This is a genomic window from Corynebacterium sp. MSK012, assembly GCF_030232435.1.
GTDB lineage: Bacteria > Actinomycetota > Actinomycetes > Mycobacteriales > Mycobacteriaceae > Corynebacterium > Corynebacterium jeikeium_D.
The window spans coordinates 1-57,179 of record NZ_JASPJU010000011.1 but is presented as its reverse complement, the minus strand read 5'-3'; the positions used below and the strand labels follow the sequence as shown (position 1 = coordinate 57,179).

Genomic DNA, 57,179 nt, shown 5'->3' with positions numbered 1-57,179 from the left:
CTGTCGTCGGAAAGCGCACTGCATGAACCGACGGTGATCGAAAAAGCTCTTCGGTTTCGCCAAGCATGGCAACTGACGACGGGTGCGGGGATTACGGTGGCGGTAATCGATACCGGGGTCTCACCCAATGAGCGCCTGGGCGAGGTTCTCGACGGTGGCGATTTTGTCGACGGCAACAGCGGGTTCGTAGACTGCGACGGTCACGGAACTCTAGTAGCCGGCATTATTGCAGGTCGGCCCGGTGCCGATGGTTTCGCCGGACTGGCGCCCGACGCGCACGTGTTGTCGATAAGGCAAACGGCCGATGGCGAAGGCAATTTGGAGTCGCTGGCACAAGCTATCGACAGGGCCGTCGCGGAGGGCGCGCGGGTCATCAATATCTCGCTCACATCGTGTGCCCCGGCAGGCGTAATGCCCCAAGGTGCAACGGATGTTGCCGAGAGCGTCGCTCGCGCGGAAATCTCGGGCGCAGTAGTGGTCGCAGCGGCAGGCAATAAGGGCGATAGCTGTCAGGACGGATCCGTAGCGTGGCCCGCAGTCCTGCCGGAGGTAATCGCAGTATCAGCAGTACAGTTCGACGATGCTGGCCAAGCACAACCCGCGGAGTATGCAATCACAGGACAATGGGTCAATGTTTCCGCTCCCGGCGGCCCCGTACTCGGCCCCGATCCGCGCACCCCTACCGGTCTCATAGACCGCCACGTGTTCGGGTCCGGGGATAACACCCGAGCTCAACAGATTGCCGGCACCAGCTTTGCCACACCAGCCGTGTCGGGCACAGCTGCCCTACTGCTGGCACGAAACCCAGAGCTTTCCCCAGCACAGGTTCGCGACATCATCCTTAATTCCGCGAGCCCAATTAGTTCCGGGCTCGGCCTTGGTCGCGGCATCATTGCACCTTATGACGCTCTGATTTGGACCACGGTGGACACTGCCGCGCAGCACGACGCCAATCCCGCGGCCGCACCGGCTCCACCGGATCTGCTTTCTTCGCAGGAGCGCAATGCACCGCTCCGGGCGACTGGACTGCTCCTGATATGCGCACTGGGCCTAGGTGCCTGGCTGCTCTCGCGCCCCAGACAGCGGCCCTAGCGCCGCCTGCTTACTCAGCTCAGGGCCTCCGCGCAACGCGGCCAGCACTTCCCAGTCCACTGGTCGCGTGCCACCGCTATCGGCATTGGTTGATGCATTAAACCCGAGGGCAGCCAACGTCGTGCGATCGTGCACAGCAAAGCGCATCCCCTCTGGCGAAATGACGTGTACGGCCCCATTTACGCTTACTGCAATCGAGCTGCGCTCACGGCTGCGACCATCCACGAAACCGTCGACGGCCGCACCCGAACCGTCGGCATGCGGGTAATCCACGTGCCGCCCCTCCGGAGCATGCTGCGACCACTGCACGAGAGCTTGCGGCCGTCCTGCTATCCGGCCGGCACACAACCAGCCATCAGCATCGGCAAACGTCAGCGGCTTTTCAGGTAGCCCCGGGACTGCTGGCGCATTCGCAACGGGAACTGCCGCCAGCTGCCCCTCACTGGCCTGCAGAACTGGGCTATGCGCAGCTAATAGCTCTCCTAGCACCGGGGAGAGAATCGCGGCACCGTCGTCAAGCACGATAACGCGCCGCTGCCCGACCTCAACCACATTGCCGACTGTGTCGAATGGAGCGGCGAAGTGCGTGGGTGCGCCGCGGTTCGGGATTGCTGGCGCGGCCAGAATCGGAACCTCCGGAATCGTTCTGAGCAACGCAGGGCTGACAGGCCGGACTGCGGCGCGTTCCAACCCCAGCGCTCGAGAAACAGCGGCGTGCTCCGGGTGGTTGACATCCAGCCGCGAGCGGTAGCCCTGCGTAATCAGCCAGAGGTTTTGGCCATCGGCAACGACGGCACTGTCCGAGTGGGTTCGGGTAAGCTGCTGCGGTTCCCCACGGACTTCTTCAAGACGCGCAAGCGACTCTGCAACAATCCACGGCTGCCCGAGGTCTTGCACCGTCCGCTCGCATAAAGACAGTGCCAACTCCGGCGCACCTGCACTGCCCCTCTTGGCAGCTCCCGAGGCACCAGAGCCTGCCGGCGCGGCCGGAACTGCTGGTGCGCCCTCAATCCCGACAGCAAAACTGATGTCCTCTTTGTCCAACTCGCTACTGCGCACCCGCTTCGGCTCAGCAGGATTGCCCAAAATTAACCGCGCCGATGCGAGATTCGCGACTGGATGCAATCGACCATTGACACGTACATGCAGGCCCTCCGACCCCGATACGACAATCAGCTGCTCATTGGAGCTCGAACCGCCCTGCGGCCGCACCAACGACAGCACCGCAGTGCCGGCGGCCAGTAAAACCACCAGCGCACAGCCGATAAACAGTGCTCGCGTACGCGTGCGCAGAGGATCGTGCAGCATTCGCGAATCCGCACGCACAAGCGCATGCTCAATCCGACGAATCAAGAATCGATGACCGCTGACCTGGCTAGGCGTAGTCGGCGTACGTGGCATGAGTTTCCCCCAAAACTATTCCCCCAAATAATCTCTACCCTGCAGAGTAAGCCAGGCCGCGCTACTGTGCGACCAGGGGAATTTTAGTGGGGAACATATTGGGGGGATTTTCACATGCCATTGTCATTGTGGCTGCTCATTACAGCAATAACCATCACTGCAGGCGCGCATGTCCCTGTGCGCGGCCGCAGCCTTCGCGACCGCCTGCGACGCACCGAACCAGGACAACTCATCGGGCTACGTCTCACGCCAGGCCTGCGCAGCCAGCTAAGCGCTGCGGATATCGTCTCGCTTGCCGACGACAGCCCAGTGACCCTGGATGCGCTGTGCTTTTATCACATTGCGCCGGAAGTCCGCGGAGAGCATGCGCACCGCTACTTCCGAGCAGCCGAGCGCTCCGGCACAGCCCCTGAACCCTGGACACATCTGGTGGCAACTCTTCCGGTGGAAGCCTCCGCTGACAAAGCCCTACGCTTCCTCATCCACCGGCTGGGAACCCTTGGTATTCGCGCACGGCGATTGACGGCACCGGAATGTGCTCTGACTGAGAGCTCTGCGGAGGTCGTGCAGCTGCGCCGCACTGGACGCTCTCATCATGTGGCGGCGTTGGGACGCAAACCGCACCTGTGGTTAAGCCGACAACGTGACATCGCTATCACTAATGGTCCGGCGCAGGTCATAGGAGCCGGGAGCAGTGGACAAACCATCACAATGTGTCCCGCGAACGTCCCCCGATTGGAGGTCGACTGCGGCAATCAGGACATTTGTGAGCTGCTCATCGGAATGCTCTCGCTCGGCTATCGAGTCGGAATTCGCACGTCCCGTCCACATTTCTATACTGTGGCTCTTGATCTGGGCGCAGTACTTCTCGCTCGAGCTGGAGACGACACCGTCGATGTGGTTGTTGTCGAAGAGTATGAGCCCGACCTGTGTACTGGAATCGCGAGAATCATCGAGGTCAGTCGTACAGGTTCGCCCACGGCAGCAGCAGCGGAAATGCCAGCTTCGTGCCCTCGACTGGCGATGGGCGAATTCACCTGGACGCTATCTACCGCCCGCACTACCGATGAATTGCAGCCACTAGCTATGCGGGCAACTAGCGGTTTAGTCCCGGAATCAACGCACCCAAATCTGGCAGACCGCCCGGCGCCTGGGAGCCGTCAGGCTCACCTTGCCCCGCTGGGTCATTCGGAGCGCCATTTTCTTGGTCACCCGGCTGACCGCCTGCTGCAGGAGGCACATCCTCCTTCGGCATCTGTGCACCAGTGACATTGCCATTGTCGATAGTGGCAGCGCCCGCTGGTCCCGAGCACTCCAGAGTCGACGGGCCATAGGCGGCACAGTTGTAACCGAATGCGCTCAACTGAGAATTCGCTGGCAGCGTCTTCATCTCACCCGCCGGCGGGAACGTCAGGACCTCGTAAGTAACTCCCCCCGGGTTCCAGGACACAGCATTGGCGGGAACCTTGTTTCCCGTGCCGTCATCGACCATCGGAGGATTGGCAAGATTCACCTGGCAGGCCAAGTAGGCGTCACCGCTCAAATCGTTGAGGAAGCAACGTGTCGTGCCATCCTCCAACTGAAAGAGTCGAGTATTTGGGCCGTCCGCCGGGGTGTAATCCGCATCATTGGCCTGGGTGATTGCAGGAGTTTCCGTCGGCGTCTCTGATTCTGTCGGTGTCGTCGACTCCTCAGTCGGCTTCGGCGGAGTCGAGGATTTAGTCTTTGCGGAAGAACTGACGGAGCGATTCGAGACTTCCGGCTTAGCCGGCTCGTCGTCTCCACATCCGGCCAGCGCGAAAGTCATCATCACACCGGCTGCGATCGTTGCCATAAATTTATTCATCCGCATGGTGTCCTAACCTACCCGACCATCGCTCCATCCCCTAGTAGCCGAGGGAGGAATTACTTCCGGAGAACTAGCTCGCATCTCGTCGATGCGTTCTGGCGTAATCACGTCATTGAAGGCGAAGATAGTTACTTCCCTATCTCGATAAACAGGGGTTACCCCTGGAGCTACCCAGAGCCCTTCACCAGGAAACTCTAAATCCTCCTTGGAATCCCAAATACCCGGGGGTGACAAATAGATGAATCCCACGTTCAGCTTTCGGGCTGAGCGATCGACATCGTTCACCCCATCCGGCCGGTCGGGGTCTGGAAAACCGAGGTAATCAGCGTGCCAATACAGCATTGAGGTGGCAGTCCACTTATTCGCCACTGGCCAGTCATAGTGCGGGAACACTACTGGCAAGTCATTGCGAGCGTACATCCAGCTGGACCCCTCCGGCGGATTCGTCAACGTGCGGTACTTATGTGCCTCCGGCTGCTCGGCCAACCAATCAAATGCCTTTAAGTCAGCCTTGGAAATGATTTGCCATTCCCTAGGGCTCTTGTAGGCGAAATCCGCAGCGCTAGCATTAGACGCCACTCCATAGACCACAAGTACAGCAGAGCTCACCGTCGCTAAGCTCAACCCCAGAACCCGCCCCGTAGATGGCACCTTTGACTCACTAATTCGAGCCGCCCACGCGCAGCCCCACGCCACGGCGATACCCGCAAAAGCGGAATACAGATACGCGGTGACCATCACCAACCGGTGAGGCGTCGAATAGTGAAGATCCGTATACAGCGCGAGAATATCGCCCGGCACGCCACCAAAATGATTGAGCGCGTGGGTCGTCATCAACACCGAAACAAACCAGGCCGGTACTACCCACACCCGTCGGCGCGAAGTACCTGCGAAAACCAAAAACGCCATCCCGATGAAACCGAGGATGATAATTGGCCAGAACGGCCGGAATTCCTCAGTGTGGCGAGTCAGCATTGTGGCGCCTCGATACCACGCATCGAAACGATCGAGGTCGTCTACTTCAGCACTAACCGCGCGCACATCCTCGGTCTGAGAAGTTCCCGTAAGCCACTGCGGCAGGAGAACTGCCACTGCTGGCACAAAGGCGGCTGCAATCACCGCGACGTCGTAAAGCTTGGCGCGAACCGCACCCAGTTCAGGATGCGCGGGACGCGGCAGGCGGTAGCACAACCACCAGATTGCACCGAGCATAACGACTGTAGGCACCGATGCCGGATGGAGCTCTCCGATACCGATTATCGAAAGCGCGGCGCTCAAGATGCGCTGAGGTGCGTGCGGGAGCGACGTAACAAAGGCAAAAACGGTAATCGCTAGTGCAATCGAGACCTGGTACGGCCAGGCCCCCACGAAGACCCCGACGGGCATCAATACCGGAAGCGCTGCGGAAACAAGCGCTGCAACCCCCGCGGCAACGGCGGTGGACAGCTTTCGGCGATCAATAATTCTCCAGGTCAGCGCCGCAGCTGCCGTGGGTATGGTCACGGCCGGAATGATAATGCCGAGGTAATTGACTGCCTCGGTGATTGGTAGACGGACAATCAGTATCCAAAGCGCACCGAACGCATGCCATGCGGCGGGATAGTAGGACACCGCCTGAGTTTCCACATTCTGAATCTCGCCCATTCTAGTGGCCGAGGCCATGCCGTCTTCCGTAATCGAACGGAGCACACTTGCATGCCAGAGTGTGTCCCAGCCTTGCTGGATGGTCGCCATCCCCTCGGACATTGAAGCGATGCGGCCGATAGCGGTCCACGTGAGAACCGCCGCTGCGATGATGACTCCGATACTTGCGATTAGCCCATAGCCCAACTCGCGCCATCGACTTGCGGCGGGCGGCTGCGTCTCGGCCGACACCGAACGCTCGACACTACCGCGCCGCCGCCGAATCAAAGCGCTGCCGCCACTCCAGCAAAGCGCGAGAAGTAGTGTCACGGCCCAGCAGATAGACGCACTTACCAAGGTGAAGCGCACATCGATAGCGCCGAGCGCCCACCCTGCGGTACCTGCGATACCAAACGTCACCGCAGGACCGAGGGCCAGCGCCCACGGAGTACGAACGCCGCTGGCTCGCACTACAACAGCGCCGGGGATTACGAGCAGCGCAACCAAGCTAACAATTGCCCACACCACTACCGAACACTCCTCCTACGGTCACTTTCTTCAGGGAATATTACCGAGAGCTTGTACATTTAAGCCTCGTTCACATCTGTCCGGGCATCACGACGCTCGCGGGTCTGCTCCGCCCTGGCCGCCAGATCAGCATCGCCGGGGTAATCAACACCTACCAGGCTGAGCCCACGCGCCTCTGCCACCGGGACCAACGGGGAACGCTTCTCTTCACTCAACAACTGTTCAGTGAATCCAACCGCACGTCGCCCCTCACCGACACTAAGGCAGGCCCCAACCAGTGAGCGCACCATAGACCAGCAGAACGCGTCGGCAGTCACATGGGCCTCGTACAGCTCTGGTTCTTCCCGCGTAGATACGTCGAACCACTGGAACTGCTGTAAATCTCTAGTGGTCGTCGCATGCGGCTTGTGTCGGCAAAAAGCGGCAAAGTCATTGAGCCCCAGTAGGGCATCAGCCGCCACCTGCATGCGGTTGATGTCCACTGACCGCCGCCAGTGGGCCGTATCGCGAGCACGGGTAGGAAGCGGGCCACTGACGCAACTAGTGACACGGTAGACATAGTGCCGACGTAACGCGGAAAAACGGGCATCGAAACCCGGGGGCGCAAACGAGGTGCCTCTAAGCGTCACGTCCGCGGGCAATAGTCGCGCTACACGACGAACCAAATTACCCGGATCCCCTGCGATAGAACGTGTGTCTAAACAGGCGACAGGAACATCTGCGTGAGCCACCTGCCCGGAGGCATGGACACCAGCATCTGTACGACCGGCCACAGTCAGTTGCACTGGAGTGCGCAACACCTTCTCCAGAGTGGATTCCAACGTCGCCTGCACAGTCCGCACCGGTTCTCCCGTTGGCTTATCGCGCTGAGAAGCCCAACCGTGGAAACCTGTCCCGTCATAGGCAATGTCAAAACGCAACCGAACCAGGTCGGAGTCGGTGCTCCCCATAGCGGCACGATCGGGAGAATCGCACGGGGTATCCGGAGTCGTTGGAGTAAGTGATGTCACGGTTAACAGATTGTAGCCGGGACCCCGGATTAGAGAATCAGCAGTTTCCACCGCAGGGTCTCCGTATAGCTCTCAATGTTGGTGCGTAATCCGTCGGTGTAACCGGAGGCAGAACTGGGGACGGGCGCTATGCACCGTCGTCAAGCACAAAGAACCCCCGGAAGAGCGTTCAGATATGAACTGCTCAACGGGGGTTCAAAGCTGTGAAGGCCAGAAGCCGTCGGCGAGGGGAATTACTCCTCCTCTGCAGCCTCAGCCTCAGTAGCCTCAGCCTCTTCGGCCTTTGCCTCTTCAGCCTGCTTGGAAGCAGCAGCGCGAGTTGCGCGAGTTGCCTCAGCAGTTGCGGTCTCTTCCTCAACCAGAGCGATCAGAGAGATCGGGGCATTGTCGCCCTTGCGGTTACCCAGCTTGATGATGCGGGTGTAGCCGCCGTCGCGATCAGCGAACTGCGGACCGATCTCGTCGAACAGCTTCTTAACTGCGTAGTTGTCGTTAAGCAGCTTTGCAACGTTGCGGCGATCTGCGAGAGTGCCGCGCTTTGCCTTGGTGATCAGCTTCTCAACGTACGGACGCAGCAGCTTGGCCTTGGTGTCGGTGGTCTTAATCTTGCCGTGCTCGATGAGCTGCTTCGCGAGGTTGGCCAGAATCTTCTTCTGGTGCGAAGCGGAGCCGCCGAGACGGGAACCCTGCTTAGGGGTAGGCATAGGTATCTCCTCGTTTTAATGAAGTCGCGTCGGTGAACTACTCGTCGTAGCCAGCGCTTGCGCCATCAGTCCAGTCAGCGTCATCGCCCGAGGCAGCGTCCAAATCAGCGACAGCAGCCGGGTCGAAGTTGTTCGGGGAATCCTTCAGAGCGAGGCCAAGCTCAGCGAGCTTCTCCTTGACCTCATTGATGGACTTGTCACCGAAGTTGCGGATATCCAGCAGATCCGACTCGGTACGAGCAGCGAGCTCACCGACAGTGTGGATCTCCTCACGCTTGAGGCAGTTGTAGGAGCGCATAGAGAAGTCCAGATCCTCAATCGGAGTCTGGTACGCAGCGACATCCTCAGCCTCGCGCGGGCTCGGGCCAATCTCGATGCCCTCAGCAGCCTCGTTCAGCTCACGTGCCAGACCGAACAGCTCAACCAGAGTCTTGCCTGCCGACGCCATTGCGTCGCGGGCGGTGATCGAGTTCTTGGTCTCGACATCGATGATCAGCTTGTCAAAGTCGGTGCGCTGCTCAACACGAGTAGCCTCCACCTTGTAGCTGACCTTCAGAACTGGCGAGTAAATCTGGTCCATCGGAATGCGGCCGATTTCGCCACCGGAGTTCGGGGTCGCCGGCACGTAGCCACGACCACGCTCAACGATCATCTCAATATCCAAGCGACCGGAATCGTTGAGAGTAGCAATGTGGTGATCCGGGTTATGAATCTCCACACCAGCTGGGCACTCAATGTCTGCAGCGGTCACCGCGCCTGCACCTTCGCGACGCAGGTAAACGGTAGCCGGCTCATCGAACTCGCTCGAGAGCACCAGACCCTTGATGTTCAGGATGATGTCGGAGACATCTTCCTTCACGCCCGGGATAGTGGTGAACTCGTGCAGCACACCGTCAATGCGGATGCTGGTGACTGCAGCGCCCGGAATGGACGACAGCAACGTACGACGAAGAGAGTTACCGAGGGTGTAACCGAAACCCGGCTCCAGCGGCTCAATGACGAACCGGGAGCGAGAGGAATCAATGTAGTCCTCAGTCAGCGTTGGGCGCTGGGAAATGAGCATTTTCGAAAATCCTCCAGGTGGCGACCGCTATATGACGCCATAGGGAATGAATGGATGCAAGCGAAGTTGGTTATTACTTCGAGTAGAACTCGACGATCAGCTGTTCCTGAAGCGGAATGTCGATCTGTGCGCGTTCCGGGGTCTGGTGCACGAGGATGCGCAGGGACTCAGGAACAACCTGAAGCCATGCCGGGACGACAGCGTCGACCAGGTTCTCCTGTGCCTCTTCGAACCAAATCATCTTCTGCGACTTCGGGCGCACGTCGATGATGTCGTACTGGCTTACCTGGAAGGACGGCACGTTGATCTTTTTACCGTTAACGGTGAAGTGGCCGTGGGAAACCAGCTGACGAGCCTGGCGACGGGTACGAGCCAGACCAGCGCGGTAGACAACGTTGTCGAGACGCGACTCCAGCAGGACGACGAGGTTATCGCCAGTCTTGCCCGGACGACGGTGAGCCTCGGCGTAGTAGCGACGGAACTGCTTCTCCATCACGCCGTAGGTGAAACGTGCCTTCTGCTTCTCCTGGAGCTGGAGCAGGTACTCCGACTCCTTGATACGAGCGCGGCCAGCCTGCCCCGGAGGGTAGGGACGACGCTCAAAGTTCATGTCGCCACCGACGAGGTCGACGCGGAGACGACGGGACTTACGGGTTGCGGGACCGGTATAACGGGCCATTTCTGTTCTCTCCTTACCCTATTCCTAGACGCGACGACGCTTCGGCGGACGGCAGCCGTTGTGCGGCTGAGGGGTCACATCCGAGATCGAGGACACCTCAAGGCCAGCGGCCTGGAGGGAACGGATGGCGGTTTCGCGGCCCGAACCCGGACCCTTAACGAAAACGTCAACCTTCTTCATACCGTGCTCCATGGCCTTACGAGCAGCGTTCTCGGCGGCCATCTGAGCAGCGAACGGAGTGGACTTACGAGAGCCCTTGAAACCGACGTGACCAGAGGAGGCCCACGAGATAACAGCGCCCTTCGGGTCCGTGATGGACACGATGGTGTTGTTGAAGGTGGACTTGATGTATGCGTGGCCCTGAGCCACGTTCTTCTTTACAACGCGACGGCCGGTACGACGGCCGCGTGCGGACTTCGGAGCTGCCATGTTTTACTTCTTCTTTCCGGCGATCGTCTTCTTCGGACCCTTACGCGTACGAGCGTTGGTCTTGGTGCGCTGACCACGGACTGGCAGGCCACGACGGTGGCGCAGACCCTGGTAGGAACCAATCTCAATCTTGCGGCGGATATCAGCCTGAACCTGGCGGCGGAGGTCACCCTCGACCTTCCAGGTAGCTTCAATCACGTCACGCAGCGCAGCAACCTGCTCATCGGTGAGAGCGTCGGTGCGCAGATCCGGAGAGATGCCGGTCTTCTCCAGCAGCTCATTGGCACGGGCGGGGCCGATGCCATAGATGTAGGTAAGAGCGACCTCCATACGCTTGTTGCGTGGCAGGTCAACTCCAGCAAGGCGTGCCATACGGCAATTTCCTTCCGGTTGATGCGGTGGTTTACTCCACTGCCATCCTTCCCAGACCCGGCTTACTCGGTCGGACGCCGAGTCGCGCAAGTGTTATAGAAAGGCTCCAGCCACCGTTGCCGGAGGTATTCTCGCTTACTTCTGTGGAAAAGCTTTCATAAAGAACCGCCGCGCCGAACTGCTGAGACACCAGGTCTCAACATCACGCGGCCGTCACCAGAAGCAGCTAGGACGGTGGAGTTTCTGTCTAGTTAGTAAATAAGCCCATAACCACTACCAACAGTGGTCAGGTCGATTTACTTGTAGCGGTAGACGATTCGCCCACGCTCGAGATCGTACGGAGAAAGCTCCACTACGACTCGGTCTTCCGGGAGAATACGGATGTAGTGCTGGCGCATCTTGCCACTGATATGGGCGAGCACCTTGTGCCCGTTGTCCAGCTCCACTCGGAACATCGCGTTCGGCAAGGGCTCGACGACGCGACCCTCAACCTCAATTGCGCCTTCCTTTTTAGCCATGTCCTCCACGTCTCTCTGGCGGATACCCGGGACAATCCCGGCACCAGTTGGGAAATCTCTACTCTGCCTGGTGTTTTAGCAGTTCCGTGCAGGGATAATCATCACTGCAGCGACACTGCGCCCACACCATCGCCCAACTTTACACGCGACCTGCGTTTTTACCAAATACGACCACTATGGGACCGGTTGCAAGCGACGGCAGGCGGATTCGCTCCACGCGCTCAGAATTCATCGCAGCCTTTATGGCAACATTCTGACCTTTCGCGTGGCCCTCACGCACTAGTTATTAATATCGAGGAGTCAAAATACGGGGGCCGTCCGCCGTGGCGGCAACTGTGTGCTCCCAATGGGAGGCCGGCATTCTATCGGCGCTGACGACCGTCCAGCCGTCGTCAAGCTCATCACTACCCCACTCGCCGCCGAGAATGAGCATCGGTTCAATGGCCAATACGGAGCCTTCGACGATGCGGGGCCCCTTTCCTGCTTTGCCTTCGTTGGGAAGGAAGGGATCCATGTGCATCTCGCGCCCAATGCCGTGCCCGCCGTATCCATCGACGATGCCGAGTTCAATATCGTGGCGCAGTTCAGCCTCACGGGTGGCCATTTCAAGCGCATACGAAATATCGGTGAGGCGAGCGCCCGGCACCATGGCCTTAATACCTTCGGCGAGGACCTCTGATGTTGCAATGTTCAGTTTTTCGACATCGTCACTCAGCTTTCCGACGCCGAAAGTAAGTGCCGAATCGCCGTGCCAGCCATCCAGGATTGCGCCACAGTCAATTGAGACTAAATCACCATCGGCGAGAACCGTAGACGAAGACGGAATGCCGTGGACAATCACTTCGTTCACTGATGCGCAGACAGATGCCGGGAAGCCTTCATAGCCAAGGAAGGACGGCGTTGCGCCAGCATCGATAATGACCTGGTGCGCAATCTCATTGAGATCTGCCGTGGTGACCCCTGGCTTAGCGGCATCTCGGCAGGCTAGCAATGCACGACCGACGATCTCGCCGGCCGCTTGCATCGCATCCAATTCTCCCTCGGTGCGGGCAGGAACTACTTTGCGGCGGCGTCGAAAACTCATCACGCTGGTTGAGTCTACTCTGCCCCAGAAGGGAACCACCGGCTAGCTGTACCCCGCCACCTACGAGGGCGCCGCTCGGATCGCTGCCACTTCCGAGAAATTTACACCCAAAGATGAGCTGCCCTACGATAACTGGCATGCATTCACTGTTGAAGTCCGCGCAGACTGCGGGCGTTGTTATTGCTGCCAGCTCGCTTTTCCTGATTAGCGCATGCTCAAGCAACCCCGAACCGTCGCCAGCGCCGACTGTCCCCTCCACTTCCCCTGCCACGGAATCGCCGGAGGCCCCTGGAAGCACCTCGGGTTTCATGGGCGCCTCTGCACTGCCTGAGTCGATCCAAAACTTCACACCTGATGCAATTAAGGAGGCGATTGGCAGCTGCGTCGAGTCGGATGACTCTAAACCCGTCATTTTTGGCAGCGAGAGCGTGCATGGCTTCACCTGCGTAATGGCAGTTGGCGACGGTGGCACCGCAATGCTCAGTACGGCCGAGGACCCGGCCACTGTCGAGCGCATTAACGAAAAGGCTGAGTCCGTCGAAAACTACGCACCATACGAGCTACCCGGCAAGCACGCATTTAGCGGTATCAACAAGGGGTCCCCTTTCGTAATGGTTATCGACGAGGATAACCGCATCTACCAAGAGTTCGTTTTCGCGAATATTGGCGCCGAGGCCGCACAACCGCTTATCGACGAAATCATTCAGGACTTCCAGTAGCCCTCACTATCGGCTGCCCCCGCCCCACCCCAGCCCCAACAGCCACACACAAAAGCCGCCCTTCCAAACCTCAACGGTTCGAAAGGGCGGCTTCAACAACCATCTACAACCGGCAAACCCATCGGCCCCAGCCAGCGAAAAAGCTAGAGCGTCTAGTTACCCGGTGTGCCAGGAGCCTAGTTCAGCTTCTCCAGCTCAGCCATCGTGCGCTCGTTAATCTCCTCAACGGATCCCTCAGCGGCAATCTTGATGATCTTCTCCGAGTAGTAATCCAGCAAAGGAGCGGTCTCATTGGTGTACACATGCATGCGGTTGCGGATGACCTCTTCAGTGTCGTCTGCGCGACCACGGGCCAGCATGCGCTCGACGACGACATCCTCAGAAACGTCGAACTGTACGACCGCATCCAGCTCAGTGCCGAGGTTGGACAGCAGACGCTTCAGCTCTTCTGCCTGACCAACAGTGCGTGGGAAGCCATCCAACAGGAACCCCTTGGCAGCGTCGTCCTCATTCAGACGGGACTCGACCATACGCACAGTCACGTCGTCCGGAACAAGGTTGCCGGCGTCGATGTAGGACTTCGCCTCAATGCCGAGCGGAGTGCCTTCACCGATGTTTGCGCGAAACAGGTCACCGGTGGAGATGTGCGGGACACCGAGCTTCTCCGAGAGGATAGCTGCCTGAGTGCCCTTGCCTGCACCGGGAGGACCTACAAGTACGAGTCGCATTACTTCAAGAACCCTTCGTAGTTACGTTGCATCATTTGGCTTTCAACCTGCTTGACCGTCGTCAGCGCAACACTGACCAGAATCAGCAGGGCTGTACCTCCAAACATACCGCCTGTACCGGAGTTCGCGTCGCCAAGCCCCATATCAAGAGCGACATTTGGCAGAACAGCAATCAGCGCCAGGTACAGCGAGCCGACAGTCAGCAGGCGAATCAGGACGTAGGACAGGTATTCAGCAGTCGGACGTCCCGGGCGGAAGCCCGGAATGAATCCACCGTATTTCTTCATGTTCTCCGCCTGCTCGTGCGGGTCGTACTGCACGGAGGTGTAGAAGAAGGAGAAGAAGATGATCATCAGGAAGAACAGCAGAATGTACTGCCAACTGGACGGCGCCAGCAGGTACTGAATGACATTGCGCTGCCACCAGTTGTCCATGTTCGGATTCGACTGACCGGACTGAACAATCTGGGTAATCAGAACCGGCACGTAAATCAGAGAGGACGCGAAGATGACAGGGATAACACCGGCCTGGTTCACCTTCAGCGGCAGGTAGGTGGAAGATCCGCCGTACTGGCGACGACCAACCATGCGCTTTGCGTACTGCACCGGAATACGGCGCTGTCCCTGCTCAATGAAAATAACGCCGATGATGAGAATCAGCACGGCAACAATCACGGTGGCGAACACGACACCGGTAGTGGAGCGCAGAATGTTCGCTCCCTGCGCCGGCATACCAGCGGCGATACCGGAGAAAATCAGCAGCGACATACCGTTGCCGACGCCTCGGTCAGTGATGAGCTCACCCATCCACATGACCAGCACGGCACCGGAGGTCATCACAACGACCATCACCACGAGGTCAAAGACACCCGCATCCTTAACCAGCAGCGACTGCGAGCCACCCAACAGGGCACCTCGGTCTGCCATGGCCACAATGCCTGCAGACTGCAGCAACGCCAACGCCACTGTGAGGTAGCGGGTGTACTGGGTCATCTTTGTCTGACCCGACTGCCCTTCCTTCTTCAACTGCTCGAAGTGTGGAATCACCACCGTGAGCAGCTGGACGATAATCGAGGCCGTAATGTACGGCATAATGCCGATGCCGAAAATCGCCATCTGCAGCAGAGCGCCACCTGAGAACAGGTTAATCAGCGAGTAAACGCTGGACTGATCTTTCGAAATCTGCTCGAGCTGCGCGTTGACCAACTGGTAGTCGATACCAGGGCTTGGAATCTGCGAGCCGATTCGGTACAGAATGATCATCGTCAGAGTGAAGAAGATCTTCTTACGCAAATCGGGATCGCGCAACGCCGCAATGAGACCGGAAGCCACGTGCATCCTCCCGAGGTCAAGAAATCCGCTTCTCCCACGCTTTTCCCGAAAGACTTACCCGCTTATCCGCCAGTAGTCTCCCGTTTTAGTTAAGCAACGCGGATGACGTATTCCTCAAACCTTTAATTGACAGTATTTGACGTAGTGAGTCTACCAGCGTTTCTCCACATCGTCGCAATACACCTCCATATCACCGTTAGTACAGCGCCCCGCCAATCACCTCTTTTCGCTTGACGACGATCCCAGCGCCCCCTCCCCTCTGAGCCCACGCCCCCTCACTGTGCCTCACCCAATTTTCCCAGACAAAACTTGAACAGTGTTAAAGTTTTGCTCTGTGAGTACCTACAGCATCCGCATGCGATCCAGCGCCGATGGCTGCCATATCTCTGGCGCTGAGCGTCTTGCACCGGCCGTCGAACTACCTCAGCTGGCTTCTGCAATGACTAGCCGTGCACTTCACCACGGCAAGGGTCGAGCCGACACAATTCACATCACTGTGGACAAGGTTGAAGAGTCGACTATCGGCACCGTGTCCGCGTTGACTCCCTTTCTAGAGTCGAACCCCAGCCCTGAGGACGCACGCAATCTCATTGCTCAACGCCTACACGCTGCAGGCATACAGGCAGCCGATATTGCCGTCGAGATGGCCTATTCACTCACAGGTCTCCGCGGCGCCGCTCTCATCGATGCCTCCTCCGGCGAGCGGCTCGACCCAAACCCTGCCCGCGGTGTACGGGTTTCCACTTTTGATGCCATCTCGCACCCCAGTAAGGACTGCACCAAGAATCATTTTCACGAGGCGCTCATCCTCGCATCTAAGGTTCACAGCGCCCCGGGTATCGTCGCAGAAATCTGCCTCTCCGATGACCCCTTTTACACGCGGGGATATCTGGCGCTGGACGGAATCTTTCACCGTATCCCCAATATCAAGGACCACGGCAGCACTCTTGGTACTCGCATCTTCATCGTTGAACCCGGCACCGATATCCCCGAGCTAATCGATTACCTGGAGAACGCGCCGGTCTACGTCGAGCTCCCAGCTGACGCCAGTTCCTCGCCGGACGTGACCGCCCCCAACAGCGACCTCTCAGCAATCGCCGCCCAAAGGAACTCGGCCTGGGCCGCTGAAGGGCTTGCCCGCACACTGCGCACTTTCGAAACCGGACAACTGCCACACAGCCGAATTGACGGAACCGACTATCTACTGTTTTCTTCTTCGGACTACCTTGGCCTGTCCACGCACCCTGAACTCATCTCAGCTGCCACCGAGGCAATTGGACATTTCGGCACCGGGTCCGGCGGCTCTCGCCTGACCACCGGCACTAGCATCCACAGCGCACTTGAGAATGAACTGGCGCAGTTCTTCGGTTTCGACGATGCCGTTCTCTTTGCGACTGGCTACCAGGCGAACCACTCAACCATCGCTGCCATCGCCACCGCCGACGTGGAAATCTTCTCCGACGCCGCCAACCATGCTTCCATCATCGACGGGTGCCGCAATGCCCGAGCTAACGTCACGGTCTTTCCACATGCTGACTACCAGGCACTCGACCGTCTCCTCGCAGCATCGAGCGCCCGCCACAAGCTTGTCATCTCCGACTCCGTGTTCTCTATGTCAGGCGAGGTCATCGACGGCCCCGCACTCGAGCGCACCTGTCGCCGTCACAACGCATGGTTGATGCTTGACGACGCCCACGGCGTCGGCGTTATCGGAGAGCAAGGCCGTGGCACCGCAGCGCACCTGGGCATTCACCCGGACATTGTGGTCGGCACCGCGAGCAAGGCTCTCGGTGTCGAAGGAGGATACGTTCTCTGCTCCGCACCAGTTGGCGACCTGCTACGCAATCAAGCCCGTAGCTTCGTGTACTCAACGTCGATGAACCCCGGTTCCGTCGCAGCTATCCGCGCCGCGTTGAAGCAGTTGGAGGCTGGGGACGTCGTCAAGCGATTGCAGCGTAATATTGCGCGCGTCCGCTCCCTGGTTGACGCACAGTCAGACCCCGCATCTGCAATCATCCCACTGCCCGTTGGCGACGAGGCCGAAGCGATGGACGCCTCAGCACGGTTGGCGGAGCTAGGCGTGTACATACCTGCGATTCGCTACCCGACGGTTCCCCGTGGTGAGGCAATGTTGCGATTGACCATTACCGCGCTCCATACGGACGCTGACATCGACCGACTGGAGCAGGCTCTGCGCCACACCGGCCTGCTGTAAGCGGGCGGTTTGCGCTGCCCTCCCCTCCCCTTTCCTCCCCCTCAATACAAAAAGAGCTCTTAACCACTTGGGTTAAGAGCTCTTTTGTTAAAGCTTAAATGCTTTAGGCCTCAGTGACAGAGCCGCCTGCAGCCTCGATCTTGGACTTTGCGGAGCCCGAGAACTTGGTTGCGGTGACGTTGACGGAGACGTTGATGTCGCCGTCGCCGAGGACCTTCACCGGCTGGTTAGCGCGGACAGCGCCCTTTGCAACCAGGTCGGCGATGGTGACGTCGCCACCGTTCGGGAACAGACGCTCCAGATCCGAAACGTTGACCACCTGGAAGGTGACCTTCGCCGGGTTCTTGAAGCCCTTCAACTTCGGCAGACGCATGTGAAGTGGCATCTGGCCACCCTCGAATGCTGCCGAAACCTGCTTGCGGGCCTTGGTGCCCTTGGTGCCGCGACCAGCGGTCTTACCCTTGGAAGCCTCACCACGGCCGACGCGAGTCTTCTTCTTCTTAGCACCCGGAGCCGGGGCCAAGTCGTGGAGCTTAATTGGTTCGCTCATGGTTTACCTACTCCCCCGCTACTTCTTCAACCTCGACCAGGTGACGCACAACGTTCACGAGACCGCGCACAGCCGGAGTATCCGGGCGAACGGCGGAATCGTTGATGCGCTTCAGGCCGAGGGTGCGCAGCGAATCCTTCTGGTTCTGCTTGGTACCAGCGGTACCACGGACCTGGGTAATCTTCAGTGCCATGGAAATCACGCTCCCTGACCTGCGCGTGCGCGCAGCATACGTGCTGGGGTGACCTCTTCGAGGGACTTGCCACGACGTGCGGCGACCTCTTCAGGGCGAACCAGCTGCTTGAGGGCATCAACGGTTGCGTGAACAACGTTGATGGAGTTGTTGGTACCCAGCGACTTGGACAGAACATCCTGAACACCGGCGCACTCGAGAACCGGGCGGACAGCGCCGCCGGCAATCAGACCGGTACCCGGAGCAGCCGGGCGCAGCAGGACGATGCCAGCAGCGGTCTCACCCTGAACCGGGTGGGTAATGGTGCCAGCAATCATCGGGACGCGGAAGAAGTTCTTACGAGCCTCTTCAGCACCCTTCTGGATAGCTGCCGGTACTTCCTTGGCCTTGCCGTAGCCGACGCCGACCATGCCCTCGCCGTCACCGACGATGACCAGAGCGGTGAAGCTGAAGCGACGACCACCCTTGACGACCTTGGAAACTCGGTTGATAGTTACTACGCGCTCGATGTACTGCGAACGCTCGTCCTGCTGGCGACGGTCGTTACCGCGGCCACCACGACGGTTGTTGTTCTTGTTGTCAGCGGAGTTACGTCCGCCTTCGCGCTTATCGCGTTCCGACATCACGCATTCCTTCCGTTGGACTTGTAAGTGCGCATTAGAACTTCAGACCACCTTCACGGGCAGCCTCGGCCAGAGCAGCAACGCGGCCGTGGTACTGGTAGCCACCGCGGTCGAAAACAACCTTCTCGATGCCAGCATCCTTAGCGCGAGCAGCAATCAACTCGCCGACCTTGGCGCTCTTGGCCTTCTTGTCGCCCTCGAAGCCACGGAGATCTGCGTCCAGAGTGGAAGCAGCTGCCAGGGTACGACCGATGGAGTCGTCGATAACCTGAGCGGTGATGTGGCGGGAAGAGCGGTGCACGACGAGGCGCGGTGCCTCGGAGGTGCCGCGGACGTTCTTGCGCAAGCGTGCGTGACGGCGGGCGCGGGCGACACGACGACGAGTCGAGATGTCCTTGCCTACCGGGAGGCGCTTTTCGTTGGTGTTGCTCATTACTTACCCGTCTTTCCGATCTTGCGACGGATCTGCTCGCCATCGTAACGAATGCCCTTGCCCTTGTAAGGATCATCCTTACGCAGACGACGGATGTTAGCTGCGAGCTGTCCGACCTGCTGCTTATCAATACCTGTGATCGACAGCTTGGTGGTGCCGTCGACGTCGAAGGTGATACCTTCCGGTGCTTCGATCAGGACTGGGTGCGAGTAGCCCAGGGAGAACTCGAGGTCCTTGCCCTTCTTGGCGACACGGTAACCGACACCGAAGATTTCCATCTTGATGGTGTAGCCCTCGGTCACACCGACAACCATATTGTTAATCAGCGAACGGGACAGACCGTGCAGGGAGCGGCTCTTACGGTGGTCATCCGGGCGGTTGACCACAATCTCATTGTCCTTCAGCTCAACGGTAATTGGAGCCGGGATAGAGACAGACAGCTCGCCCTTCGGGCCCTTGACGGAAACGTCCTGGCCGTTGACCTGGGCAGTAACGTTTGCCGGGACAACGACAGGGTTCTTACCAATACGAGACATTGTGTAGTTCCCCCTTTACCAGACGTAAGCGAGGACTTCCCCGCCAACCTTCTTCTCGTAAGCCTGACGGTCAGTCAGCAGGCCCTGAGACGTGGAGATGATAGCCACGCCCAGGCCGCCGAGGACCTTCGGCAGGTTAGTGGACTTTGCGTAAACACGCAGACCCGGCTTGGAGACGCGACGCACGCCAGCGATCGAACGCTCGCGGGACGGACCGTACTTCAGGTTCAGGGTCAGGGTCTTGCCGACCTTGGCATCCTCGACTGCGTAGTCCGCAATGTAACCCTCAGACTTGAGAATCTCGGCGATGTTAGCCTTCAGCTTGGACGACGGCATCGAGACAGAGTCGTGGTACGCGTTGTTAGCGTTGCGCACGCGCGACAGCATGTCGGCGATTGGGTCAGTCATGGTCATGGTTAGTGACCGCTTCCTTTCTCGCTGCGGTTCCTTCCCACCTCGTGGCTAACTCCAATGACCGCGCAAACAGCAACTGTCACACGGCAAAAGCTTAAGTTGGAGCGATTTCCAATATCGTGATTCCGGCGATTTAAGGGCTACTGTTCGCCAACTCGGTTCAATAGCCGAGTCAGCTCGCCACCCAGGTGACGCCAGAGACGATGCGAGGCGAGGGGCCTACAGCAAAGTTCTTACATTTTTACTGCCGCACCTCTTATAGAGGGCAGACCTGGTGATACTAACAAATACAGGCCGAAATGCAAAAACGCCGCAGACGGACGTTAGTCCGCTCGCGGCGTGAAGCCCCACCAATTAACAGTGGAACTCAATTCCTAGCCGACATGGCGCCGGCTAGAGGAAATTAGTAGAGCTGGTCGGCGATGATGTTACCCATTGCCTTTTCACCAGCCACCGTCGGGTGGTTGGTCATCGGACCCATCACCGGGTCTGCGAAACCGGCGACGAAGCGCTCATCCGGGTTCGGGTTGCAGGTACCGTGGCCGAGGGTTGCCTCGTAGACGTCAATGAAGCCGGCACCTACGTGGTGAGATGCGGAGCGAATGCTGTCACGGAATGCACCCTGGATCTCGCTGGCACCCGGTGCCGGGATCGGGAAGGTCTGGTTCGGGGTGTTCACCAGGCACAGCTGGTCATCAGTGGCGTACTCAGGGTACGACGCCAGGACGACCTGAGCGCCCGGGGCAACCTGGTGGACGCGGTCAGTGAACTGACGCAGCGTCTGCTTGAACGCGGAAGGAGCCTGCGGATCCGGCTTTGCGACAAGCTCGCCTGCCACGTCAACCCACTGGACCCAGTCCATGCCGCCGTACATCAGGACAACCTTCTCGGTGCCCTCTCCGATGTCGCCGTACTGGATGGAAGCCTCCAGGTATGCGAGGAGCTGACCCGGGAAGCCGCCAAGACCGTTACAGGACCAGTCACCCAGGGACTTGTTCAGCTTCGTAGCTGCGATCTTCGGCCAGTTTTCCATGTCGGTAGCGCAGTTGGCGACCAGTACGTTCTGCCCCGGCGCCAGGCCACGCGGGCCACCCTTACCGGCATTAGCGGTGAAGGAGTCACCGAAGGTGACGATCTGCTTGACGCCCTTCGGGCCGGTGTCGCCGAGACCCGGAATCGGAATGTTCGGCATTTCCGGCTGTGCGTTGGCGGCACCTGCACCCAAGCTCAGACCCAGAGCCGCAACAGTTGCAATAGCAGCCGAGCGGACGGCCACGGAGAAGTTCTTCATGTAGTTAATCCCTTTGCGTTTTAACTTAAGGACCGCACTGTGTAGAACCACTGGCTCAATCACACAGAGGCTGAAGTCACTTAAGTCTTGCCCAAATTGATAACGACCACAATGCATTTTGGCGGCCGTCACTATGACGAATGGCAGTTTACAACGAAATCATCACAAACGCCTAACTTTCAACTGAGAAACCTTGTGGCTTTACTAATTTTCAACCCCCAAAAAGGGTCAACTTTCACACCAGTAACACTGGTAACTTCTACGCAGGCCCCGCACAGCAACCTCACTCCCCCACGAACATAAGCACCTAACAGAGCAGCAAAAAGCCCCGGAGGCCGAGCGGCATCCGGGGCTTCAGGCAAAAGCTACCGAAGAGGCAAAACTACTTCTTGAACGGGAAGCCCAGCTCGCGCAGCAGCGCGCGGCCTTCCTCGTTGTTGGTAGCGGTGGTCACGACGGTGATGTCCATACCGCGCGGGCGGTCGATCTTGTCAACGTCGATCTCGTAGAACATGGTCTGCTCAGACAGGCCGAAGGTGTAGTTACCGTGACCATCGAACTGCTGATCAGACAGACCGCGGAAGTCGCGGATTCGCGGCAGAGCCACGGTCAGCAGACGATCCAGGAACTCCCACATACGGTCGCCACGCAGGGTGACGCGAGCGCCGATGGCGTCGCCTTCACGAAGCTTGAAGTTAGCGATCGACTTGCGAGCACGACGGGTCTCTGGCTTCTGACCGGTAATCAGAGTCAGGTCGTTGATAGCACCGTTGATCTGCTTCTTGTCCTGAGCAGCAGCGCCGACGCCCATGTTGACGACGACCTTGGTGACGCCCGGAATCTGCATGACGTTCTCGTAGGAGAACTCTTCCTGCATCTTGCCGCGAATCTCATCGCGGTAACGGGCCTTCAGACGAGGGGTGTAATTTTCGCTCATGCTTAGATGTCCTTCCCGGTACGGCGGGAGATGCGAACCTTCTTGCCGTCCTCATCGAAGCGGTAACCGACGCGAGTCGGGGTACCATCTTCGTCGACCAGCATGACGTTCGACACGTGAATCGGAGCTTCCTGAGTGACAATGCCACCCGAGGAAGCGCCGCGCTCCGCAGCGGAGTTTGCAACGTGCTTCTTGATACGGTTAACGCCCTCGACCAGGACCTTGTCGCGCTTCGGGTAGGCCTCGATGACCTTGCCCTGAGCACCCTTGTCCGGACCGGAGATAACCAGCACGGTATCGCCCTTACGGATCTTCACTTAAATCACCTCCGGTGCGAGCGAGACAATCTTCATGAACTTCTTGTCACGCAGCTCACGCGCGACCGGGCCGAAAATACGGGTGCCCTTTGGCTCACCGTCGGCCTTGATGATGACAGCTGCATTCTCGTCGAACGAGATGTAGGAGCCATCCGGACGACGGGTCTCCTTCTTCGCACGGACGATAACTGCCTTAACAATTTCGCCTGCCTTGACGTTGCCGCCCGGAGTAGCTTCCTTGACAGTTGCGACAATGGTGTCGCCAATGCCAGCGAAGCGTCGGGTCGAGCCACCGAGAACGCGGATGCACAGAATTTCACGTGCACCAGTGTTGTCGGCAACGCGCAGACGGGATTCCTGCTGAATCACTGCGTTTCTCCTGACCTGGTTGCATTGTGCGTCAGATTTCCGTCCTAAACGCACGCGGTCTTTATGTCTTGCGTTTACGCTTTACGACGGAAGCACCTGCTAGAGGTAGCTTTCCTATCGCTTTGACCTCGTGCTTACTACGGTTCTAGACCGTTGAGAGCAGCACGCAGTCGCTTCGCGCAACCTGTGTATTATGGCACGTTCGTGCGGGACAACAAAATCCCTTAGTTTCATGCCCCCAACATGGTTTATGCCTTGTGCGGCAACCCTATACTGAGACAGTGACAAATCAACATTCCGGGAGCGCTCAGACACAGCCAGCACAGACGCTGCCGGTATCGCTACTTGCCGGCTTGGCCTTATTATCCGCCGCCGCCCCGTTCGGCGCAGATACATATCTGGCATCCTTCGTGGAGATTGCACGCGAGTTCTCCACGACCGAGTCGATGGTTCAGCTCACGCTGACAACCTTCATGATTGGCATGGCTGCTGGACAGCTCGTCATTGGCGCTCTCTCCGATAGTTTGGGCCGCAAGAAGCTGCTTCTCATTGCGACTTTGGTGTTCTTGGGCTCGTCAATCCTCTGTGCAGTAGCACCGAATATTGGCACGCTTATTGCAATGCGCCTGTTCCAGGGGTTAGCTGGTGGCTCCACAGTTGTTCTGGCTCGTTCTGTAGTACCAGACCTCTTGACGGGCAAGGCATCAGCGAGAGCTTTCTCCACGCTGATGGGCATTTCCTCCATCGCCCCGGCAATCGCTCCCCTTGTGGGCGGTTTTCTAGGCCCCACATTCGGCTGGCGCAGCGTGTTCTGGTTTCTCGCAGCCATCAACGTCGCGATGGTCGCGATTGTGATCCTGATGGTTCCGGAAACCCTGCCGCCTGAGCGACGCTCCACAGGCGCTCTGCGCAATCTCCTGCCCAATATTGGCAGGCTGCTGCGGCGGCCAGTATTTGTCGGCTACTTGTTGGCTTTCGCTGGTGGCTTCTCGGTGATGTTTTCCTATATCGCTGCGTCACCCTTTATCTTCCAGGAGCTGCTGGGGCTAACCCCTACTCAGTTTTCTCTCGTGTTCGCATCCAATGCAGCGATGTTGACATTTGTGTCAGTCCTCAACGGAAAGATGATCAACCGGCTTCATCCCCGCAAAGGCATTTTAGTTGCCCTTACGGTCATGCTCGTGACGTCGATAGGCCTGATTATTAATGCCCTCGTCGGGATTACCTTCTTCACTACTTGGCTGTTGCTGTTCATTACGGTACCGATGATGCCGCTGATCTTCGCCAATGCCACGGCACTCGGAATTGAGGAGGTTCGAGATATCGGAATTGGCTCAGGTTCCGGTCTGATGGGCTTCACACAGTTCCTCGCGGCCGCCACGGTTTCCCCGCTGGTGGGGCTTGGTTCCAATCTGCCCCTCTCGATGGCTATTTCGATGTTGACCTGTGCATTGATTGCGCTGACCGCGGTGTTGACATTGACGCGCGCCGGCCTCCACAAACGCTCACACCGACTGACATAAGAGCCCTGCTCAAGAAACTCGGCACTCTAAGACTCCGGCGAAGCTCAAAAACTAGTCAACATAGCTGGTCTTCGTCTGGTTCAACCAGGCGTAGACCGCGCCGATTCCCAGGCCACCACCTACGAAGTTGCCCAGCCACACGGCCACCCAGTTAACAGTAATGTGCAGACCATCGAAGCCTGCAGGATGCGGATCAGCGAAAAAGGCCAAGGAAAACAACGAGAAGTTCGCAATCACGTGCTCGAGTCCGAGCCCGACGAACACTGCAATGATCGGCAGAATCACAACGAACTTCGAAATGATTTCTTTGGCTTGAAGTGCACCTAGGACAGCCATATTGACCACGAAGTTCGCACCCATGGCCTCTACGAAAGCGCCGAAGAACGGCTTGGCCAGCTTCCCCTCAGTCAAGGTGGAAATCAGATGTGTGTCATCAATCCCACCGAGCTTGGCGCTCTGGCTGAGCACCAGCGCCACAATCGCCGCACCGATGAAGTTGTAGAACGTAGCGACGGCCACCATTCGAAAGGCCACTCCCCACGCCATGCGTCCGCGTGCGGCGGACCAGGACACAAACATCATGCTGCCGGTCGCCAGCTCTGCACCGAGCACCACAATGGCGAACAGCCCAAGCCCGAATAGGCACGCAAAGACCAGTCCCCCAGTCCCCGGCGCGACGCCCTCTGCCACTTGTCCAGCGACCGCTGCAAAGGCCGTCCCGAGCGTCAGGTACATACCCGCCAGGACCGCTCGCACGGCAAATCGTCCGTAGTCCTGCGTCAACAGTTCCTGTTTCTTGTCGCCAGCCGTATCCAGCGTTTCGTATAGCGTCACCGCCGAAGCCTTTCCCTGCGTGCCGTTAATTGCAGTTATTCGCATAAAAGAATAACGACAGGCTGACGCGGAATCGCAACCGCTTTACGACGGTCACAGCGCCCTACCCCCCTTAGGCGCTGCAACCAGGAACTGCGATTCACCGTCGAAGAGAGGCAGATTTACTTCTTTTCTCCGGTACCAGCAGGTGCAGCAGCAGTTTCTGACTTCGGCTCGTCCTTAATCTTTGGGTCGACCGTCAAAAGCGGTGCCCCAAACGAAATTGGCTGGCCATCGCGGAAGCCTTCAGCCGGCAGCACAGGGCCGGTCTTCTTCGAGTTGGAAATAACGACAGGCGTAGTTACCGGGTATCCAGCAGCCTTGATTGCGTCGATATCGAACTCAGCCAAAGTATCACCCTGCTGAACTTCGTCGCCTTAACATCGAAGATGGCAATCATCGTCGAGGCAATGGCCGAAGCACCCATGCCGATGTAAAACGGCCAGCGCAAACGTAGGTTCACACCGAAGATGGCCGGCTCGGTAATACCGAATAGCGCCGACATACCGGAGGCGCCAGCCAGACCTTTAAGCTTCTCACTCTTGGCCAGGAAGTACACTGCCAGCGCGGCACCACCTTGGACAATATTGGCCATCGATGCCGTCGCGAAAATGAACGAGCCGCCCTGGTCCCACAGCATGTACTCGATTGGTGAGAAGGACTGGTGCAGACCAGTGATGACAATTGGCGAGTAGACCAAGCCGAACAAGAAGCCACCCACAGGTCCCGCGAATTCGTACAGATTTGCAAGACCAATACCCAGCCATTCACCTGCAGTGCGCAGTACTGGACCAATGGCGGCAAAGGTGATGAAACCAGTGATGAGCAACGTCAACAGTGGTGTCAGCATGAAGTCGACAGTGCCCTTGAGACGCTTATGGAAGAACTTCTCAATCGTTGCGAGAATCCATGAGATAACCAGAATCGGCAAGATGAATCCCACCCTCTGGGGCGGAGGCGTCAAGCGCGCGCACCCGATTCTGCGACGGAATGCGGCGACCGTCTGCCTTCAGATTGCCGGTATAGAAGAGCCACACATCATCGCCATCAACAACCGCGCTGCCCGAATAACAACCATGCTTGTCATAGGGCATGCCTGGATACAGCGCATCGGGGTGATGACGCCACCGCTCGGCTGTCGTGAGCGACGCGGACGCATGTCCCCACCCAGTTCTCTTCGGCGCATGTGGAAAGCATGGATCATGCTGGTAGAACACATGCAGTGTCTCGCCGTCCACGAAAAGGCCATTCGGGTCATTCAGTCGGCCCTGTGGCGGTGACAGATGGTAATTCGACCGATAGGTCATACCCCTCCCCCCCCGATATTATTGAAGTCATGGCTATTTGTGTTTGCGGCGAAGGTCTGGTTGACCTCGTTCCGGTATCTCCTGGCAGCCTCAATAACCACGTGCCGGCGCTAGGCGGAGGCCCCTACAACGTCGCGGTTACGGCCTCTCGCCTCGGTGCGGATGTTATTTTCCAGTCCCGCCTGTCCACAGATGGTTTCGGAAATGAGCTGGTCAAGCACTTGGAAAACGAAGGGGTCGACACCTCTTACGTTCAGCGTGGCCCAGAGCCGACCATTCTGGCGGTAACCACCATCCACGACGATCGCTCTGCAACGTACACCTTTTACACCGACGGCACGGCCACCCCGTTGGTGGAGCCGAAGCACATCGATGCGAATATCGCATGCTTCGGCACCCTGTCACTGGCGCTAGAACCAGGTGCCAGCCGGTACGCGGAATTGCTCAAACAGTTCGCGGCCAATGGCACCCTGGTCGCTTTGGATCCAAATATTCGCCCCATTTACGCAACGGATGCACACCGCGAATTCCTCATGAGCTTGCTCCCCTACGTCAATTTGTTGAAGCTCTCGGACGAGGAAGTCGAGTTCCTTGGCGAAGAGGCGCTGACTAAAGTTCCGGCCGCCGTCATCACCCGAGGTGGCGATGGGCTCACTTTGCTTGCCGACGGAAACCGCATCGATGTCCCAGCCGTCAACGCGAATGTCGTTGACACCATCGGTGCTGGGGACACAATTATGGGCGCACTTTTGGCGCAAATTGAGGAACGAGGTCTGACGGCAGCTGACCTGACTTCCGTATCACCAGATCAGTGGCGCGAGATTCTGCACTATGCGGCCGCCGCGGCTGCCATCACTGTGTCCCGCAAGGGAGCGCAGCCGCCGACGAAAACCGAAGTCGAAGAACTCCTGGCTAAAGATTCCTAGTCCGCGCTGCTTAGCCCGCTCTATTTAGCTCGCTCAAGCACTGCAACCAGGAACTGAGACTCTTTGTCAAAGGGACGAAGATCCCACGTGGAATAACGCTGAATCACGGTGAGCCCAGCCTCCTGCGCAGTGGTTTCAAAATCGGCAAAGTCCCAACCACGGCCAGCGCCGAAGCCGATAATGGCACGACCGCTCTCCGGATTCAGCACCTCCGCGAAGCCCTGCAGTACCTTCGCGCGGTCTTCTGGCGCTACGAAAGTGAGCACATTGCCGGGGCAAATGATGACGTCGAAGGCGGATGCCGTGTCATCGTGGGGTGTGTTCTCCAGCCCGTCGTCAAGCACATGCGGCAATTGCGCCAAGTCCCCTACCAACCACGTCGCATCCGGGAACTGTCGCTTTGCCTCGTCGATGAGATAGGGGTCGACGTCGACACCGACGACTCGATGACTAGCCTTCGCCAGGTAACCGCCGACGCGCCCCTGCCCACAGCCGGCATCCAGGATTCGAGCGTGGCGTGGCGCCATTGCATCCACCAACCGCGCCTCGCCGTCAATATCGCGGCCCTCGCGCACGAATCCCCGCCAGCGGTTGGCGTAGCGGCGGGAATGCTGCGGATCGGCGGCGATAATTTCTTTCCAAGTGCGGTGATTATGGTTGCCATTGTTCATGGCCACCATTATGGCGCGGTTGGTCTCTTTTCTATACCGCCGACGTCCCCTGCGCGACGGGACTAGATTCCCAAAACCGACTTAGCAATCAGGAAGTAGATGATCAGGCCGGAGGCATCAACAAGCGTGGTAATGAACGGGTTAGCGAAGACCGCCGGGTCAATACCGAACTTCTTACCAATCAGCGGCATAATGCCGCCGACAGTTGCCGCGAGAGTACAAATACCCAGCAGCGTCAGACCAATCACTAGGCCGATGTCCCAGCCGTAAACCAAGCCAGCCAATAGCAGGCCGAGAGTACCAAGCAATAAACCGAGGAAGGCACCGACTCTCACCTCGCGGAGAATGACTTTGAATATATCGCGGGGTTGGACATCCCCCAGCGCCAACGCACGCGTAATCGTGGTTGCTGCCTGGTTACCGGTATTGCCACCTGTACCGATCAGCAGCGGCACAAATACCGAGAGAACCACCATCTGAGAAAGAGTCTCTTCGAAAGTTTCCAGGACTTGCACGGTCAATGTTGCACCGATAGCAAGCACGAGCAGCCACACCACACGAGAGCGAACAATCTCGAAAATGGGCGTCGCGAGATAGGGCAAGCGCAGAGGCTCAGAACCGGAAATACGAGCTTGGTCCTCGGAGTCTGCCTCTTCCAGAATCCGGAGGGCGTCGTCGACCGTGAGCAGACCGATAACACGCTGCTCGCTGTCGACAATCGGCAGAGCTAGGCGCTTACGATCAGCGCACATGCGGGCTACCTTCTCTTCGGATTCGGTCGCCTCTGCGTAATCGGCCTTCCGCAAAATCGCCGCAACATGGATATCACTGCTGGCGCGCATCAGTTCACGAAGGCTAACCACGCCCACCAGCCGACGGTTCCGGTTCGACACCGGCAGCGTGTAGATGGATTCGGCATCATCCAGATGCTTGTAGACGGTCTCCAGAGCCTCCCCCACCGTCATATCGTCGTGAAGCGACACCAGCTCCGGGCTCATCCGACGCCCAATGGAACCATCGGGGTAACCGAGGACGATGTTGGTTAGCTCTCGCTCGTCATCCGGCAGATCGGCAAGCAGTTTTGCAGCGACAGACGCAGGAAGCTCGTCGAGCAGCTCTGCTCGATCGTCCGGTTCCATCTCCGCGAAAACTGCGGTGACTTCAGGATCACGGAGACTGTCAATCAGGTGCGCCTGCAGAGCCGAGTTCAGCTCATCGAAGGTTTCAACCGCCGTGTCTTTCGGCAGTGTGCGGTAGAACAGCGCACGTTCCCCATGGCTGAGGCGGCGCATCTTTCGAGCGGCAGCCTTGGGCTCAATATCAGTTAAGAGCCGCGACAGCGTAGCCACGTCATGTGAGCGAAGCGCGGACTCGAGATCTCGATCATCAATCCTGGTCACGTCAGTAGTCACCGAACTTCTCCCCTCACAAAGCACAAATCCTGGCCAATGCTATCAGAGATAAAAACCCATCAAACCTGGACTGAGAGGACTAGAAATACGAAGGAACATGGCTTTCTAAAAAAACAAAACCCCGCCACAGAAAACACTTTCGTGTTTCCCGCGGCGGGGTTCTCGTCGTAAAGCCCAAGCTGATTGCTCAGCTGACGGGTCTTACTTAGCCTTCTCGATGATCTCGATCAGGCGGTAGTGCTTGTCCTTGGAGAGCGGACGGCACTCTTCGATGCGGACGCGGTCGCCCACGCCAGCCTCTTCGTTCTCGTCATGCGCCTTGACCTTAGAGTTCGTGCGCATGATCTTGCCGTACAGGGCGTGCTGCTTGCGGTCCTCGAGCTCGACGACGATGGTCTTCTGCATCTTGTCGGACACGACGTAACCGGTGCGCACCTTGCGTGCGCCAGCCTCGGTGGTGTTCATGTTTTCCTCACTCATGCTGCATCACCATCGGTTGGTGCAGCAGACAGGCCGAGCTCGCGCTCACGCATAACGGTGTAAATGCGAGCAATATCCTTGCGGACAGTGCGGAGACGGCGGTTGTTGGTCAGCTGACCGGTAGCGCTCTGGAAACGGAGGTTGAACAGCTCCTCCTTAGACTCCTTGAGCTTGGCAACCAGGTCATCGTTATCCAGCGAGCGAAGCTCGTGGGCGGGAATGCCGTTCGACATCAGTACTGATCCTCCTTCCGAACGATTCGGGTCTTAATCGGCAGCTTAGCGCCTGCGCGCTTCAGTGCCTCGACAGCAGTTGCCTCGTCCGGGTAGGACATCTCGAACATGATGCGACCCGGCTTGACGTTTGCTACCCACTTCTCGACCGGGCCCTTACCGGAACCCATACGAACACCCAGTGGCTTCTGGGTCAGCGGACGGTCCGGGAAAATCTGGATCCAGACCTTACCACCACGCTTGACGTGGCGGTTGATAGCAATACGCGCTGCCTCAATCTGACGGTTGGTGATGTAGGCCGGCTCGAGAGCCTGGAGACCGTAGTCACCGAAAGTCACCTTGTTGCCGCCCTTGGACATACCAGAACGGGTCGGGCGGTGCTGGCGACGGAACTTAACGCGCTTCGGGATGAGCATGAATTAGCCCTCCTTCTTCTCAGATGCACGCTGACGACGCTTGCCACCACGACGCGGACGGTCGTTGCCGCGACGCTGGCGGTCGTTGCCGGCGTTGATCTCGGACTCGCGACGGCCACCGATCACGTCACCCTTGTAGATCCACACCTTGACGCCAATGCGGCCGAAGGTGGTGTGAGCCTCGTGGGTGCCGTAGTCGATCTCCGCACGCAGGGTGTGCAGCGGAACGCGACCCTCGTGGTAGCGCTCGGTGCGGCCCATCTCGGCACCGCCGAGACGACCGGAGCAGACAACCTTGATGCCCTTGACGTGCGGCTGACGCATTGCAGACTGGATAGCCTTGCGCATTGCACGACGGAAAGCGACACGGTTGGCGAGCTGCTCAGCGATGGACTGAGCGACCAGCTTCGCATCCGCGTCAATGTTCTTGACCTCGAGGATGTTCAGCTGAACCTGCTTGCCGGTGAGCTTCTCGAGCTGGCCGCGGATGCGGTCAGCCTCGGAGCCACGACGGCCGATAACAATGCCCGGGCGTGCCGTGTGGATGTCCACACGCACGCGGTCACGGGTGCGCTCGATAACGACATCGGAGATGCCGGCGCGCTCAAGACCGGTGGACAGCAGATCGCGGATCTTGATGTCCTCGGCCAGGTAGTCAGCGTACTGCTTGTCGGCGTACCAGCGGGACTTCCAGTCGCTGGAAATACCGAGGCGAAGACCGTGTGGATGGATCTTCTGTCCCACTATCGGTCACCTTCCTTCTGGCTCTCGACGACCACGGTGATGTGGCTGGTGCGCTTGCGGACGTGGAAAGCACGGCCCTGCGCACGCGGGCGGAAGCGCTTCATGGTCGGTCCCTCGTTGGCGTAAGCCTCGGAGATGACCAGAGTACGACGGTCCAGGCCGAAGTTGTTCTCAGCGTTTGCAGCTGCAGACGCAACAACCTTGGCGACCGGATCAGCAGCACCCTGCGGAGCGTACTCCAGGATGTTCAGTGCCTCGTCGACGGACTTACCGCGAACGGTGTCCAGGACGCGACGTGCCTTCATCGGAGTAACGCGGACGAAGCGCGCAGTTGCGCGTGCAGAAGTAATGTCGTTGCTCATGGCTTATCGACGTCCCTTCTTGTCATCCTTGACGTGACCCTTGAAGGTCTTGGTCGGGGCGAATTCGCCCAGCTTGTGGCCGACCATAGAGTCATCCACGAACACCGGCACGTGCTTGCGACCGTCGTGAACGGCGAAGGTGTGGCCGATGAAATCGGGGAGAATCGTGGAGCGGCGAGACCAGGTCTTAATGACCTGCTTGGTGCCCTTCTCGTTCTGTGCATCGACCTTCGCGAGGAGGTGCTCATCGACGAACGGGCCCTTCTTAAGGCTGCGTGGCATTCTCAGTTCCCTCCTTAGCGCTTCTTATTCTTGTTGGTACGACGGCGACGAACGATCAGCTGGTCGCTTGGACGGTTCGGCTTACGGGTGCGGCCTTCCTTCTGGCCCCACGGGGAAACCGGGTGGCGACCACCGGAGGTCTTACCCTCACCACCACCGTGCGGGTGGTCGACCGGGTTCATGACAACACCGCGGACAGTCGGGCGCCAGCCCTTCCAGCGCATACGGCCGGCCTTGCCCCAACGGATGTTGATCTGATCCTGGTTTCCGACCTCACCGACGGTTGCACGGCAACGTGCGTCGACGCGACGGATCTCAGAGGACGGCATACGCAGAACTGCGTACTTGCCTTCCTTACCGAGAAGCTGAATAGAAGCACCAGCAGAACGTGCCAGCTGTGCACCAGCGCCTGGCTTGAGCTCCACGCAGTGAATAGTGGAACCGGTCGGGATGTTGCGCAGCGGCAGGTTGTTACCAACCTTGATGTCGGCATTAGCGCCGGACTCAACGATGGCACCCTGCTTCAGGTTCTTCGGAGCGATGATGTAGCGCTTCTCACCGTCTGCATAGTGCAGCAGTGCGATGTTGGCGGTACGGTTCGGGTCGTACTCGATGTGAGCGACCTTTGCCGGAATGCCGTCCTTGTCATTACGACGGAAGTCGATGACACGGTACTGGCGCTTGTGTCCGCCACCCTTGTGGCGAGTGGTGATGTGACCGTGAACGTTACGGCCACCAGTCTTCGACAGCGGGCGCAGCAGAGACTTCTCAGGAGTCGAGCGAGTAATCTCGCTGAACTCGGAGACGGAGCTCTGGCGGCGACCCGGCGTAGTCGGCTTGTACTTACGAATAGCCATACTTTTGCTCTTCCTTAACTTCCTCGTCGGCTAGCGGCTAAGCGGCCGAACCGCCGAAGATGTCGATGGGATCGCTGCCGGCCGCGAGAGTCACGTAGGCGCGCTTGGTGTTCTTGCGCTTGCCGTAGCCGGTGCGGGAACGCTTGCGCTTGCCCTCACGGTTGAGGGTGTTGACGGAAGCGACCTTGGCACCGAAAATCTCCTGGACCGCGATCTTGATCTGGGTCTTGTTAGCGTCGGTGTGGACCAGGAACGTGTAAACGCCCTGCTCCATGAGTCCGTAGGACTTCTCAGACACTACCGGTGCAACAATGATGTCGCGGGGATCTGCGATGGTAGCCATTACTTCTCCTCCTTACCGGCGGTGCGAGTGATGAAGTCATTGAGTGCCTGAACGGCGAAGATGACGTCATCGGCCTTCAGAACATCGTAGGTGTTCAGCTGATCCTCAGACAGGATGTGGACACCTGGCAGGTTACGAACCGACTTCCACGAGTTGACGTCCTCGCGCGGCAGAACGACGAGCACGTTGCGGCGCTCAGTCAGACGCTCGACAAAAGTACGAGCTGCCTTGGTGGACGGGGTCTGGCCTGGGACCAGTTCCTCGACAACGTGGATGCGGTCGTGGCGAGCACGGTCAGAGAGTGCGCCGCGCAGAGCAGCTGCAATCATCTTCTTCGGGGTGCGCTGGCTGTAATCGCGAGGCACCGGGCCGTGGACAACGCCACCGCCGGTCCAGTGCGGAGCACGGATCGAACCCTGACGAGCGCGACCGGTACCCTTCTGGCGCCACGGCTTGCGGCCACCGCCGCGAACCTCACCGCGGGTCTTGACCTTGTGGGTGCCCTGGCGAGCTGCTGCACGCTGCGCGACAACAACCTGGTGCATCAGGGCGATGGACACCTCCGCGTCGAACACGGAAGCAGGAAGCTCAACCGAACCGTTCACGCCGCCTTCAGCGGTGTGTACGTCTAGCTTGAGGTTGGTCATGCGTGAGCACCACCCTTCGTGGCAGTCTTAACAACCAGCAGGCCGCCGCGTGCACCCGGAACTGCGCCCTTGATGAGCAGCAGGTTCGCGTCAGCGTCAACCTTCTGGATCTTCAGGTTCTGGGTCGTGACCCGGTCGTTACCCATGCGGCCTGCCATGCGCTTGCCCTTGAAGACGCGTCCTGGCGTGGCGCAAGCGCCAATGCCACCAACACGACGGTGAGCAGCCTGGTTACCGTGAGCGGCACCCTGGCCAGCAAAGCCGTGGCGCTTCATACCACCGGCGAAGCCGTGGCCCTTAGAGGTACCAGTGACGTCGACGTACTCAATTTCGCCGAAAATGTCGACACCAACGGACTGGCCGACCTCGTAAGAGGAAGCGTCCGGGGTGCGAATCTCAACGCTGTGGCGACGCGGGGTCACACCGGCCTTCTTGAAGTGGCCGGCCTCCGGCTTGTTGACCTTACGCGGGTCAATTTCGCCGTATGCAATCTGGACGGCGTCGTAGCCGTCGGTTTCCTTAGTGCGCACCTGAGTCACTACGCACGGCCCAGCCTCAACGACGGTAACCGGAACAACGCGGTTCTCCTCGTCGAAGATCTGAGTCATACCGAGCTTCGTGCCCAGGATGCCCTTGATCTCGTTTTCACTCATTTATCTTGTCTCCGCTACCAAAAGTCCAGGATCACTGAATGTTCACATCGACACTTGCCGGAAGGTCAATGCGCATAAGTGCATCGACGGTCTTCGGCGTTGGATCGAGAATGTCGATCAGACGCTTGTGAGTGCGCATCTCGAAGTGCTCGCGCGAGTCCTTGTACTTGTGCGGCGAACGGATAACGCAGTAAACGTTCTTTTCGGTTGGCAACGGCACCGGGCCAACGACGCGTGCACCCGTACGGGTAACGGTCTCCACGATCTTTCGCGCAGAAGCGTCGATAGCCTCGTGGTCGTAGGCCTTGAGCCTGATGCGGATCTTCTGTCCGGCCACGCTTGTCCTCTCCTCGGTCGGCGCGCCCCAATTAAAGGGGCGTCGACCCTGTCAATGTTTCTCGACGCCGTCAGCAACTATGGCCAGCGCCAGAAATTAAAACTGGGTTGTGCATTACTTCAAAGCGATTTCGTCTTCGATCGTCATGGCAAATTAACTTATGGCCATGACCCGAGCGGACGAATAACGCCTTGCACTCAAATCCCAGTGGAAAACAAGTCCCCCTCGTGGGGCTCTTCATTTGCCTACTGCCGCTGTTAATTTGCCATGCCACCTCCGACCCCCGCGGTCGGGCGTGTCGCCCGTTTTTCTCCGTGAGGCACGATCGGGAAGAAACTTCCCTACGTGGTCATGCTCGCCTTACCATAGGCGCTATGTCCAATTTCGTACTGGTTCCCAGCTGGGCCTGATACAACAATTGGCGCGAACGCCTTTGTTAAAGCAACCTCCGTATTAAAGCACGTCCGGGCTACGAATGTAAAATCACGATTCCAAAGTGCAACGTACATCACACCCATTACGGCACAGTCGGCTTGACGACGGCTATTGCGTCGCCCCCACCCCGTCTAGTGTCGGGTATGTACAGATACAAAAAATCCCGACTTCCGCTTACGCGGAGTCGGGATTCTTCTAAGACTTAAGTTAAAGCACTTCCCCTATGGGGAGAAACCTTACTTAACGATCTTGGTAACGCGGCCAGCGCCGACGGTGCGGCCACCCTCGCGGATAGCGAAGCGCAGGCCCTCGTCCATTGCGACCGGCTGGATCAGCTTGACAGACATGTCAACGTTGTCGCCCGGCATGACCATCTCGACACCTTCCGGCAGGGAAACGACGCCGGTGACGTCGGTGGTGCGGAAGTAGAACTGCGGACGGTAGTTGTCGAAGAACGGGGTGTGACGGCCGCCCTCATCCTTAGACAGGATGTAGACGGAACCCTCGAACTCGGTGTGCGGGGTGTAAGCGCCCGGCTTAGCAACGATCTGACCGCGCTCGATGTCCTCACGCTTGGTACCGCGGAGCAGCAGACCACAGTTGTCGCCAGCCTCAGCGGAATCCAGCAGCTTGCGGAACATCTCGATACCGGTAACGGTGGTCTTCTGGGACTTCTCCTTGATGCCCAGAATCTCGACCTCGTCGTTAACGTTCAGAACGCCGCGCTCAACACGCCCGGTAGCAACGGTGCCGCGACCGGTAATGGTGAAGATGTCCTCAATCGGCATCAGGAACGGCTTGTCGGTCTCGCGAACCGGATCCGGGATGTTCTCGTCGCAAGCTTCCATCAGCTCGACGATGGAGTTGACCCACTTCTCTTCGCCCTCAAGAGCCTTCAGAGCGGAGATGTGGACGATCGGAGCTTCCTCGTCGTAGTCCTGCTCAGCCAGCAGCTCGCGGACCTCCATCTCGACGAGCTCGATGATCTCTTCGTCGTCGACCATGTCGCACTTGTTCAGCGCAACGAGGATGTACGGAACGCCAACCTGGCGAGCCAGCAGAACGTGCTCGCGAGTCTGCGGCATCGGGCCGTCAGTAGCAGCGACAACCAGGATTGCGCCGTCCATCTGAGCAGCACCGGTAATCATGTTCTTGATGTAGTCGGCGTGGCCCGGGGCATCGACGTGAGCGTAGTGGCGCTTCTCCGTCTGGTACTCAACGTGGGAAACGTTGATGGTAATGCCACGTTCCTTCTCTTCCGGTGCCTTATCGATGGCATCGTAAGCGAACGACTCGTTCAGGTCCGGGAACTTGTCAGCCAGAACCTTGGTGATAGCGGCGGTAGTGGTGGTCTTACCGTGGTCAACGTGACCAATGGTACCGATGTTGACGTGCGGCTTCGTACGCTCGAACTTCGCCTTTGCCACTTTTAGTCCTCCTGGAGGTCTAGGTGGCCACGACTCTCGCAGCCACAATTTTGTGGTCACTCAATCCGCCTTCACAACATCAGAAGCCTTCAAGCTGTTCGCTTACGACTTCGGAACGTGCGCGCGCAAAAGAGCACTATTCTTTCACTGTGCCAGTTACTCGATACTAGGGCAGGATACTGGAGTTTTCCAAACCAGACCAACCCCCTAGTTAAGGGTGGGTAACGGCCAGCAACTCACATCGTCATTTACCTGCATAAATGCTAGATATTTGAGTTGCGATTTAAAATCGCCCAACGATATGAATTGCGAGCAGCTACCCCCTAGAGCTTGCCTGTGCTAACACACGCCAACAGTCTGACGATGTCTTAGCACAGTCAAAGCTAGAGGGAATCTACTAAAGCTGCAGACCCTCGCACTGCGTTCCCTAAAAAGAGCGACACTGCAGTGCGTGCAGGGATGGGGTCAGCTCTGATTGAGTGCCCCACCCTGCCGGCGCGATTTAAGCGCCGGTACGAGCTGCAATGATCTCCTCGGCCACGGAGGACGGAACCTCAGCGTAGGAGTCGAAGATCATGGTGTAGTTAGCGCGACCCTGGGTCTTGGAGCGCAGGTCACCAACGTAGCCGAACATCTCGGACAGCGGAACCAGAGCCTTGACAGCCTTGACGCCGGTGCGGTCTTCCATGGAGTTGACCTGGCCACGACGGGAGTTGATGTCGCCGATAACTTCGCCCATGTACTCTTCCGGAGTAATGACCTCAACGGCCATCATCGGCTCGAGCAGGACCGGCTTAGCCTTCTGAACAGCTTCCTTCATAGCCTGCTGACCAGCGATCTTGAAGGCCATTTCAGAGGAGTCAACTTCGTGGTAAGCACCATCGAGCAGGGTTGCCTTGATGTTCACCAGCGGGTAGCCAGCGAGGGTACCGTACTGCATTGCGTCCTGAATACCAGCGTCGACAGACGGGATGTATTCCTTCGGAACACGACCACCAGTGACCTCGTTGACAAACTTGTAAGTGGTGGACTCGCCCTCTTCCACCTCGTCAGTAGCCGGAGCGTACGGCTCCAGAGCAATAATGACGCGGGCGAACTGACCCGAACCACCGGTCTGCTTCTTGTGGGTGTACTCGAACTTCTCGACCGGCTTGCGGATGGTCTCGCGGTAAGCAACCTGCGGGTTACCGATGTTTGCTTCAACCTTGAACTCGCGCTTCATGCGGTCAACCAGGACGTCGAGATGGAGCTCGCCCATACCGCCGATAACGGTCTGGCCGGTTTCCTCATCCAGGTGAACAGTGAAGGTCGGATCCTCTTCAGCCAGACGCTGAATAGCGGTACTCAGCTTCTCCTGGTCGGCCTTGGACTTGGGCTCAATAGCAACGTCGATAACCGGATCCGGGAAGGACATGGACTCCAGAACAATCGGAGCATCCTGTGCACACAGGGTGTCACCGGTGGTGGTGTCCTTCAGACCAATGAAGGCGTAGATGTTACCTGCCACTGCCTCGTCAACAGGGTTCTCCTTGTTGGCGTGCATCTGGAACAGCTTACCGACGCGCTCCTTCTTGTCCTTGGTGGCGTTCAGGACCTGCTGACCAGGCTCCACGCGACCGGAGTAAACGCGGACGAAGGTCAGCTTGCCGAAGAACGGGTGAGCAGCAATCTTGAATGCGAGAGCGGAGAACGGCTCATCCTTAGACGGCTTACGGACCATTTCGACGTCCTCGTCGCCCATCTGGTGGCCGTGAACTTCACCGATGTCCAGCGGATTCGGCAGGAAGTCAATGACAGCGTCGAGCAGCGGCTCAACACCCTTGTTCTTGTAGGCGGTACCACAGTAGACCGGGTAGACCTCAGAGTTCAGGACCATCTTGCGGATGGCACCCTTGATCTCGTCCATGGTCAGCTCTTCGCCACCGAAGTACTTCTCCATGAGCTCCTCGTCGGACTCAGCGACGGTCTCAATGAGCTTCTCACGGTACTCGTTAGCCTTGTCGACCATGTCCGCCGGAATCTCCTCGACCTGCGCAGGAGTACCGATCTCAACCTTGCCCGGCCACATGAGGGCCTTCATCTCCAGCAGGTCAACAACGCCGTCGAAGTCATCCTCAGCGCCAATCGGCAGCTGCATAACCAACGGCTTAGCACCGAGGCGGTCAACGATGGTGCCAACGGTGTAGTAGAAGTCAGCGCCCAGCTTGTCCATCTTGTTGACGAAGCAAATACGCGGGACATCGTACTTCTGAGCCTGACGCCAAACCTGCTCAGACTGCGGCTCGACACCTTCCTTACCGTCGAAGACTGCGACGGCACCGTCGAGCACACGCAGGGAACGCTCAACCTCAACGGTGAAGTCGACGTGGCCCGGGGTATCGATGATGTTGATCTGGTTGTCGTTCCAGAAACAGGTCACAGCAGCGGAGGTAATGGTGATACCGCGCTCCTTCTCCTGCTCCATCCAGTCGGTTGTGGACGCACCATCGTGAGTCTCGCCGACCTTGCGGTTAATACCCGTGTAGTACAGGATGCGCTCGGTCGTAGTCGTCTTACCAGCATCGATGTGCGCCATGATGCCGATGTTGCGGACCTTGTGGAGGTCCTTCTTAACGGGAAGTGCACCTTCAGCCACTTGATTCCCCACTCGTTTCAAATCGGTTTGGCGGTGAGACTCAATCACGGGATTGCAATTGGCCGTCAAATCCGCCGTCGGTCGGGTTTGCTTTATCTATAATGCCACCGTCTTGGCGCGAAGTCGCGCCGTGACGTACACCTATTGCGTAAATTCTACGCAAGACATCGGGTGTAAGCGCCGGGCTGGCCCCTATTGAGTGACCCTTAAAGATCTGTGGACCGCGACCGACGCGCGCCGTTGACATACCGGCAGCTGCTTTACGACGGTGACCACTCGCAGCCTCCGTCGATAAGCGATTACCAGCGGTAGTGAGCGAATGCGCGGTTAGCTTCCGCCATCTTGTGAGTGTCCTCACGACGCTTGACGGATGCACCCAGGCCGTTGGATGCATCAAGGATCTCGTTAGCGAGACGCTCGGTCATGGTGTTCTCACGGCGCTGACGGGAGAACATCAGCAGCCAGCGCAGTGCCAGCGTGGTGCCACGGCCCGGACGAACCTCGACCGGGACCTGGTAGGTGGCGCCACCAACACGGCGGGAACGAACCTCAAGAGCCGGCTTGACGTTCTCGATTGCGCGCTTCAGAGTCAGCACCGGATCAGTACCGGTCTTCTCTTCGCACATCTCAAGTGCACCGTAGACGATGCGCTCTGCAGTCGACTTCTTACCGTCGATCAGAACCTTGTTGACCAGCTGCGACACCAGAGGGGAGCCGTAGACCGGGTCGTTGACGACAGGACGCTTCTGTACTGGGCCCTTACGTGGCATGGCTTACTTCTCCTTCTTTGCGCCGTAGCGGGAACGAGCCTGCTTGCGGTCCTTGACGCCCTGGGTGTCAAGGGAACCACGGACGATCTTGTAGCGGACACCCGGGAGGTCCTTAACACGACCACCGCGAACGAGCACCATGGAGTGCTCCTGCAGGTTGTGGCCCTCACCCGGAATGTAAGCCGAAACCTCGACACCGGAGGTCAGGCGAACACGAGCGACCTTACGAAGAGCCGAGTTCGGCTTCTTCGGGGTGGTGGTGTAAACACGGGTGCAAACGCCGCGGCGCTGAGGGGAACCCTTCAGAGCTGCGGTTGCAACCTTAGCCTTCTTGTCATGGCGGCCCTTGCGGACCAGCTGCTGAATAGTGGGCATGAAGCCTCTTTCTGTTTTCAATCCTCGCTGGACATTCTCACGACCGATGCCAACCGCAGCGGAGTAACCACCTTCCGTGTGAATGCATCACAAGAAAAGTTATTACTCATCCAGTGGTGAGCCCATCGGTTGAACGCAAGAAATGGAGGGATTTTGAACGTGCGAAACCCAGTCAGCCGCTCTCGCTGGCCTACTGGGTAATGTCTCAAGTTCCCAATTCTTTTCTGGGATCGTTGTATAACAGTACGCGAGCTGCGGGTTTAGTCCAAACACCCTGGTAATGGCACAAAAATTTCAAGCACTTTGAGCGCTTGTGGGCTTGGTGATCAAATTTTTGGGTGTTCAGCACGGCGCGCCTCGCCCCAAAAGACGCAGACGTTACTATGCCGGTTTGAATCGATAACGCGGCCAATTCGGCCGTCCGTTCGGTTTGCCCATAGTACTGTCCTGCATCAGCACTGGAGAAACTTAATCGCCATGTTCACCACAGGCGAATGCCTTCTTCATTGCCAGCAGTGTACTGGCAGCGTATAGGTGGGGACATGTCCAAGAAGGTTATTGTCATTGGCGGCCACGGCAAGGTGGCCCAAATCGCTACTCCCCTACTTATCGACGATGGCTACGAGGTCACGTCTGTTATTCGCAACCCCGACCAGGTTCCGGATATCGAGGCTCTCGGCGCCACACCAGCCGTTTACGACATCGCCAGTCTCTCGACCGAACAGTTTGCGGACCTTCTCAGCGGGCACGACGCTGTGATTTGGTCCGCCGGCGCTGGTGGAGGTTCACCAGAACGGACGTACGCGATCGACCGCGACGCAGCTATTACTTCGATTGCCGCAGCCGAGCAGGCTGGCGTTAAGCGCTACGTGATGGTCTCTTACTTTGGTGCGGGCCACGACCATGGCGTTCCAGAGGATCACAGCTTCTTTGCCTATGCCGAGTCCAAGGCTGCAGCCGACGAAGCGCTGCGCGCTTCAAACCTGGAATGGACCATTCTCGGCCCGAGTGCGCTCACGCTCAACGAGGGCCAGGATTCCATCGACACCACGGCGGACAAGGCAGGCGAGGTCGCTCGTGCGACCGTTGCCAATGTCATCGCGCAGACCGTGTTCAACGAGGCTACCGTTGGTCGCATGATTAACTTCAACGAGGGCAACACTCCGATTGCAGAGGCTCTCAAGATGTAGAGGAGGGAGGCCGGGACGGGCCCCTAGCCCTCCCTCCCCTGCCCCTGCCTCTGTTCCTATCGCCTTTCTTCAGTCTCCAGCCGAGTTTTCCAGTTGGGTTGCCTCGACAAAGAAGAATCCTCCGGCACGACCGTGACGAACTAGCAATCCGCTAGTAAGCCACAACTGTGCCGGAGGATTTTTCCGGTTGCCACCTAACAGCTAGCGCACGAAGCCCCAACTGTCAGGCGAGGTGCTTTGCCAGACAGTGACCGAGGGAATTCTCCCGCTCCCCCAGCCGCTGCCGCAAAGCTATTGGTTTTTACTCGAAGGTTCCGATGTCATCCAGCGGAACTGCGGAACCGACCTGATCGATGCCGTAGGTGTCCTCGGCACCGTAGAAGCCCTCGCCGAAGGAAGCGAACGGGGCGGCTGCCTGGCGGGCAGCTTCCTCAGTCGGCTCAACCGTGATGTTGCGGTAGCGCGAGATACCCGTACCAGCCGGGATCAGCTTACCGATGATCACGTTCTCCTTCAGGCCGATGAGCTTATCCGAGCGCTTGTTGATAGCGGCGTCGGTAAGCACGCGCGTCGTCTCCTGGAAGGAGGCGGCGGACAGCCAGGACTCGGTGGCCAGCGATGCCTTGGTAATACCCATCAGCACGCGACGGCCTTCGATGACGCTGCCACCGGAGGCGACAATCTCGCGGTTCTTCGCCATGACCGTGGAGCGCTCGACCAGTGCACCTGGCAGCAGTTCGGAGTCACCTGGCTTAGACACAATCACGCGGCGCAGCATCTGGCTGACGATAACCTCGATGTGCTTGTCGTGAATGGCCACACCCTGATCACGGTAGACCGACTGGACTTCCTCGATGAGGTGGCGCTGGACGCCTCGGCGGCCCAGAACCTCGAGGACCTCGTGCGGATCGGCAGCGCCCTTGAGCAGCTGCTGCCCCTTGACCACGTGGTCACCATCGCGGATGGCGCGACGACGGCCATCGACAGTGATTTCAGCCAGGCCCTGACGCTTGGACAGCTTGTCGTATACGACCTCGTCCTCGCTGTTGGCATCCGGGATGAGGGTGAGCGTGTAGAAGTGCTCGTCCTCCTCCAGGCGCACGCGACCGTTTTCGCGGACCAGCGGAGCCTTGTTCTTCGGCACGCGGGCCTCAAACAGCTCCTGGACACGCGGCAGACCACCGGTAATGTCGCCACCGACACCACCCTGGTGGAACGTACGCATGGTCAGCTGGGTACCCGGCTCACCAATGGACTGCGCAGCAACAATACCGACAGCCTCTCCGATGTCGACCAGCTTGCCGGTTGCCATCGAGCGACCGTAGCACTTGGCACAGACACCGGTTGCGGTGGAACAGGTCAGAACCGAGCGGACCTTGACTTCCTTGACACCGTGGCTGAGAGCCAGGGTGATGTGGTCGTCGTTCAGGTCGGTGTCAGCCGCGATAAGGACATTGCCCTCAGCGTCGGTGACATCGGCTGCCAGCACACGAGCAATCGCGGCGGTCTCGACATACTTCGCACGACGGATCTCGCCGGTCGGGTTGCCGGTTGTGTCCAGAACATCCTCGCCGATCTCGACAATGACACCATCGTGAGTGCCACAGTCCTCTTCGCGAACGATGACGTCCTGCGCAACGTCGACCAGACGACGGGTCAGGTAACCCGAGTCAGCGGTACGAAGCGCGGTATCGGCCAGACCCTTACGGGAACCGTGCGAGTTGTTGAAGTACTCGAGAACCGACAGGCCTTCGCGGAAGGAGGTCTTAATCGGACGGGTGATGTATTCACCACGCGGGTTCGTAACCATGCCCTTCATGCCGGCCAGCGAGTGAATCTGGCCCATGTTACCGGCAGCACCCGACTTCACGATCATCGGAATCGGGTTGTCATCAGGGTACAGAGCCTCGACCTTTTCACCGACCTCAGCCGTCGCGGCCTTCCACAGGTTAACCAGCGACTCGTGACGCTCAGCAGCCGAGAGCTTACCGCGGCGGAACTTCTTCTCCACCGTGGCGGCCTTCTCTTCGTAGCCGTTCAGGATCTCCCGCTTGTTCGGGAGAACCAGCACGTCAGACATAGCAATGGTGACACCAGAACGGGTAGCCCAGTAGAAACCAGCATCCTTGAGCTTGTCGACGGTCTGAGCGACCGTGATCATCGGGTACTTGGCAGCCAAGTCGTTGATGATCGCAGCCTGCGGCTTCTTAGCCATAACGCCTTCGACGTATGGGTAGTTCCACGGCAGCAGGTCGTTGAACATAACGCGGCCCAGCGTGGTCGAAGCCAGCCAAGTATCGCCCTTGTTCCAACCGTCTGGGAACTGCTCGGATTCAATCTCAGCCGGCGGACGCAGGTGGCTGATGCGAACCTTAATCGGGCTCTGCAGGCCAATTGCACCGCGGTCGTAAGCCATGATGGCCTCGGCCGGGCTGGTGTAAATACCCTGCTCCGGTGCGTCCTCGGTGGCATCCTGGTGGCCACCCGGCAGCTCTGGCTTCTCCAGCGTCAGGAAGTACAGGCCAGTGACCATGTCCAGACGCGGCATAGCCAGCGGCTTACCGGAAGCCGGCGACAGAATGTTGTTCGAGGACAGCATCAGGACACGAGCCTCGGCCTGTGCTTCAGCGGACAGCGGCAGGTGGACTGCCATCTGGTCACCGTCGAAGTCGGCGTTGAAAGCCTCACAAGCCAGTGGGTGCAGCTGAATTGCCTTACCCTCAACCAGGACCGGCTCGAACGCCTGAATACCCAGGCGGTGCAGCGTAGGTGCACGGTTCAGCAGAACCGGGTGCCCGGTAATGACATCTTCGAGGACGTCCCACACCTCTGGGCGCTGACGCTCAACCATGCGCTTCGCGCTCTTGATGTTCTGCGCGTAGCTCTTGGCCACGAGCTCCTTCATCACGAACGGCTTGAACAGCTCAAGTGCCATCAGCTTCGGCAGACCACACTGGTGCAGCTTCAGCTGCGGGCCGACGATAATAACCGAACGGCCGGAGTAGTCAACACGCTTACCCAGCAGGTTCTGACGGAAACGACCCTGCTTACCCTTGAGCAGGTCGCTCAGGGACTTCAGCGGGCGGTTACCCGGACCAGTGACCGGGCGGCCGCGACGCCCGTTGTCGAACAGTGCGTCAACGGATTCCTGAAGCATGCGCTTCTCGTTGTTGACGATGATCTCCGGAGCGCCGAGGTCGATCATGCGCTTCAGGCGGTTGTTGCGGTTGATGACACGACGGTAGAGGTCGTTCAAGTCCGAGGTCGCAAAGCGGCCACCGTCGAGCTGCACCATCGGGCGCAGCTCCGGCGGAATCACCGGGATGCAGTCAAGCACCATAGCGGCCGGGTCGTTGCCGGACTGCAGGAATGCAGTGACAACCTTCAGGCGCTTGAGGGCGCGCATCTTCTTCTGACCCTTGCCGTCGCGAATAATCTCGCGCAGCTCCTCGGCCTCCTTGGCCAAGTCGAAGTTACGGATCAGGGTCTGAATAGCCTCAGCCCCCATACCACCGGTGAAGTAATCCTCGTAGCGGTCGACGAGCTCGGTGTAAATACCCTCGTCGATAATCATCTGCTTCGGCTCGAGCTTGATGAAGGTGTTCCAGATCTCGTCGAGACGATCCAGCTCGCGCTGGGCGCGCTCACGGATGTGGCGCATCTCGCGCTCGGCTGCAGACTGAACCTTCTTACGGGCGTCAGCCTTGGCACCGGCTGCCTCGAGCTCAGCCAGATCCTCTTCCAGGGTCTGGGCACGCTCGGCCAGCTCCTGGTCGCGGTCGTCCTCAACCAGCTTCTTGTCCACGAGCATGTCTGCTTCGAGGGTTTCCTGGTCGTTGTGGCGAGCCTCTTCATCCACAGAAGTGATGATGTTGGCAGCGAAGTAGATGATCTTTTCCAGATCCTTCGGAGCCAAATCGAGCAGGTAGCCGAGGCGAGACGGCACACCCTTGAAGTACCAGATGTGAGTGACCGGAGCGGCCAGCTCAATGTGGCCCATGCGCTCACGGCGAACCTTCGACTTGGTCACCTCAACGCCACAGCGTTCACAGATGATGCCCTTGAAGCGAACGCGCTTGTACTTACCACAAGCACACTCCCAGTCACGGGTCGGGCCGAAGATACGCTCACAGAAAAGGCCATCCTTTTCCGGCTTCAGCGTACGGTAGTTAATCGTCTCGGGCTTCTTGACCTCACCGCGAGACCAGCGGCGGATGTCGTCGGCGGTAGCGAGCCCAATCCGGAGCTCGTCAAAGTTGTTGACGTCGAGCACCTGTTTTCCCTTTCCCTCCGCATCGAAGTAATGCGGAAACCAAATTCTCTGCGGAGGTTTTTGTACGTTGTCGTCTGTGTTGGGTTATTCGCGAGTTAGGGCTTCCCGACCCTGATACTCACGCAATGCTTCGTCGTTAAGCGAGAAACTATGCGGAGTCAGCGTCAGAACGCTCGTCGCGGGACAGGTTAATGCCGAGGGAAGCGGTCGCGTGGTCGAGTTCCTCATCGTCGGAGGAGCCCAACTCAACCGGAACGCCGTCGGCCGAAAGGACCTCAACGTTCAGGCAGAGCGACTGCAGTTCCTTCAGAAGCACCTTGAACGACTCCGGAATACCCGGATCCGGAATGTTGTCGCCCTTCACGATTGCCTCGTAGACCTTGACGCGGCCAACCACGTCATCGGACTTGATGGTGAGCAGCTCCTGCAGGGTGTAGGCAGCGCCGTATGCCTGCATTGCCCACACCTCCATCTCACCGAAGCGCTGACCACCGAACTGGGCCTTACCACCCAGCGGCTGCTGGGTAATCATGGAGTACGGACCGGTGGAACGAGCGTGAATCTTCTCGTCGACCAGGTGGTGCAGCTTCAGCATGTACATGTAGCCCACCGAAACCGGGAACGGGAACTTCTCGCCAGAGCGGCCGTCGAACAGCGTGGCCTTACCGTCAGCGTTGACCAGCACCTCGCCGTCACGGTTCGGGCGGGACGACGCGAGCAGACCAGCGAGCTCCTCGTTCTCAGCACCGTCGAACACTGGGGTTGCGACCAGGGAGTCGGACGGAACGTCGTGCAGGTCTGCCGGAAGACGCTTAGCCCAATCCGGGTCGCCCTCAATGCTCCAGCCGGCCTTCGCCAGCCAGCCGAGGTGAACCTCGAGGACCTGGCCGATGTTCATACGACGCGGAACACCGTGGGTGTTCAGAATGATGTCGACCGGGGTGCCGTCCGGCAGGAACGGCATGTCCTCCTGCGGCAGGATCTTGCCAATAACACCCTTGTTACCGTGGCGACCTGCCATCTTGTCGCCGTCCTGGATCTTGCGCTTCTGCGCAACGTAGACGCGGACCATCTCGTTGACACCCGGTGCCAGGTCGTCATCGTCTTCACGGGAGAAGACGCGGACGCCGATGACCTTGCCGGACTCACCGTGCGGGACACGCATGGAGGTGTCACGGACCTCGCGGGACTTCTCGCCGAAGATAGCGCGCAGCAGGCGCTCCTCCGGAGTCAGCTCAGTCTCGCCCTTCGGCGTGGTCTTAGCGACCAGGATGTCACCGTCGCGAACGTCAGCACCGATGCGGACGATACCGCGGTCATCCAGATCCTTCAGCATCTCCTCGGACGCGTTCGGGATGTCACGGGTGATTTCCTCCGGACCCAGCTTGGTGTCACGGGCATCAATCTCGTGCTCCTCGATGTGAATCGAGGTCAGGATGTCCTCCTCAACCATGCGCTGGTTCAGGATGATGGCGTCCTCGTAGTTGTGGCCTTCCCACGGCATGAATGCCACGAGCAGATTCTTACCAAGTGCCATCTCACCGTTGTCGGTACCCGGACCGTCAGCGATGACCTGGCCGGCCTCAACACGCTGGCCTTCGTCAACCAGTGGCTTCTGGTTGTAGCAGGTGCCCTGGTTGGTGCGTTCGAACTTGCGCAGCAGGTAGGTGTGGCGCTGGCCCTCATCATCCATGATGGTGATGAAGTCTGCCGACACGGTCTCGACCACACCGGTGGCCGAAGCGACAATGACATCGCCGGCGTCGTAAGCAGCACGCTGCTCCATACCAGTACCGACGAACGGAGCCTCCGAACGCAGCAGCGGCACAGCCTGGCGCTGCATGTTCGCACCCATCAGGGCACGGTTAGCGTCGTCGTGCTCGAGGAACGGAATCATGGCGGTAGCCACGGAGACCATCTGACGCGGGGAAACATCGAGGTAGTCGACCTCATCGGCGCGGACGGACTCGACGTCACCACCCTTCTTACGAACAGACAGAGTCTCCTGAACGAAGTGGCCGTTCTCGTCGACCGGGGTGTTGGCCTGCGCGACGACGTAGCGGTCTTCCTCATCAGCGGTGAGGTAGTCGACCTCGTCGGTGATGACACCATCGCGGACGCGACGGTACGGAGTCTCAATGAAACCGAACGGGTTCACGCGTGCGTAGCAGGACAGCGAACCAATCAGACCAATGTTCGGACCCTCTGGGGTCTCAATTGGACACATGCGACCGTAGTGGGACGGGTGAACGTCTCGAACCTCAAGGCCAGCACGGTCACGGGTCAGACCACCCGGGCCCAGTGCGGACAGACGACGCTTGTGGGTCAGACCCGACAGCGAGTTGTTCTGGTCCATGAACTGGGACAGCTGGGAAGTACCGAAGAACTCACGGATAGCCGCGGAAACCGGGCGCACGTTAATCAGGGTGGTCGGCTGGATCGACTCCACGTCCTGAGTGGTCATGCGCTCACGAACCACGCGTTCCATGCGGGACAGACCCACGCGGACCTGGTTCTGAATCAGCTCGCCTACGGTACGCAGACGACGGTTACCGAAGTGGTCGATATCGTCGGTCTCAACCGGGATTTCGACACCTTCCGGCGAGGTCATAACATTCTCGCCGTCGTGCAGGCGCACAAGGTATTCGATGGTGGTAGCAATATCCTGCTCGGTCAGAACCATCTCGCCGGAGGCATCAGCGCCCAGACCCAGCTTGCGGTTGACCTTGTAGCGACCGACCTTAGCCAGGTCGTAGCGCTTCGGCTTGAAGAAGTTGTTCTCCAGCAGAGCCAGCGCGGACTCGCGCGTCGGCGGCTCACCCGGGCGCTGCTTGCGGTAAATCTCCAGCAGAGCCTCGTCGGTGTTTGCAACACCGTCCTTCTCCAGGGTGGCCATCATGATCTCAGAGAAGCCGAAGCGCTCCTTGATCTCCTCGGTGGTCCAGCCGAAAGCCTTCAGCAGAACCGTGACCGGCTGGCGACGCTTACGGTCAATACGAACGCCGACGGTGTCCCGCTTGTCGACGTCGAACTCCAGCCACGCACCGCGCGACGGAATAATCTTCACCGAGTGCAGCGGGCGCTCGGTGGACTTGTCGATGGTCTCATCGAAGTAGACGCCCGGAGAGCGCACCAGCTGAGAAACAACGACACGCTCAGTTCCGTTGACGATGAACGTACCCTTGTCCGTCATCATCGGGAAGTCACCGATGAAGACAGTCTGGCTCTTGATCTCACCGGTCTCGCGGTTGGTGAACTCCGCGGTGACGTAGAGGGGAGCCGAGTAGTTGATGTCCTTATCCTTGGACTCATCCACGGTGTTCTTAACGGAGTCGAACCATGGGTCCGACAGCGTCAGGGACATCTTCTGGGAGTAGTCCTCGATCGGAGAGAGCTCTTCTAGAATATCTTCGAGACCGCTGGTAACCCGAGCGTCTTCTCCGAGCTCCTCCTGGCGACGAGCACGCCACTCAGGCGTGCCAATGAGCCATGCGAAAGACTCACGCTGCAGGTCGAGCAGACCAGGAACCGCAATCGGCTCCTGAATCTTTGCAAACGAGTACCTCTTCGAAGCTCCGGGAATACCGGTTACTGCCTTGGTCTGGCGGGAGACTGCCAAGATGCGTCCTTCCAGCACCTCACGCGGTGGAGCACACCGGCAACCGGTGGTGCGCTCCGCCCGCTTGGTTTATACGCGATTCAAGTTGCAGGAATTATTTCTGTTGCGCACCGGGATACTTTGCGTCTAACCTTTGGTCACACGCGAAAGTGATTCCCCCGCCACTTGGCCTCCAAGACCAGCCTTTAAAGGCGAGCCCCGAGCCCTAACGGCGGCGCCGCAGCAACTCCTTTAACAGCTAGATGCACGAAAAACGGTGCTACATAATAGCCCCGCGCTCCGAGCGCAAACTATAAAAGAGCTGGCGACAGATACACTAATCCCAGCGCAACGATTTAGCCTATATCAAAAACTGGCAGTTGTCTAGTACAACTTGACAAATCGGGCGTGTCGCATTCACCCGTTACCGATATAACGATGAGGCCTGGGCGCTATGGCCGTCGTAAAGCGTTACTCTGCTTTACGACGGGTCGAAGGACGCACGATGCCCACGATTGCGATAAACACCAGAATTGAACCGGACGCAATGAGGCCGATTGACCACGGCTCTAGAGCTGGGCGCTGGAAATTCTGTATTGCGCCAAAGAGAAGCTGATTGGAAAGGCCTTCGTCCATCTTGCCGTTGAAGCGCAGGTAGTCCATGATCGGCTCGCCGTCGCGGGTCTCCCACCAAAGGTGGATGTCCTCGGCCATATCGATGACCGAGCCAGACTTGGGCTCAACCCACAAATCACGGGTGCCCTGGTACTGGAGGAATCCGGACTTGTCATCCTGGGTTAGCTGAGAGACGTAAGAACGGTACTTCTGGGCGAGATTCGTCTTCTCAATGTCCTGACGGAAATGCAGGACACGGTTACCACCGCGCTCCTCTTCCCCGACAAACTTTGCCGGCAAGGAATCGTGGAGGAGATCATCAAAGATCAGGTATTCCTTTTCCTCCGTGTCGGCCGGGAGCTTCACCCAGTTCCCCTCGAAAGCCACTGACCGTGGAACGCCCGCCATGCGGTCGACAAGCGTCGCAGGAGCCAGCGCCTCGCCGGTGAGTCGGTCGATGGTCACTGTCCAGATATTGGCCTCGATAAGCTCCGTCAGCGGGTCGGTGCCGATAACCTCAGGGGGAAGCTCACGCATTTCAGTCACACCGACACGGAGCGAAACCTTGTCCGCATCCGCGGGTTCGATGAGCACGCCGTGAAGCTGTCGCTGCAGCGGCGAGTGCACTTCTTCCCGCTTGCCCTCTTCGTTAATCCTGGTGGATACGCCGTCTTCCGCCCGCAGGGTGTACGACACCGGCGGCAGGTCAAGTGGCATTTTGGGATCAACATTGAGCACTTTGGGCAGCAAAATGCCAGCAGCAAGCAGTGCGGTGCCTAGACCCAACAGAAGGATAGACAAAATTCTCGGCCGTGAGAGCATGTTAGATACTTTACAGGCCAATAAGGGTAATCAAGACAATGAGTGGGCTGGTTTTTGCCTCAACTCCCTGTGACGGGTGAGATTAGTGAGGTTTTGCCCGGGTCAGGTGGGTTAGCAAAGGCCCCAGAAAAAAAGAACCGCCAACCCCGGGCACGAAGCCCAGAATTGGCGGTCAGAATTGGTAGCTTTAGGCCGCTACCGGGGCCGAGGCAAGTAATTGAATTACTTGAGGGCAACCTTTGCGCCAGCCTCTTCCAGCTTAGCCTTAGCAGCCTCAGCGTCGTCCTTGGAAGCACCCTCCAGGATAGCCTTCGGAGCGGACTCAACCATCTCCTTAGCCTCCTTCAGGCCCAGGCCGGAGACGATCTCGCGGACAGCCTTAATAACGCCGATCTTCTTAGCGCCAGCGTCCTCGAGGACGACGTCGAACTCGTCCTTCTCCTCAGCAGCAGCCTCGCCGCCAGCAGCGCCTGCAGCAGCAACTGCAACCGGAGCAGCAGCGGTAACGTCGAACTCTTCCTCGAAAGCCTTCTTGAACTCGGTGAGCTCAACGAGGGTCATTTCCTTGAAAGCCTCGAGCAGTTCCTCAGTGGTGTACTTAGCCATGGATATTCTCCTATGAGTGTGGTGCGGCCGCTCCCCTCAGAGATCCCTGGGGTCGAAGCCGTCAAAGTGATATTGAAAAGTTTTTCGCGTGATTTAGTTCGCGTAGATCGCGAGCCGCTCGGGATTACTTCTTTTCCTCGAGTGCCGCAGCAAGGCGGGCAACCGAGGAGGTCGGAGCGTCGAGCAGGCCAGCGACGTTCGCCAGAACGCCGTTGAAGGCACCAGCCAGCTTTGCCAGCGTGGTCTCACGGTTATCCATATCCGCAAGAGCCTCGAACTGTGCTGCATCCATTGCAGCACCGTCCATGTAGCCGCCCTTGATCACGAGGTTCTTGTTGTCACCGGCGAACTTCTTAATCGCCTTAGCCGCATCCACAGCCTCGCCCTTGATGAAGGCGACTGCAGTCGGGCCGTTCAGGTGCTCATCAAGACCCTCAATCCCTGCCTCGTCGGCAGCGATCTTGATCATGGTGTTCTTGGCGACGGAGTACTTAACATCAGCACCGAGGGCGCGACGCAGTTCCGTGATTTCCGCAACGGACAGGCCGCGGTACTCAGTCAGCACGATAGCGTTGGACTCTTCAACGTCCTGCTTCAGCGCTGCAACAGCTGCAATCTTCTCAGCATTTGCTGCCATGTGTACTCTCGCCTCCTTCCTGGTCTTTGCAATTTTCCGCTCGGCCAAGTGAAGGATTCTTTTGCGCAAATACAACAAACGCCCCAATCCTCGCACAAGGATGGGGCGCATAATTCTTTTGGCATGTTCCACTTCAACTCCACCGACCCCAAGGTCAGCAGGTGAAGTCAAACTGCGCAAGCGCTTCCAAGTCCTCCTGCGTGGGCCGCTCACTGTATTTCTACAATGAAACCTTCAATCCGCTTCTTTCAAAGCGAATGACCGACGGTCTTCGGTGAAACTTGAGTACCAACCTCCATCTTCCCAACTCGATGTTGGTACCGATTGGAAGCCGGTCAAACTTCGTGAAGAAACTTTATACCAGACCCTGGCAACTAACCAAATCGCCTATCCAAACCGCGCCGCACCTGGCTCTCCGAAGCGGCCGAACTCCAGGTCCTTCTCACGTTGCTGGACAATCATCTCGAGCTCGGCAAAGTACGCATTCAGGTCGTCGTCGGCAAGCCAGAGCACTTGGTCGGCGTAGTCGAGCACCACGCGCACCATGTCGTCGGGATGTGCGTCCAATCTGGCGGCGTCGAGAATATCCACGGTGAGTGTCAGTGCCACGCGCACAACCGGCGGGATCTGCGATGCCAAACACTGCTGCGCCACGACATTGCGCAGCTCGACGGCCTCCATCCGCGCAATGATGCGCAACAGCCGCACGACCACGACCTGCGCCGCCCGAGCTTGTAGAGCTTCCTCCTCACTCATCCCCGGAAGCACCACAGAGTCCTGGATATTGCGGCGAAGGACCTCAGCTACGCGCTCGTCCTCCCCTAGCCCCGTCAGTACCTCGCCCAGCAGAGTCTGTCCTGCGATGCGCAGGCAGGGCATGTCATAGGCGTCGTCGCCCAACGAGTCGAGATACGAGATGAGCTGCGGTTCAATAATTCCGGAACCGTCGTCGAGCTGCGCCAGGCGATTAATCTCGCCGAGCGCCTCCAGCCCTTCTTCGGGTTCCAAAATTAACGTCATAATCGCGATTTTAAGCAACAAACTTTGGCTGTGAGTCCATTTCGCCTGGATTAGTTGTTTGGATTAGCAATTCGCTTTACGACGTCTACCGCGCCCAAGCCCCCACCGCGCTATCGATACCCCTTATGCCAATGCAAAACCGCCACCTTACACACTGTGGGAAAGTGCGCGCGGCGGCGGTTTTAAAGAGCTTTGCTCAGAGTCACTCTCGAGTGACTCGTGAAGAGCACACTCGCCTATCGGCTGATGCTGATTTAGGCGGTGTAGTCCTTGATCACGCTGGTGTCAACCGGGATGCCCGGGCCGTTGGTGGCGGAGACGGTGATCTTCTTCAGGTACTTACCCTTAGCAGCGGACGGCTTGAGGCGCATCAGCTCGTCGATAAGCGCACCGTAGTTCTCGGCCAGCTTCTCAGCGTCGAAGGATGCCTTACCGATAACAGCCTGCAGGTTTGCAGCCTTGTCAACGCGGAAGGAAATCTTACCGCCCTTGATCTCGGTGACAGCCTTAGCGACATCCGGGGTAACGGTGCCGGTCTTCGGGTTCGGCATCAGACCACGCGGGCCGAGGATGCGAGCCACGCGACCAACCTTGGCCATCTGGTCCGGAGTTGCGATGGCAGCGTCGAAGTCGGTCCAGCCGCCCTGAATCTTCTCGATCAGCTCCTCGGAGCCAACGAAGTCAGCGCCGGCCTCTTCAGCCTTGGTGGCGTTCTCGCCAGCAGCGAAAACAACAACGCGGACGGTCTTACCGGTGCCGTTCGGCAGGGAGACAGTGCCGCGAACCAGCTGGTCAGCCTTGCGCGGGTCAACGCCCAGGCGGATAGCGACGTCGATGGTGGCGTCGTAGTTCTTGGAGGAGGTCTCCTTGGCCAGGTTAGCGGCCTCGAGCGGAGAGTAGATGCGGCCGGCGTCGATCTTCTCGGCGGCGGCGCGGTATGCCTTAGAGTTCTTGCTCATGAAAAGTCCAATCTCAATTAAGTGAAATGGTTGGATTGTGGTGTGTAGCGGGCCGAAGCTGGCCCTACCACTTGATGAAGGAGCAGCTAAACGCTCACGGTTTTACTTAGCGCCCTCGACGGTGATGCCCATGGAGCGAGCGGTACCGGCGATGATGCGTGCACCCATCTCGATGTCGTTAGCGTTCAGGTCCGGCTTCTTCAGCTCGGCGATTTCCTTGCACTGCTCCCAGGTCACGGAACCGACCTTGTTGGTGTGCGGAACGCCCGAACCCTTCTGAATGCCAGCGGCCTTCAGCAGCAGCTTAGCTGCCGGCGGGGTCTTCAGAACGAAGGTGAAGGAGCGGTCTTCGTAGACGGAGATTTCAACCGGGACAACGTTGCCACGCTGGTTCTCAGTTGCTGCGTTGTAAGCCTTGCAGAACTCCATGATGTTGACACCATGGGCACCCAGTGCCGGACCAACCGGCGGAGCCGGGTTAGCCTGACCAGCCTGAATCTGCAGCTTAATAATCGCAGAAAGCTTCTTCTTCGGAGCCATCGGATTAACCTACTTCCTAGTTACCGGGGCACGCCGCCCCGATGAAAAGGCGACTCACCCCGTCCGGATGCCGACGCTTTACGACGACCCTTGCGCCCTCGACCATCATGGCCACTGGCGCTGGTCATTGAGTTGGTGCCAGCCACCGGGGATACGAATTACTTGGCGCATCTGTGCTCAAGGCACAAAAATGCACGCCTGGCTACGTTACCGCAGCGTATGGCGTGCATCAAAATCCGTTACCGGATTGGTTGCGCGAGCGAGCTAGCTGGTGCCTTGCTCGGCGCTTGGCTTGGCGGTGCTCTCCGCTTGGCTCTGCGCCTGGCTTGAGGTCGGGCCTAGTTCAGCTTCTCGACCTCATCGATGCCCAGCTCGACCGGGGTCTCACGGCCGAAGATGGAAACCAGAGCCTTCATGCGGCCGGTGTCCGGGTCGATCTCGGAGATGGTCGCAGCCACAGATGCGAACGGACCGGACAGGATGGTGACGGACTCGCCGACCTCATAGTCGATGGCGACGGCCTTCTTCTCCGCCTGCGGCGCCGCTGCGACAGCCAGCTCACCGTCGGCATTTGCAGCTTCTTCAGCGGCGTCCGCGGTGATGGTCTCCTTCGGCATGAGGAACTTAGCGACCTCGCGAATCTTGACCTTGGACGGCTGGCCCTCGCTACCGACGAAGGAAGTAACACCCGGGGTGTCGCGGACGACGGACCAGGACGGGTCATCCAGGCTCATACGAACCAGAACGTAGCCCGGCAGCAGCTTGCGCTTAACGATCTTCTTCTTGCCGTCGTCCTTGCGCTCTTCGACTTCCTCAACCGGAACGATGACCTCGTGGATCTGCTCATCGACACCCATGGTCTGGGCGCGCATTTCCAGGTTGGTCTTCACCTTGTTCTCGTAGCCGGAGTAGCACTGGATGATGTACCAGTCGCCCGGACGACGCTTGAGCTCACGCTGGAACTCGCGCAGGCGCTTACGGTACTCGGCATCTGCGTCAGCAGCTGCCTGTGCCTCAGCGTCAGCGGCAGTCTCCTCTGCCGGCGCTGCTTCTGCTGCAGCAGTGTCAGCTGCGGCTGCGTCGGCTGCGGCTGCGTCGGCTGCGGCTGCGTCGGCTGCACCCTCGGCCGGAGCTTCTACCTGAGCCGGTGCGCCCTGCGCATCCTGCTCAGTTGCGGCAGCATCCGCGGACTGGGCGTCGGAGAAAATATTCTGACCATCATTCATGTCGTGCTAACCCCTCTTGTATCTACATCAACGGTTCGCGACATTGGCATCTTCGCCTAAAGAGTCTTAAGAGCCAATATGCCATCCGCAATCACTTCGCACAGCCAGACACCAGCTGCGCTAACGAATAATCCCGCCGTCCGGAACTCGGAGGCGGGATGAAAAGCATCACTGCGAAACAGTATAACCGATTACTTGCCCAACACCGATCGGACACCCAGACCGGCCAGCGTGTCCACACCCCACACGAGAGCGATCATGGCAATCAGGAACAGAATCACGATGATGCTGTAGGTGACCATCTGGCGGCCGGTCGGCCAAATCACCTTGCGCAGCTCGTCAACAACCTGCTTGATGAAAACCAAAGGATTACGAGTCGAAAGCTCGTTGGTCTCCTTCTCACGCGCAGGCTTCTTCGCCACGGTGGTCTGCGCGCCCGTCGCCTGGCGCTTACCGGACGGGCGAGCCGCCGCCTGGAAAGTCTGGTTTTCCTCAGACACGATGCTCCTTCGCTACTTCGTGCATATGAGACCTAAAGATACTGCACAGTGAAACTCAAACGTGAATTCTTCAAGGGCAAACCCCAGGGATGTTCTCCGGAGCCAAGCCCCCACTGTGCAGAGCAAGTCTGGTTCAGTGCGTAAATTCTAGCCGATTATCCACACTATCGAAGAAATGCCCTTCGTGGGAACCGCAGGCTTCGAGATTCGATTCTGACAACCCCAAAGAGCTACGGGCTGCTCGCTCGGGCTGCTCGCTTCGGCCGCTCGCTCGGGGATGCGAACTTGGGGCTGCAAATGTGAAACTGTATGGGTTTATGACACTTTCAAGCCATTTTTCGAGTTGTTTTTGTCATAAACGCAGTCAGTAACTCGCATTGCCCCACCGCCACCGAACATAAGGGTTAAGTAAAGAAAAGTGTGTCCGCATGCCACCATAACCCCAGACCACACACCACAAATCACCAAAGAATAGCT

58 protein-coding genes and 3 pseudogenes (1 of these 61 running past the window's edge) are annotated in these 57,179 nt (G+C 58.6%); 8 read left to right on the top strand and 53 right to left on the bottom strand.

Going from position 1 to position 57,179, the window contains the following annotated elements:
- Positions 1–1,092: the 3' portion of a type VII secretion-associated serine protease mycosin gene (gene mycP / locus QP977_RS08750; RefSeq protein WP_240593290.1), read on the top strand. 147 nt of this gene lie to the left of the window's left edge; 1,092 of the gene's 1,239 nt are visible here — the last part of the coding sequence; its start codon lies off the left edge, out of view; its stop codon occupies positions 1,090–1,092.
- Here mycP and eccB read toward each other — a convergent pair.
- Positions 1,051–2,493, bottom strand: coding sequence for a type VII secretion protein EccB (gene eccB / locus QP977_RS08745; protein WP_049190399.1), 1,443 nt, complete (start codon positions 2,491–2,493; stop codon positions 1,051–1,053). The two genes, mycP and eccB, sit on opposite strands and share 42 nt — an antisense overlap.
- A 114-nt stretch (positions 2,494–2,607) precedes the next feature.
- On the opposite strand from eccB, the gene QP977_RS08740 reads away from it, so the two are divergent.
- The gene (locus tag QP977_RS08740) at positions 2,608–3,762 is read left to right on the top strand and encodes a hypothetical protein (protein WP_083324602.1); all 1,155 of its coding nucleotides are present in this window, start codon (positions 2,608–2,610) and stop codon (positions 3,760–3,762) included.
- A 589-nt stretch (positions 3,763–4,351) separates the two neighbouring features.
- Here QP977_RS08740 and QP977_RS08735 read toward each other — a convergent pair.
- From QP977_RS08735 to map, 9 genes are all read right to left on the bottom strand, one after another.
- The gene (locus QP977_RS08735) at positions 4,352–6,493 is read right to left on the bottom strand and encodes a DUF6541 family protein (RefSeq protein ID WP_284847259.1); all 2,142 of its coding nucleotides are present in this window, start codon (positions 6,491–6,493) and stop codon (positions 4,352–4,354) included.
- Between the two features lie 59 nt (positions 6,494–6,552).
- The gene (locus QP977_RS08730) at positions 6,553–7,443 is read right to left on the bottom strand and encodes a tRNA pseudouridine synthase A (protein WP_049190414.1); all 891 of its coding nucleotides are present in this window, start codon (positions 7,441–7,443) and stop codon (positions 6,553–6,555) included.
- Between the two features lie 293 nt (positions 7,444–7,736).
- The gene (rplQ, locus tag QP977_RS08725) at positions 7,737–8,207 is read right to left on the bottom strand and encodes a 50S ribosomal protein L17 (RefSeq protein ID WP_016422080.1); all 471 of its coding nucleotides are present in this window, start codon (positions 8,205–8,207) and stop codon (positions 7,737–7,739) included.
- Positions 8,208–8,244: 37 nt separating this feature from the next.
- Positions 8,245–9,270, bottom strand: a complete 1,026-nt coding sequence (locus tag QP977_RS08720) for a DNA-directed RNA polymerase subunit alpha (RefSeq protein ID WP_016422079.1) — start codon at positions 9,268–9,270, stop codon at positions 8,245–8,247.
- 73 nt (positions 9,271–9,343) lie between these two features.
- Positions 9,344–9,949, bottom strand: coding sequence for a 30S ribosomal protein S4 (gene rpsD, locus QP977_RS08715; RefSeq protein ID WP_005509964.1), 606 nt, complete (start codon positions 9,947–9,949; stop codon positions 9,344–9,346).
- 24 nt (positions 9,950–9,973) lie between these two features.
- The gene (gene rpsK / locus QP977_RS08710) at positions 9,974–10,378 is read right to left on the bottom strand and encodes a 30S ribosomal protein S11 (RefSeq protein WP_016422078.1); all 405 of its coding nucleotides are present in this window, start codon (positions 10,376–10,378) and stop codon (positions 9,974–9,976) included.
- 3 nt (positions 10,379–10,381) lie between these two features.
- Positions 10,382–10,750, bottom strand: a complete 369-nt coding sequence (gene rpsM / locus QP977_RS08705; RefSeq protein WP_005509836.1) for a 30S ribosomal protein S13 — start codon at positions 10,748–10,750, stop codon at positions 10,382–10,384.
- A 296-nt stretch (positions 10,751–11,046) separates the two neighbouring features.
- Positions 11,047–11,268, bottom strand: coding sequence for a translation initiation factor IF-1 (infA, locus tag QP977_RS08700; RefSeq protein ID WP_016422077.1), 222 nt, complete (start codon positions 11,266–11,268; stop codon positions 11,047–11,049).
- Between the two features lie 286 nt (positions 11,269–11,554).
- Positions 11,555–12,352 (bottom strand): type I methionyl aminopeptidase, encoded by a 798-nt coding sequence (map, locus tag QP977_RS08695; RefSeq protein ID WP_070438101.1) that lies wholly within the window; start codon positions 12,350–12,352, stop codon positions 11,555–11,557.
- Between the two features lie 137 nt (positions 12,353–12,489).
- Between map and QP977_RS08690 the strand changes: the two genes are divergently transcribed.
- Positions 12,490–13,071, top strand: coding sequence for a hypothetical protein (locus tag QP977_RS08690; RefSeq protein ID WP_049190408.1), 582 nt, complete (start codon positions 12,490–12,492; stop codon positions 13,069–13,071).
- 176 nt (positions 13,072–13,247) lie between these two features.
- Here the strand turns inward: QP977_RS08690 and QP977_RS08685 are convergent, their stop codons facing one another.
- On the bottom strand, positions 13,248–13,799 hold the full coding sequence (locus tag QP977_RS08685) for an adenylate kinase (protein ID WP_005509947.1): 552 nt from the start codon (positions 13,797–13,799) through the stop codon (positions 13,248–13,250).
- Positions 13,799–15,136 (bottom strand): preprotein translocase subunit SecY, encoded by a 1,338-nt coding sequence (gene secY, locus QP977_RS08680; RefSeq protein WP_042388411.1) that lies wholly within the window; start codon positions 15,134–15,136, stop codon positions 13,799–13,801. Before secY ends, QP977_RS08685 begins: the two co-directional genes overlap by 1 nt.
- A gap of 349 nt (positions 15,137–15,485) precedes the next feature.
- Here secY and QP977_RS11055 point away from each other — a divergent pair.
- Together QP977_RS11055 and QP977_RS11050 are read left to right on the top strand one after the other, a co-directional pair.
- Positions 15,486–16,145: pseudogene (locus QP977_RS11055) on the top strand (6-carboxyhexanoate--CoA ligase); the annotation flags it as partial.
- Positions 16,146–16,193: 48 nt separating this feature from the next.
- The gene (locus QP977_RS11050) at positions 16,194–17,345 is read left to right on the top strand and encodes an aminotransferase class I/II-fold pyridoxal phosphate-dependent enzyme (protein WP_370449630.1); all 1,152 of its coding nucleotides are present in this window, start codon (positions 16,194–16,196) and stop codon (positions 17,343–17,345) included.
- A 103-nt stretch (positions 17,346–17,448) separates the two neighbouring features.
- On the opposite strand, the gene rplO is transcribed toward QP977_RS11050, so the two are convergent.
- The 10 genes from rplO to rplN all read right to left on the bottom strand — a co-directional run bounded on the left by rplO (position 17,449) and on the right by rplN (position 23,008).
- Positions 17,449–17,895 carry a 50S ribosomal protein L15 gene (gene rplO, locus QP977_RS08670; protein WP_016422071.1) on the bottom strand — a complete coding sequence of 149 codons (447 nt, stop codon included), beginning with the start codon at positions 17,893–17,895 and terminating at the stop codon, positions 17,449–17,451.
- A 7-nt stretch (positions 17,896–17,902) separates the two neighbouring features.
- Positions 17,903–18,088, bottom strand: a complete 186-nt coding sequence (gene rpmD, locus QP977_RS08665; protein ID WP_005509843.1) for a 50S ribosomal protein L30 — start codon at positions 18,086–18,088, stop codon at positions 17,903–17,905.
- A gap of 5 nt (positions 18,089–18,093) precedes the next feature.
- On the bottom strand, positions 18,094–18,711 hold the full coding sequence (gene rpsE / locus QP977_RS08660; RefSeq protein WP_005510059.1) for a 30S ribosomal protein S5: 618 nt from the start codon (positions 18,709–18,711) through the stop codon (positions 18,094–18,096).
- A 34-nt stretch (positions 18,712–18,745) separates the two neighbouring features.
- Positions 18,746–19,144, bottom strand: a complete 399-nt coding sequence (gene rplR, locus QP977_RS08655) for a 50S ribosomal protein L18 (RefSeq protein ID WP_005510009.1) — start codon at positions 19,142–19,144, stop codon at positions 18,746–18,748.
- On the bottom strand, positions 19,144–19,680 hold the full coding sequence (rplF, locus tag QP977_RS08650; RefSeq protein ID WP_005509895.1) for a 50S ribosomal protein L6: 537 nt from the start codon (positions 19,678–19,680) through the stop codon (positions 19,144–19,146). The genes rplR and rplF overlap by 1 nt, the downstream gene beginning before the upstream one ends.
- A 15-nt stretch (positions 19,681–19,695) precedes the next feature.
- The gene (gene rpsH, locus QP977_RS08645) at positions 19,696–20,094 is read right to left on the bottom strand and encodes a 30S ribosomal protein S8 (protein ID WP_005509822.1); all 399 of its coding nucleotides are present in this window, start codon (positions 20,092–20,094) and stop codon (positions 19,696–19,698) included.
- Positions 20,095–20,497: 403 nt separating this feature from the next.
- On the bottom strand, positions 20,498–21,385 hold the full coding sequence (locus QP977_RS08640; RefSeq protein WP_070827573.1) for a GDSL-type esterase/lipase family protein: 888 nt from the start codon (positions 21,383–21,385) through the stop codon (positions 20,498–20,500).
- Between the two features lie 382 nt (positions 21,386–21,767).
- On the bottom strand, positions 21,768–22,322 hold the full coding sequence (rplE, locus tag QP977_RS08635; protein ID WP_005509901.1) for a 50S ribosomal protein L5: 555 nt from the start codon (positions 22,320–22,322) through the stop codon (positions 21,768–21,770).
- A gap of 2 nt (positions 22,323–22,324) precedes the next feature.
- Positions 22,325–22,639, bottom strand: a complete 315-nt coding sequence (gene rplX / locus QP977_RS08630) for a 50S ribosomal protein L24 (RefSeq protein ID WP_005509963.1) — start codon at positions 22,637–22,639, stop codon at positions 22,325–22,327.
- Positions 22,640–23,008 carry a 50S ribosomal protein L14 gene (rplN, locus tag QP977_RS08625; protein ID WP_016422069.1) on the bottom strand — a complete coding sequence of 123 codons (369 nt, stop codon included), beginning with the start codon at positions 23,006–23,008 and terminating at the stop codon, positions 22,640–22,642.
- 281 nt (positions 23,009–23,289) lie between these two features.
- Here rplN and QP977_RS08620 point away from each other — a divergent pair, with 281 nt between their 5' ends.
- A complete protein-coding gene (locus QP977_RS08620) occupies positions 23,290–24,531 on the top strand; it encodes a multidrug effflux MFS transporter (protein ID WP_070827572.1) in 1,242 nt (413 codons plus the stop codon).
- Positions 24,532–24,582: 51 nt separating this feature from the next.
- Here the strand turns inward: QP977_RS08620 and QP977_RS08615 are convergent, their stop codons facing one another.
- From QP977_RS08615 to QP977_RS08605, 4 genes and pseudogenes are all read right to left on the bottom strand, one after another.
- On the bottom strand, positions 24,583–25,365 hold the full coding sequence (locus tag QP977_RS08615; RefSeq protein WP_070549701.1) for a formate/nitrite transporter family protein: 783 nt from the start codon (positions 25,363–25,365) through the stop codon (positions 24,583–24,585).
- A gap of 161 nt (positions 25,366–25,526) precedes the next feature.
- A complete protein-coding gene (locus tag QP977_RS11045; RefSeq protein WP_141698026.1) occupies positions 25,527–25,754 on the bottom strand; it encodes a hypothetical protein in 228 nt (75 codons plus the stop codon).
- A gap of 23 nt (positions 25,755–25,777) precedes the next feature.
- Positions 25,778–26,344, bottom strand: a pseudogene (locus QP977_RS08610) (PTS transporter subunit EIIC); the annotation flags it as partial.
- Positions 26,328–26,711 (bottom strand): annotated as a pseudogene (locus QP977_RS08605) (glycoside hydrolase family 32 protein); the annotation flags it as partial. The pseudogenes QP977_RS08605 and QP977_RS08610, both read right to left, overlap by 17 nt.
- Before the next feature lie 29 nt (positions 26,712–26,740).
- On the opposite strand from QP977_RS08605, the gene QP977_RS08600 reads away from it, so the two are divergent.
- Positions 26,741–27,637, top strand: coding sequence for a carbohydrate kinase family protein (locus tag QP977_RS08600; RefSeq protein WP_070604479.1), 897 nt, complete (start codon positions 26,741–26,743; stop codon positions 27,635–27,637).
- Between the two features lie 20 nt (positions 27,638–27,657).
- Here the strand turns inward: QP977_RS08600 and QP977_RS08595 are convergent, their stop codons facing one another.
- From QP977_RS08595 to rpsL, 17 genes are all read right to left on the bottom strand, one after another.
- A complete protein-coding gene (locus tag QP977_RS08595; protein WP_284847257.1) occupies positions 27,658–28,317 on the bottom strand; it encodes a class I SAM-dependent methyltransferase in 660 nt (219 codons plus the stop codon).
- Positions 28,318–28,370: 53 nt separating this feature from the next.
- The gene (mgtE, locus tag QP977_RS08590) at positions 28,371–29,720 is read right to left on the bottom strand and encodes a magnesium transporter (RefSeq protein ID WP_069359389.1); all 1,350 of its coding nucleotides are present in this window, start codon (positions 29,718–29,720) and stop codon (positions 28,371–28,373) included.
- Positions 29,721–29,921: 201 nt separating this feature from the next.
- Positions 29,922–30,200, bottom strand: a complete 279-nt coding sequence (rpsQ, locus tag QP977_RS08585) for a 30S ribosomal protein S17 (protein ID WP_042388398.1) — start codon at positions 30,198–30,200, stop codon at positions 29,922–29,924.
- Positions 30,197–30,433 carry a 50S ribosomal protein L29 gene (rpmC, locus tag QP977_RS08580; protein WP_005509851.1) on the bottom strand — a complete coding sequence of 79 codons (237 nt, stop codon included), beginning with the start codon at positions 30,431–30,433 and terminating at the stop codon, positions 30,197–30,199. The genes rpsQ and rpmC overlap by 4 nt, the downstream gene beginning before the upstream one ends.
- A complete protein-coding gene (gene rplP, locus QP977_RS08575) occupies positions 30,433–30,849 on the bottom strand; it encodes a 50S ribosomal protein L16 (protein ID WP_016422059.1) in 417 nt (138 codons plus the stop codon). The genes rpmC and rplP overlap by 1 nt, the downstream gene beginning before the upstream one ends.
- Positions 30,850–30,852: 3 nt before the next feature.
- On the bottom strand, positions 30,853–31,593 hold the full coding sequence (gene rpsC, locus QP977_RS08570) for a 30S ribosomal protein S3 (RefSeq protein ID WP_016422058.1): 741 nt from the start codon (positions 31,591–31,593) through the stop codon (positions 30,853–30,855).
- The gene (rplV, locus tag QP977_RS08565) at positions 31,593–31,955 is read right to left on the bottom strand and encodes a 50S ribosomal protein L22 (protein ID WP_005509775.1); all 363 of its coding nucleotides are present in this window, start codon (positions 31,953–31,955) and stop codon (positions 31,593–31,595) included. The genes rpsC and rplV overlap by 1 nt, the downstream gene beginning before the upstream one ends.
- A gap of 3 nt (positions 31,956–31,958) precedes the next feature.
- Complete coding sequence (gene rpsS, locus QP977_RS08560) at positions 31,959–32,237, bottom strand: 30S ribosomal protein S19 (protein ID WP_005509882.1); 279 nt, start codon at positions 32,235–32,237, stop codon at positions 31,959–31,961.
- A 14-nt stretch (positions 32,238–32,251) separates the two neighbouring features.
- Positions 32,252–33,094, bottom strand: coding sequence for a 50S ribosomal protein L2 (gene rplB / locus QP977_RS08555; RefSeq protein WP_016422056.1), 843 nt, complete (start codon positions 33,092–33,094; stop codon positions 32,252–32,254).
- Between the two features lie 37 nt (positions 33,095–33,131).
- Entirely contained in the window at positions 33,132–33,437 is a 306-nt protein-coding gene (gene rplW / locus QP977_RS08550; protein WP_005509869.1) for a 50S ribosomal protein L23, read from the bottom strand.
- Positions 33,437–34,084, bottom strand: coding sequence for a 50S ribosomal protein L4 (rplD, locus tag QP977_RS08545; protein WP_016422055.1), 648 nt, complete (start codon positions 34,082–34,084; stop codon positions 33,437–33,439). Before rplD ends, rplW begins: the two co-directional genes overlap by 1 nt.
- Positions 34,081–34,737, bottom strand: a complete 657-nt coding sequence (rplC, locus tag QP977_RS08540) for a 50S ribosomal protein L3 (protein WP_005509762.1) — start codon at positions 34,735–34,737, stop codon at positions 34,081–34,083. The genes rplD and rplC overlap by 4 nt, the downstream gene beginning before the upstream one ends.
- Positions 34,738–34,768: 31 nt before the next feature.
- Positions 34,769–35,074: a 30S ribosomal protein S10 gene (rpsJ, locus tag QP977_RS08535; protein ID WP_003938093.1), complete on the bottom strand. Its 306-nt coding sequence runs from the start codon at positions 35,072–35,074 to the stop codon at positions 34,769–34,771.
- Positions 35,075–35,745: 671 nt separating this feature from the next.
- Entirely contained in the window at positions 35,746–36,936 is a 1,191-nt protein-coding gene (tuf, locus tag QP977_RS08530) for an elongation factor Tu (protein WP_016422054.1), read from the bottom strand.
- A gap of 502 nt (positions 36,937–37,438) precedes the next feature.
- On the bottom strand, positions 37,439–39,571 hold the full coding sequence (fusA, locus tag QP977_RS08525; RefSeq protein WP_080985608.1) for an elongation factor G: 2,133 nt from the start codon (positions 39,569–39,571) through the stop codon (positions 37,439–37,441).
- A gap of 299 nt (positions 39,572–39,870) precedes the next feature.
- Complete coding sequence (rpsG, locus tag QP977_RS08520; protein WP_049193220.1) at positions 39,871–40,341, bottom strand: 30S ribosomal protein S7; 471 nt, start codon at positions 40,339–40,341, stop codon at positions 39,871–39,873.
- 3 nt (positions 40,342–40,344) lie between these two features.
- On the bottom strand, positions 40,345–40,716 hold the full coding sequence (gene rpsL / locus QP977_RS08515) for a 30S ribosomal protein S12 (RefSeq protein WP_038627636.1): 372 nt from the start codon (positions 40,714–40,716) through the stop codon (positions 40,345–40,347).
- A gap of 542 nt (positions 40,717–41,258) precedes the next feature.
- On the opposite strand from rpsL, the gene QP977_RS08510 reads away from it, so the two are divergent.
- Positions 41,259–41,906: an SDR family oxidoreductase gene (locus QP977_RS08510; protein ID WP_049193219.1), complete on the top strand. Its 648-nt coding sequence runs from the start codon at positions 41,259–41,261 to the stop codon at positions 41,904–41,906.
- A gap of 301 nt (positions 41,907–42,207) precedes the next feature.
- Here the strand turns inward: QP977_RS08510 and QP977_RS08505 are convergent, their stop codons facing one another.
- The 10 genes from QP977_RS08505 to secE all read right to left on the bottom strand — a co-directional run bounded on the left by QP977_RS08505 (position 42,208) and on the right by secE (position 56,702).
- A complete protein-coding gene (locus tag QP977_RS08505) occupies positions 42,208–46,179 on the bottom strand; it encodes a DNA-directed RNA polymerase subunit beta' (protein WP_049170042.1) in 3,972 nt (1,323 codons plus the stop codon).
- 148 nt (positions 46,180–46,327) lie between these two features.
- Positions 46,328–49,816, bottom strand: a complete 3,489-nt coding sequence (gene rpoB, locus QP977_RS08500) for a DNA-directed RNA polymerase subunit beta (RefSeq protein WP_070429877.1) — start codon at positions 49,814–49,816, stop codon at positions 46,328–46,330.
- Positions 49,817–50,248: 432 nt separating this feature from the next.
- Positions 50,249–51,193, bottom strand: a complete 945-nt coding sequence (pgfA, locus tag QP977_RS08495) for a cell envelope lipid trafficking protein PgfA (RefSeq protein ID WP_246824196.1) — start codon at positions 51,191–51,193, stop codon at positions 50,249–50,251.
- 243 nt (positions 51,194–51,436) lie between these two features.
- The gene (gene rplL / locus QP977_RS08490) at positions 51,437–51,820 is read right to left on the bottom strand and encodes a 50S ribosomal protein L7/L12 (RefSeq protein WP_016422047.1); all 384 of its coding nucleotides are present in this window, start codon (positions 51,818–51,820) and stop codon (positions 51,437–51,439) included.
- A gap of 124 nt (positions 51,821–51,944) precedes the next feature.
- The gene (rplJ, locus tag QP977_RS08485) at positions 51,945–52,457 is read right to left on the bottom strand and encodes a 50S ribosomal protein L10 (RefSeq protein WP_016422046.1); all 513 of its coding nucleotides are present in this window, start codon (positions 52,455–52,457) and stop codon (positions 51,945–51,947) included.
- A gap of 387 nt (positions 52,458–52,844) precedes the next feature.
- Positions 52,845–53,477: a hypothetical protein gene (locus QP977_RS08480; RefSeq protein WP_069359387.1), complete on the bottom strand. Its 633-nt coding sequence runs from the start codon at positions 53,475–53,477 to the stop codon at positions 52,845–52,847.
- A gap of 254 nt (positions 53,478–53,731) precedes the next feature.
- Positions 53,732–54,436 (bottom strand): 50S ribosomal protein L1, encoded by a 705-nt coding sequence (gene rplA / locus QP977_RS08475; RefSeq protein WP_016422044.1) that lies wholly within the window; start codon positions 54,434–54,436, stop codon positions 53,732–53,734.
- A gap of 102 nt (positions 54,437–54,538) precedes the next feature.
- Positions 54,539–54,976 carry a 50S ribosomal protein L11 gene (gene rplK, locus QP977_RS08470; protein ID WP_016422043.1) on the bottom strand — a complete coding sequence of 146 codons (438 nt, stop codon included), beginning with the start codon at positions 54,974–54,976 and terminating at the stop codon, positions 54,539–54,541.
- A 338-nt stretch (positions 54,977–55,314) separates the two neighbouring features.
- Positions 55,315–56,202 carry a transcription termination/antitermination protein NusG gene (nusG, locus tag QP977_RS08465; RefSeq protein WP_070606773.1) on the bottom strand — a complete coding sequence of 296 codons (888 nt, stop codon included), beginning with the start codon at positions 56,200–56,202 and terminating at the stop codon, positions 55,315–55,317.
- Positions 56,203–56,393: 191 nt separating this feature from the next.
- A complete protein-coding gene (gene secE / locus QP977_RS08460) occupies positions 56,394–56,702 on the bottom strand; it encodes a preprotein translocase subunit SecE (protein WP_016422041.1) in 309 nt (102 codons plus the stop codon).
- Positions 56,703–57,179: the final 477 nt, after the last annotated feature.

Excerpts from the sequence above, each read along its gene's own strand:
- rpsK (WP_016422078.1), bottom strand. The coding sequence starts at position 10,378 with ATGGCAGCTCCGAAGTCCGCACGCGGCCGTCGTACCGGCCGTCGCGTT.
- rpsG (WP_049193220.1), bottom strand. The coding sequence starts at position 40,341 with ATGCCACGTAAGGGCCCAGTACAGAAGCGTCCTGTCGTCAACGACCCG.
- rpsS (WP_005509882.1), bottom strand. The coding sequence starts at position 32,237 with ATGCCACGCAGCCTTAAGAAGGGCCCGTTCGTCGATGAGCACCTCCTC.
- nusG (WP_070606773.1), bottom strand. The coding sequence starts at position 56,202 with ATGAATGATGGTCAGAATATTTTCTCCGACGCCCAGTCCGCGGATGCT.
- rpsH (WP_005509822.1), bottom strand. The coding sequence starts at position 20,094 with ATGACCATGACTGACCCAATCGCCGACATGCTGTCGCGCGTGCGCAAC.
- rplO (WP_016422071.1), bottom strand. The coding sequence starts at position 17,895 with ATGAGCGAACCAATTAAGCTCCACGACTTGGCCCCGGCTCCGGGTGCT.
- rplQ (WP_016422080.1), bottom strand. The coding sequence starts at position 8,207 with ATGCCTACCCCTAAGCAGGGTTCCCGTCTCGGCGGCTCCGCTTCGCAC.
- QP977_RS08720 (WP_016422079.1), bottom strand. The coding sequence starts at position 9,270 with ATGCTCATTTCCCAGCGCCCAACGCTGACTGAGGACTACATTGATTCC.
- rpsL (WP_038627636.1), bottom strand. The coding sequence starts at position 40,716 with ATGCCCACTATTCAGCAGCTGGTCCGCAAGGGCCGCCATGACAAGAAG.
- rplK (WP_016422043.1), bottom strand. The coding sequence starts at position 54,976 with ATGGCTCCGAAGAAGAAGCTTTCTGCGATTATTAAGCTGCAGATTCAG.
- secY (WP_042388411.1), bottom strand. The coding sequence starts at position 15,136 with ATGCACGTGGCTTCCGGTCTCATTGCGGCGTTGCGCGATCCCGATTTG.
- QP977_RS08740 (WP_083324602.1), top strand. The coding sequence starts at position 2,608 with ATGCCATTGTCATTGTGGCTGCTCATTACAGCAATAACCATCACTGCA.
- QP977_RS08685 (WP_005509947.1), bottom strand. The coding sequence starts at position 13,799 with ATGCGACTCGTACTTGTAGGTCCTCCCGGTGCAGGCAAGGGCACTCAG.
- rplW (WP_005509869.1), bottom strand. The coding sequence starts at position 33,437 with ATGGCTACCATCGCAGATCCCCGCGACATCATTGTTGCACCGGTAGTG.
- rplB (WP_016422056.1), bottom strand. The coding sequence starts at position 33,094 with ATGGCTATTCGTAAGTACAAGCCGACTACGCCGGGTCGCCGCCAGAGC.
- QP977_RS08510 (WP_049193219.1), top strand. The coding sequence starts at position 41,259 with ATGTCCAAGAAGGTTATTGTCATTGGCGGCCACGGCAAGGTGGCCCAA.
- rplR (WP_005510009.1), bottom strand. The coding sequence starts at position 19,144 with ATGAGCAACACCAACGAAAAGCGCCTCCCGGTAGGCAAGGACATCTCG.
- rpsE (WP_005510059.1), bottom strand. The coding sequence starts at position 18,711 with ATGTCGGAACGCGATAAGCGCGAAGGCGGACGTAACTCCGCTGACAAC.
- rplP (WP_016422059.1), bottom strand. The coding sequence starts at position 30,849 with ATGCTCATCCCGAAGCGCGTTAAGTTCCGTCGCCAGCACCGCCCGACC.
- rplC (WP_005509762.1), bottom strand. The coding sequence starts at position 34,737 with ATGAGTGAAAACGAGATCAAGGGCATCCTGGGCACGAAGCTCGGTATG.
- rplJ (WP_016422046.1), bottom strand. The coding sequence starts at position 52,457 with ATGGCAGCAAATGCTGAGAAGATTGCAGCTGTTGCAGCGCTGAAGCAG.
- QP977_RS08640 (WP_070827573.1), bottom strand. The coding sequence starts at position 21,385 with ATGAAGAACTTCTCCGTGGCCGTCCGCTCGGCTGCTATTGCAACTGTT.
- QP977_RS08690 (WP_049190408.1), top strand. The coding sequence starts at position 12,490 with ATGCATTCACTGTTGAAGTCCGCGCAGACTGCGGGCGTTGTTATTGCT.
- map (WP_070438101.1), bottom strand. The coding sequence starts at position 12,352 with ATGAGTTTTCGACGCCGCCGCAAAGTAGTTCCTGCCCGCACCGAGGGA.
- rplA (WP_016422044.1), bottom strand. The coding sequence starts at position 54,436 with ATGAGCAAGAACTCTAAGGCATACCGCGCCGCCGCCGAGAAGATCGAC.
- infA (WP_016422077.1), bottom strand. The coding sequence starts at position 11,268 with ATGGCTAAAAAGGAAGGCGCAATTGAGGTTGAGGGTCGCGTCGTCGAG.
- QP977_RS08600 (WP_070604479.1), top strand. The coding sequence starts at position 26,741 with ATGGCTATTTGTGTTTGCGGCGAAGGTCTGGTTGACCTCGTTCCGGTA.
- QP977_RS08595 (WP_284847257.1), bottom strand. The coding sequence starts at position 28,317 with ATGGTGGCCATGAACAATGGCAACCATAATCACCGCACTTGGAAAGAA.
- rpsQ (WP_042388398.1), bottom strand. The coding sequence starts at position 30,200 with ATGAGTGAGGAAAACATGAACACCACCGAGGCTGGCGCACGCAAGGTG.
- rplD (WP_016422055.1), bottom strand. The coding sequence starts at position 34,084 with ATGACCAACCTCAAGCTAGACGTACACACCGCTGAAGGCGGCGTGAAC.
- rplL (WP_016422047.1), bottom strand. The coding sequence starts at position 51,820 with ATGGCTAAGTACACCACTGAGGAACTGCTCGAGGCTTTCAAGGAAATG.
- rpmD (WP_005509843.1), bottom strand. The coding sequence starts at position 18,088 with ATGGCACTGAAGATTACCCAGGTCCGTGGTACCGCTGGTACCAAGCAG.
- rplV (WP_005509775.1), bottom strand. The coding sequence starts at position 31,955 with ATGAGCAACGACATTACTTCTGCACGCGCAACTGCGCGCTTCGTCCGC.
- rplF (WP_005509895.1), bottom strand. The coding sequence starts at position 19,680 with ATGTCTCGTATTGGTAAGAACCCTGTCGTTGTCCCGGCAAACGTTACT.
- QP977_RS08730 (WP_049190414.1), bottom strand. The coding sequence starts at position 7,443 with ATGGGGAGCACCGACTCCGACCTGGTTCGGTTGCGTTTTGACATTGCC.
- QP977_RS08480 (WP_069359387.1), bottom strand. The coding sequence starts at position 53,477 with ATGACGTTAATTTTGGAACCCGAAGAAGGGCTGGAGGCGCTCGGCGAG.
- rpsM (WP_005509836.1), bottom strand. The coding sequence starts at position 10,750 with ATGGCACGCCTTGCTGGAGTTGACCTGCCACGCAACAAGCGTATGGAG.
- eccB (WP_049190399.1), bottom strand. The coding sequence starts at position 2,493 with ATGCCACGTACGCCGACTACGCCTAGCCAGGTCAGCGGTCATCGATTC.
- rpsD (WP_005509964.1), bottom strand. The coding sequence starts at position 9,949 with ATGGCCCGTTATACCGGTCCCGCAACCCGTAAGTCCCGTCGTCTCCGC.
- rplE (WP_005509901.1), bottom strand. The coding sequence starts at position 22,322 with ATGAGCGAAAATTACACCCCTCGTCTGAAGGCCCGTTACCGCGATGAG.
- rpmC (WP_005509851.1), bottom strand. The coding sequence starts at position 30,433 with ATGTCGAACGGCATTCCCGCCCACGAGCTTCGCTCGCTGGATAACGAT.